Annotated in this window: 49 protein-coding genes, 2 tRNA genes and 2 pseudogenes (1 of these 53 cut by a window edge); 36 read left to right on the plus strand and 17 right to left on the minus strand. The window is 62.7% G+C overall.

All coding sequences use genetic code 11. The features are described from left to right. Positions 1-36: 36 nt before the first annotated feature. Entirely contained in the window at positions 37-1,548 is a 1,512-nt protein-coding gene (locus M5G11_RS18985; RefSeq protein ID WP_273910726.1) for a histidine kinase, read from the minus strand. A gap of 135 nt (positions 1,549-1,683) precedes the next feature. On the opposite strand from M5G11_RS18985, the gene serB reads away from it, so the two are divergent. After that, positions 1,684-2,901, plus strand: coding sequence for a phosphoserine phosphatase SerB (serB, locus tag M5G11_RS18990; protein WP_273910727.1), 1,218 nt, complete (start codon positions 1,684-1,686; stop codon positions 2,899-2,901). Between the two features lie 149 nt (positions 2,902-3,050). Next, entirely contained in the window at positions 3,051-3,452 is a 402-nt protein-coding gene (locus M5G11_RS18995; RefSeq protein ID WP_273910728.1) for a lectin OAA family protein, read from the plus strand. Between the two features lie 58 nt (positions 3,453-3,510). Here M5G11_RS18995 and asd read toward each other — a convergent pair whose 3' ends face one another. Genes asd through M5G11_RS19010 form a run of 3 tightly spaced genes read right to left on the minus strand, consistent with a single transcriptional unit; the run spans position 3,511 to position 6,784 of the window. Beyond that, complete coding sequence (gene asd / locus M5G11_RS19000; RefSeq protein WP_273910729.1) at positions 3,511-4,374, minus strand: archaetidylserine decarboxylase; 864 nt, start codon at positions 4,372-4,374, stop codon at positions 3,511-3,513. A gap of 15 nt (positions 4,375-4,389) precedes the next feature. Next, entirely contained in the window at positions 4,390-5,199 is an 810-nt protein-coding gene (locus tag M5G11_RS19005) for a rhodanese-like domain-containing protein (protein WP_273910730.1), read from the minus strand. A gap of 46 nt (positions 5,200-5,245) precedes the next feature. Further along, the gene (locus tag M5G11_RS19010) at positions 5,246-6,784 is read right to left on the minus strand and encodes an HDOD domain-containing protein (RefSeq protein ID WP_273910731.1); all 1,539 of its coding nucleotides are present in this window, start codon (positions 6,782-6,784) and stop codon (positions 5,246-5,248) included. Between the two features lie 131 nt (positions 6,785-6,915). Here M5G11_RS19010 and motA point away from each other — a divergent pair, with 131 nt between their 5' ends. Together motA and motB are read left to right on the plus strand one after the other, a co-directional pair. Continuing rightward, the gene (gene motA, locus M5G11_RS19015; RefSeq protein ID WP_273910732.1) at positions 6,916-7,767 is read left to right on the plus strand and encodes a flagellar motor stator protein MotA; all 852 of its coding nucleotides are present in this window, start codon (positions 6,916-6,918) and stop codon (positions 7,765-7,767) included. Positions 7,768-7,770: 3 nt separating this feature from the next. After that, positions 7,771-8,799 carry a flagellar motor protein MotB gene (gene motB, locus M5G11_RS19020; protein WP_273910733.1) on the plus strand — a complete coding sequence of 343 codons (1,029 nt, stop codon included), beginning with the start codon at positions 7,771-7,773 and terminating at the stop codon, positions 8,797-8,799. Between the two features lie 70 nt (positions 8,800-8,869). On the opposite strand, the gene M5G11_RS19025 is transcribed toward motB, so the two are convergent. The 3 genes from M5G11_RS19025 to rsgA form a co-directional block, all read right to left on the minus strand. Next, on the minus strand, positions 8,870-9,271 hold the full coding sequence (locus M5G11_RS19025; protein WP_273910734.1) for a TIR domain-containing protein: 402 nt from the start codon (positions 9,269-9,271) through the stop codon (positions 8,870-8,872). A 181-nt stretch (positions 9,272-9,452) separates the two neighbouring features. Further along, entirely contained in the window at positions 9,453-9,932 is a 480-nt protein-coding gene (locus tag M5G11_RS19030; RefSeq protein WP_273910735.1) for a molecular chaperone Tir, read from the minus strand. 138 nt (positions 9,933-10,070) lie between these two features. Beyond that, positions 10,071-11,102: a small ribosomal subunit biogenesis GTPase RsgA gene (gene rsgA, locus M5G11_RS19035; protein WP_273910736.1), complete on the minus strand. Its 1,032-nt coding sequence runs from the start codon at positions 11,100-11,102 to the stop codon at positions 10,071-10,073. 93 nt (positions 11,103-11,195) lie between these two features. Here rsgA and orn point away from each other — a divergent pair, with 93 nt between their 5' ends. Together orn and M5G11_RS19045 are read left to right on the plus strand one after the other, a co-directional pair. Next, positions 11,196-11,738: an oligoribonuclease gene (orn, locus tag M5G11_RS19040; RefSeq protein ID WP_273910737.1), complete on the plus strand. Its 543-nt coding sequence runs from the start codon at positions 11,196-11,198 to the stop codon at positions 11,736-11,738. Between the two features lie 89 nt (positions 11,739-11,827). Next, on the plus strand, positions 11,828-12,439 hold the full coding sequence (locus M5G11_RS19045; protein ID WP_273910738.1) for a trimeric intracellular cation channel family protein: 612 nt from the start codon (positions 11,828-11,830) through the stop codon (positions 12,437-12,439). Positions 12,440-12,616: 177 nt separating this feature from the next. Here M5G11_RS19045 and queG read toward each other — a convergent pair whose 3' ends face one another. Next, positions 12,617-13,687: a tRNA epoxyqueuosine(34) reductase QueG gene (queG, locus tag M5G11_RS19050; protein ID WP_273910739.1), complete on the minus strand. Its 1,071-nt coding sequence runs from the start codon at positions 13,685-13,687 to the stop codon at positions 12,617-12,619. A 63-nt stretch (positions 13,688-13,750) separates the two neighbouring features. Between queG and M5G11_RS19055 the strand changes: the two genes are divergently transcribed. From M5G11_RS19055 to M5G11_RS27650, 13 genes and pseudogenes are all read left to right on the plus strand, one after another. Continuing rightward, on the plus strand, positions 13,751-14,611 hold the full coding sequence (locus M5G11_RS19055; RefSeq protein ID WP_273910740.1) for an NAD(P)H-hydrate dehydratase: 861 nt from the start codon (positions 13,751-13,753) through the stop codon (positions 14,609-14,611). Next, complete coding sequence (gene tsaE / locus M5G11_RS19060) at positions 14,599-15,069, plus strand: tRNA (adenosine(37)-N6)-threonylcarbamoyltransferase complex ATPase subunit type 1 TsaE (RefSeq protein ID WP_273910741.1); 471 nt, start codon at positions 14,599-14,601, stop codon at positions 15,067-15,069. The genes M5G11_RS19055 and tsaE overlap by 13 nt, the downstream gene beginning before the upstream one ends. A 3-nt stretch (positions 15,070-15,072) precedes the next feature. Next, on the plus strand, positions 15,073-16,503 hold the full coding sequence (locus M5G11_RS19065; RefSeq protein WP_273910742.1) for an N-acetylmuramoyl-L-alanine amidase: 1,431 nt from the start codon (positions 15,073-15,075) through the stop codon (positions 16,501-16,503). After that, complete coding sequence (mutL, locus tag M5G11_RS19070) at positions 16,500-18,401, plus strand: DNA mismatch repair endonuclease MutL (protein ID WP_273910743.1); 1,902 nt, start codon at positions 16,500-16,502, stop codon at positions 18,399-18,401. The genes M5G11_RS19065 and mutL overlap by 4 nt, the downstream gene beginning before the upstream one ends. Before the next feature lies 1 nt (position 18,402). Further along, the gene (gene miaA, locus M5G11_RS19075; protein ID WP_273910792.1) at positions 18,403-19,377 is read left to right on the plus strand and encodes a tRNA (adenosine(37)-N6)-dimethylallyltransferase MiaA; all 975 of its coding nucleotides are present in this window, start codon (positions 18,403-18,405) and stop codon (positions 19,375-19,377) included. 94 nt (positions 19,378-19,471) lie between these two features. Continuing rightward, on the plus strand, positions 19,472-19,732 hold the full coding sequence (gene hfq, locus M5G11_RS19080; protein ID WP_273910744.1) for an RNA chaperone Hfq: 261 nt from the start codon (positions 19,472-19,474) through the stop codon (positions 19,730-19,732). A 12-nt stretch (positions 19,733-19,744) separates the two neighbouring features. Beyond that, entirely contained in the window at positions 19,745-21,046 is a 1,302-nt protein-coding gene (gene hflX / locus M5G11_RS19085; RefSeq protein ID WP_273910745.1) for a ribosome rescue GTPase HflX, read from the plus strand. A 96-nt stretch (positions 21,047-21,142) separates the two neighbouring features. Then, entirely contained in the window at positions 21,143-22,309 is a 1,167-nt protein-coding gene (hflK, locus tag M5G11_RS19090) for an FtsH protease activity modulator HflK (RefSeq protein WP_273910746.1), read from the plus strand. Further along, complete coding sequence (gene hflC / locus M5G11_RS19095) at positions 22,309-23,178, plus strand: protease modulator HflC (RefSeq protein ID WP_273910747.1); 870 nt, start codon at positions 22,309-22,311, stop codon at positions 23,176-23,178. The genes hflK and hflC overlap by 1 nt, the downstream gene beginning before the upstream one ends. Before the next feature lie 275 nt (positions 23,179-23,453). Next, positions 23,454-24,641, plus strand: a complete 1,188-nt coding sequence (locus M5G11_RS19100) for an ATP phosphoribosyltransferase regulatory subunit (protein WP_273910748.1) — start codon at positions 23,454-23,456, stop codon at positions 24,639-24,641. Positions 24,642-24,695: 54 nt separating this feature from the next. Further along, a complete protein-coding gene (locus M5G11_RS19105; RefSeq protein ID WP_273910749.1) occupies positions 24,696-25,988 on the plus strand; it encodes an adenylosuccinate synthase in 1,293 nt (430 codons plus the stop codon). A gap of 954 nt (positions 25,989-26,942) precedes the next feature. Beyond that, positions 26,943-27,155 (plus strand): annotated as a pseudogene (locus M5G11_RS27645) (methyl-accepting chemotaxis protein); the annotation flags it as partial. Positions 27,156-27,551: 396 nt separating this feature from the next. Then, positions 27,552-28,061, plus strand: a pseudogene (locus tag M5G11_RS27650) (methyl-accepting chemotaxis protein); the annotation flags it as partial. Positions 28,062-28,260: 199 nt separating this feature from the next. On the opposite strand, the gene M5G11_RS19115 reads toward M5G11_RS27650, so the two are convergent. The 4 genes from M5G11_RS19115 to M5G11_RS19130 form a co-directional block, all read right to left on the minus strand. Further along, positions 28,261-29,826, minus strand: a complete 1,566-nt coding sequence (locus M5G11_RS19115; RefSeq protein WP_273910751.1) for an ABC transporter permease — start codon at positions 29,824-29,826, stop codon at positions 28,261-28,263. Continuing rightward, a complete protein-coding gene (locus M5G11_RS19120) occupies positions 29,826-30,839 on the minus strand; it encodes an extracellular solute-binding protein (RefSeq protein WP_273910752.1) in 1,014 nt (337 codons plus the stop codon). Before M5G11_RS19120 ends, M5G11_RS19115 begins: the two co-directional genes overlap by 1 nt. Before the next feature lie 190 nt (positions 30,840-31,029). After that, positions 31,030-31,116: transfer RNA gene (locus tag M5G11_RS19125), tRNA-Leu, on the minus strand. An 81-nt stretch (positions 31,117-31,197) separates the two neighbouring features. Then, positions 31,198-31,284: transfer RNA gene (locus M5G11_RS19130), tRNA-Leu, on the minus strand. Between the two features lie 268 nt (positions 31,285-31,552). On the opposite strand from M5G11_RS19130, the gene rnr reads away from it, so the two are divergent. From rnr to M5G11_RS19180, 10 genes are all read left to right on the plus strand, one after another. After that, positions 31,553-34,159, plus strand: a complete 2,607-nt coding sequence (rnr, locus tag M5G11_RS19135; RefSeq protein ID WP_273910753.1) for a ribonuclease R — start codon at positions 31,553-31,555, stop codon at positions 34,157-34,159. After that, entirely contained in the window at positions 34,156-34,908 is a 753-nt protein-coding gene (gene rlmB / locus M5G11_RS19140; RefSeq protein WP_273910754.1) for a 23S rRNA (guanosine(2251)-2'-O)-methyltransferase RlmB, read from the plus strand. Before rnr ends, rlmB begins: the two co-directional genes overlap by 4 nt. Before the next feature lie 283 nt (positions 34,909-35,191). Continuing rightward, positions 35,192-35,617: a 30S ribosomal protein S6 gene (rpsF, locus tag M5G11_RS19145; RefSeq protein ID WP_273910755.1), complete on the plus strand. Its 426-nt coding sequence runs from the start codon at positions 35,192-35,194 to the stop codon at positions 35,615-35,617. Between the two features lie 28 nt (positions 35,618-35,645). Next, on the plus strand, positions 35,646-35,876 hold the full coding sequence (gene rpsR, locus M5G11_RS19150; RefSeq protein WP_002551829.1) for a 30S ribosomal protein S18: 231 nt from the start codon (positions 35,646-35,648) through the stop codon (positions 35,874-35,876). A gap of 36 nt (positions 35,877-35,912) precedes the next feature. Continuing rightward, positions 35,913-36,809, plus strand: a complete 897-nt coding sequence (locus tag M5G11_RS19155) for a YybS family protein (protein ID WP_273910756.1) — start codon at positions 35,913-35,915, stop codon at positions 36,807-36,809. Between the two features lie 21 nt (positions 36,810-36,830). Further along, positions 36,831-37,277 (plus strand): 50S ribosomal protein L9, encoded by a 447-nt coding sequence (gene rplI, locus M5G11_RS19160; protein WP_045196876.1) that lies wholly within the window; start codon positions 36,831-36,833, stop codon positions 37,275-37,277. Between the two features lie 110 nt (positions 37,278-37,387). Beyond that, complete coding sequence (gene dnaB / locus M5G11_RS19165) at positions 37,388-38,785, plus strand: replicative DNA helicase (RefSeq protein ID WP_273910757.1); 1,398 nt, start codon at positions 37,388-37,390, stop codon at positions 38,783-38,785. 102 nt (positions 38,786-38,887) lie between these two features. Next, positions 38,888-41,197, plus strand: coding sequence for a YgiQ family radical SAM protein (locus M5G11_RS19170; RefSeq protein WP_273910759.1), 2,310 nt, complete (start codon positions 38,888-38,890; stop codon positions 41,195-41,197). Positions 41,198-41,416: 219 nt separating this feature from the next. Next, positions 41,417-43,903 carry a circularly permuted type 2 ATP-grasp protein gene (locus tag M5G11_RS19175; protein WP_273910760.1) on the plus strand — a complete coding sequence of 829 codons (2,487 nt, stop codon included), beginning with the start codon at positions 41,417-41,419 and terminating at the stop codon, positions 43,901-43,903. After that, entirely contained in the window at positions 43,903-44,805 is a 903-nt protein-coding gene (locus M5G11_RS19180; protein ID WP_273910761.1) for a transglutaminase family protein, read from the plus strand. Before M5G11_RS19175 ends, M5G11_RS19180 begins: the two co-directional genes overlap by 1 nt. Here M5G11_RS19180 and M5G11_RS19185 read toward each other — a convergent pair. Further along, complete coding sequence (locus tag M5G11_RS19185) at positions 44,802-45,389, minus strand: LOG family protein (RefSeq protein WP_273910762.1); 588 nt, start codon at positions 45,387-45,389, stop codon at positions 44,802-44,804. The genes M5G11_RS19180 and M5G11_RS19185 overlap by 4 nt on opposite strands. Before the next feature lie 352 nt (positions 45,390-45,741). Here M5G11_RS19185 and azu point away from each other — a divergent pair, with 352 nt between their 5' ends. Beyond that, positions 45,742-46,188, plus strand: a complete 447-nt coding sequence (gene azu, locus M5G11_RS19190) for an azurin (protein WP_273910763.1) — start codon at positions 45,742-45,744, stop codon at positions 46,186-46,188. A gap of 108 nt (positions 46,189-46,296) precedes the next feature. Here the strand turns inward: azu and nadE are convergent, their stop codons facing one another. Both nadE and pncB read right to left on the minus strand, forming a co-directional pair. Next, positions 46,297-47,124: an ammonia-dependent NAD(+) synthetase gene (gene nadE, locus M5G11_RS19195; RefSeq protein WP_273910764.1), complete on the minus strand. Its 828-nt coding sequence runs from the start codon at positions 47,122-47,124 to the stop codon at positions 46,297-46,299. Positions 47,125-47,127: 3 nt separating this feature from the next. Beyond that, complete coding sequence (pncB, locus tag M5G11_RS19200; protein ID WP_273910765.1) at positions 47,128-48,330, minus strand: nicotinate phosphoribosyltransferase; 1,203 nt, start codon at positions 48,328-48,330, stop codon at positions 47,128-47,130. A 458-nt stretch (positions 48,331-48,788) separates the two neighbouring features. On the opposite strand from pncB, the gene M5G11_RS19205 reads away from it, so the two are divergent. From M5G11_RS19205 to M5G11_RS19230, 6 genes are all read left to right on the plus strand, one after another. Continuing rightward, on the plus strand, positions 48,789-49,925 hold the full coding sequence (locus M5G11_RS19205; protein WP_273910766.1) for a branched-chain amino acid ABC transporter substrate-binding protein: 1,137 nt from the start codon (positions 48,789-48,791) through the stop codon (positions 49,923-49,925). 162 nt (positions 49,926-50,087) lie between these two features. Further along, positions 50,088-51,002 (plus strand): ABC transporter permease subunit, encoded by a 915-nt coding sequence (locus M5G11_RS19210; protein ID WP_273910767.1) that lies wholly within the window; start codon positions 50,088-50,090, stop codon positions 51,000-51,002. A 2-nt stretch (positions 51,003-51,004) separates the two neighbouring features. After that, complete coding sequence (gene livM, locus M5G11_RS19215; RefSeq protein ID WP_273910768.1) at positions 51,005-52,288, plus strand: high-affinity branched-chain amino acid ABC transporter permease LivM; 1,284 nt, start codon at positions 51,005-51,007, stop codon at positions 52,286-52,288. Continuing rightward, positions 52,285-53,160 carry an ATP-binding cassette domain-containing protein gene (locus M5G11_RS19220; RefSeq protein WP_273910769.1) on the plus strand — a complete coding sequence of 292 codons (876 nt, stop codon included), beginning with the start codon at positions 52,285-52,287 and terminating at the stop codon, positions 53,158-53,160. Before livM ends, M5G11_RS19220 begins: the two co-directional genes overlap by 4 nt. Further along, entirely contained in the window at positions 53,157-53,873 is a 717-nt protein-coding gene (locus M5G11_RS19225; protein WP_273910770.1) for an ABC transporter ATP-binding protein, read from the plus strand. Before M5G11_RS19220 ends, M5G11_RS19225 begins: the two co-directional genes overlap by 4 nt. Before the next feature lie 690 nt (positions 53,874-54,563). Beyond that, positions 54,564-55,331, plus strand: coding sequence for an SDR family oxidoreductase (locus M5G11_RS19230; RefSeq protein ID WP_273910771.1), 768 nt, complete (start codon positions 54,564-54,566; stop codon positions 55,329-55,331). A 91-nt stretch (positions 55,332-55,422) separates the two neighbouring features. Here M5G11_RS19230 and M5G11_RS19235 read toward each other — a convergent pair whose 3' ends face one another. Beyond that, a complete protein-coding gene (locus tag M5G11_RS19235; protein WP_273910772.1) occupies positions 55,423-56,532 on the minus strand; it encodes an AGE family epimerase/isomerase in 1,110 nt (369 codons plus the stop codon). Between the two features lie 57 nt (positions 56,533-56,589). Continuing rightward, positions 56,590-57,175, minus strand: the 3' portion of a protein-coding gene (locus M5G11_RS19240; protein WP_273910773.1) for a TetR family transcriptional regulator. It continues 44 nt past the right edge of the window; the window shows 586 of its 630 coding nt (coding positions 45-630); its start codon lies beyond the right edge, outside the window — the gene reads right to left on this strand; its stop codon occupies positions 56,590-56,592.

Genomic DNA, 57,175 nt, shown 5'->3' on the forward strand with positions numbered 1-57,175 from the left:
GCCGCTACGCAGCCAATCGCGGTGAAGGGCAGCTAATCAGCCTTTGACCTGCCGCTCATGCATCCGCGCCAACTGACGCTCCAGCATCGACGGGTACGGCTCCATCAGGCGTTCTACACAGCACGCACCCTCAGGGCTGGCAATCGGGCGAATGCGCGCCCGCTGACGGATCAGCGCGTCGTCACTGATCTTGCGCTCTACCAGCAACAGATTGCGACTGTGCTGCGACAACGCCAGGGCATCCTGCGCCTTCTCGGTCAGCAACAGGTCAATCTGGCTCAACCCATGCAGGTCCTCGCCCAGCACCAGGCCCAGCTGCAACTGCAAGGTAATGCCACTGTCCGCCACTTCAACCTGCAACGCATGCCCCAGGGCCCGCAGCAGCTCGCCACAGCAAATGGCATTGGTCAGGTAGTCATCACCGCTGTCCTGACGATGGAACAGCAGCAACGTGCTGCCATCGTTCAGCGTATGCACTTCGCTTTCATACAGCGACGCCGCCTGGTCCAGGCAGTCGCGGTAGCGCTCGAGCAACTCGGTCAGGCGCGCACGCGGCAGGCGCCGCAACTGCTCCTGGGAACCCAGTTGCACCGCCAGCACGGCACTCGCCTGTGGCAGGCGCGGTGCAGCAGGCGGGGCTACGACCGGGTGATCAGCGCTCTCGTCACGCAGGTCGGCAAAGGCGTCATCGTCTTCGTCATCCGCCGCCGCACGAATCACCGGCTTGGCCACCGCAGGCGCCTCATCGAAGCCCGGGTCGCGCAGGTTGCGCACCTGGAACGCCGGCTGCGGCTCGTCGTCGTCCTCGTCCTCGTCCTCGTCCTCGACTTCCGGCTCCGGCTCGACCTCACGCGGTGGCGGGGCAAAGCGGGCGTGCAACTGACGGGCAAGGTCGCCGATCTCGTCCTGACGCTCAGTCGCCGGGGTGTATTCGTCCAGGTCGCGCAGCCAGACCCGCAGTTGCAGCAGTGGCGTCGAAATGAACCGACCCAGGCGCAGGCTCAAGGCCAAGGCCAGGGCCAGTAAAATGGCCGCCAGAATGCCCATGCTCTGCAGGCTGATGGTCAGCGGCTGCTGGAACTGGCTCATGTCCAGGCTGATGCGCAGTTGCCCGGCGGTCACGTCCTGGAAGGTGATCTTGGTCTGGTACAGGCCTTCGACTTCGCCCAGCAGGCTGTTTTTCGGGCGCTGGCCGGCCTCGGCAAGAATCCGGTTGTCGACGCTGTAGATGGCCGCATGGGCCACTAGCGGGTTCTTCACCAGGTTGCCGAGCAGCACATTGAGGCTGAGGATGTCGTTGGACACCAACAGCTCGGTGGCCGAGGTCGCGGTCTGGGTGGTCAGGCTCTGACCCAGGGCGTCGGCCTGCTCGTGCATGGCTTGTTTGAACTGCAAACCCATCACGCCCGCATAGATCACCAGGGCCAGTGCGACCAGGAAGACGTTATGGCAGGCAATCCGCAATGCCAGGGGTATGCGACGTTGGCGCAAGGCACGGAAGATCAACAGGAAGAAGTTATCGGTTTTAACGGGCGTGGGCCGGTTCACAGAGCGCGGCTCTTTATGTCGGAGAAGTTGCTGCGCAGTATAGCGACCGACCATGGGACGGCAAAGCATCGACTGCGCCCGATGGTCTACGAAAATCGGTAGAATGCGCTTTTTTTCAACCAGTCGGAGCCCGTCTTGCGCGAAATCGTCCTGATCAACATCACCGGTGAAGACCGTCCAGGTCTCACTTCGGCCATCACCGGCGTCCTGGTTCAGGACGGTGTGAACATCCTCGACATGAGCCAGGCTGTGATTCACGGCACGCTGTCATTCGGATTGCTGGTTGAGTTCAACGCCGCGGCACAGGCCGCTGCCACCTGTGAAGCCGTGCGCAGCACCGCTGAATCGCTGGGCCAGCAGGTGCGCGTAAGCAGCATGTCCGAAGCTGATTACCAGCGTTGGGTCCAGGCCCAGGGCGCAGGTCGCCACATCGTCACCCTGATGAGCCGCAAGATCAGCGCCGACCAGGTGCAGCGAGTAAGCGCGATCACCAGCGCACATGGCCTGAATATCGAAGCTATCGACCGTCTGTCCGGTCGTGTGGCGCTGGACGCGGTTGCCGATGCGCAGAGCAAGGCTTGCCTGGAGTTTTCCGTGCGTGGCGATCCGGCTGATCCGCTGGCCCTGCGCGCCGCGTTCCTCAACCTGTCCCAGGAACTGGGCATCGACATCGCCTTCCAGGAGGATTCGCTGTTCCGGCGCCACCGCCGCCTGGCGGTGTTCGACATGGACTCGACCCTGATCGAAGCCGAAGTGATCGACGAGTTGGCCAAAGCTGCCGGCGTGGGCGAGCAAGTCTCGGAAATCACCGAGCGCGCCATGCGCGGCGAACTGGATTTTCGCGCCAGCTTCAAGGAGCGCCTGGCGCTGCTCAAGGGCCTGGACGTCGGTGTACTGGACGAGATCGGCGCTTCCCTGCGCCTGACCGAAGGCACCGAAAATCTGTTCGCCGAGCTCAAGCGCCTGGGCTACAAGACCGCCATCCTGTCCGGCGGCTTCACCTACTTCGCCAAGCAGTTGCAGGCCAAGCTGGGTATCGACTATGTGTTTGCCAACGAATTGGAAGTGGTGGACGGCAAGGTCACCGGCGTTGCCATCGAGCCGATCGTTGATGCCCAGCGCAAGGCCGACCTGCTGACCGAGCTGGCCCAGCGCGAAGGCCTGCAGATGGAACAGACGATTGCCGTCGGTGACGGCGCCAATGACCTGCCGATGCTGGCGCTGGCCGGGCTGGGCGTGGCGTTCCGGGCCAAACCGCTGGTCCGTCAGTCGGCCAGGCAGGCGATCTCCACCCTGGGCCTGGACGGCGTGCTGTACCTGCTTGGGGTCCGCGAACGTGAAGGGCGTGGCTGATCGCGAACGGTTCTAACCGTTTGTCCTGCTCCGCGTTTCCCCGGATTTGCAGCTACTAGGCTTGCTCGCGTACGGCCCATTTCCCAGGGCCGTACCACCCGCAGCGTCGTCTGCGGGTTTCCCAGAGCAACTTCAAGGAGATGAAGTTCATGTCTAAGTACGCAGTGGAAAATCAATGGGGCGGTAGTTCTGCACCTTGGCATCCGGGTGGAACCTGGAAGCTCGGGGCGCGGGACAACCAGAAGGTGGTCGCCGTCGATATCCGTTCCGGCGACGGTGGTGTCACCTTCAAAGGCAACATGACCTATGCCGGCGAAGGGCCGATCGGCTTCCAGGCCAAGCGCGTCGCGCACAACCGTTATGAGGTGCAGAACCAGTGGGGCGGCAATGATGCGCCCTGGCATCCGGGCGGGGAGTGGGTCATCGGCGGGCGGGACAACCAGAGCGTGGTTGCCTTGAGCGTCAAGTCCGGCGATGGCGGCAAGAGCCTCGACGGCACCAACACCTATGCCGAAGAAGGACCTATCGGCTTCCGTAGCCACCTGGAATAGCGCATACGCTATCAGCTGAAACACCGCCCCGTGCTAGCCGGGGCGGTTTGTTGCCTGATCAGGCCTGTGCAGGGTCGGCCAGGCGCTCGCCCATGCTGACGGCAGAACCGGCGCCCAACGACTCGGCCCACTTGACCTGCTCCGGGCCAAACAGCACGACGGCCGTCGAACCCAGTTTGAAGCGACCCAGCTCCGCACCTTTTTCCAGGTGGATCGGCGCGCGGGCGGCTTCGTCGTAGCGGAAGGTTTTCAGCTCGCGTTTCGGCGGGGTGACCAGGCCAGCCCAGACGGTCTCGATCGAGGCAACGATCATCGCACCGACCAGCACCACGGCCATCGGGCCGCGTTCGGTGTCGAACAGGCAGACCACGCGCTCGTTGCGCGCGAACAGCTCCGGGACGTTTTCAGCGGTGGTCTGGTTGACCGAGAACAGGCGGCCCGGCACGTAGATCATTTCACGCAGGGTACCGGCCAGCGGCATGTGCACGCGGTGGTAGTCCTTGGGCGACAGGTAGATGGTGGCGAACTCGCCGCCCATGAACGGTGCGGCATTGGCCGGATCACCGCCCAGCAGTTCCACGGCGCTGAAGCTGTGGCCCTTGGCCTGGAAGATGCGACCGTGCTCGATCGGGCCGAGTTGGCTGACGGCGCCGTCGGCCGGGCAGAGGATCGCCCCTGGGGTTTCGTCCAGCGGGCGCGCGCCCGGCTTCAGTGCGCGGGTGAAGAAGGCGTTGAAGTGCTCGTAGGCGCTGAGGTCTTCGACCAGGGCCTGGGACATGTCGACCTGATAGCGCTTGGCGAACCAGGCGGTGAAGGCGTTCTTGAACCAGCGCACGCGGCATTCGGCGATGCAGCCGGCCAGGCGCGAGAGCAGGTGATGCGGCAACAGGTACTGGCTGATGATGAACAAACGGGATTTCATTGAGTTTCCTTAGCGTCAAACTTCTACAGGCGTGTCCGGGTGGTTGCCCCATTCGCCCCAGGAACCGGCATATGCCTTGACCCGTGGATAGCCAAGCGCCTTGGCGACCAGGTAGGTAAAGCCGGAACGGTGATGTGTCTGGCAGTGGGTGACCACTTCCTTGTCCTTGCTGATGCCCAGTTGCTCGAGAATCTCGGGCATGTCCTTGCGGATGCGCAGGGCGTTGTTCATGTCCATGCCGGCGGTCCATTCGAAATTGACCGCGCCGGGGATATGCCCGCCTTTGGCGGCGAGGACTTTCTCACCACGGTATTCGGCAGGGCTGCGGGCGTCCCAGATGGCCAGGTCGGCGGCACCCAGGCGGCTTTGCAGGTATTCGCGGGTGGCGGTCGGCTCATCGTGCAGCCTGAGGCGGACTGGTTCGCCAGCACTGGCGGGTACTTCGGTGCTCAGGGTGCTGGCCGGCCAAGCCTGGGCGCCACCGTTGAGGTAGTGATAACGGCTATGGCCGATCACGTCGAGCAGCCAGATGAAACGACCGGCCCAGCCGCCGCCTTCATCGTCGTACACCACGTAGACGGCATCGGGGTTGTGCCCCAGCTCACCGAACAGCTTTTCCAGGTCGGCCTTGGCTGGCAGCAGGCCGGGCGCCGGTGGCTGGCCGAGCTGGGTGCGCTTGGGGTCGACAAAGCGTGCGCCCGGGATGTGCCCGCTGCCATAGCGGTTGGCGCTGGTCAGGTCGACCAGGATCAACGCTGGCGCATCCAGGCGGGCTTGCAGGTCTGCGGGCTCGATTACCAGCGGCAAGCCGGAAAAGTCAGTCATCCAGGGTCTCCACGTCGAAAGAGAGGGGGCGATTGTAGCGCATGGCTCAGGCGCTGCGGTTGCTGAAGACGGTCAAGGCGCGCTCGATACATTGCGCGGTTTTTCCAAAGGCTTGCACGCTGACATCGTTGAGCGGCCCGCCGCCCTGGTCGGCAAGCACCAGCATGATCACCCGGCCATTGCTCGCCAACGAGCGTAGCAGCAGGTGCTCACCGCGGAACAAGGCGCGCAGTGGTGCCGGCAACAACGCGGCAAACTGGGCGTGATTCTCTGGCGTCAGGCGCAGTTGCGCCGACTGGGTCAGCAAGCGTTGCAGCAACTTGCTCTGGGCCACCGGGAGCACCAGGTTGGCGGTTTCTGCGGGCAAGCCGGCCACCTGGTGTACGCGCAGCGAGGTGTGCTCCTTCTCGGCCATCAGCATCAGCACCCGGCGCATGCCGCAGGCCTTGAAGGCGTCGAAGGCCTTGCCGGTCAGGTGCATGGCATTGGTAAAGGGGCTTGGCTCCTTGAGCAGCTCGGCGCAATCCGCGCGCCAGGTGGTCAGGGCCTCGGGCGTCGGCGCTGCCGGTGCGCGCATGCCACGCGGCACGTAGTGCGCATCCCAGGGCCAGATGAGCATTTCTGCCGGGTGGAACAGGCCCGGGCCGGCGTGCTTGCGCGCACTGTGCGCGGCTTGCTGGTGCACCTGCTGCTGTACATCTTCCAGCGGCACTTGCAGGTACAGGCTGGTCAGTTGTTGCCAGCGCAGGACATGCGGGCAGTTCCACGCCTGTTGCGCCGCCAGTGCCAGGCCGTTGGCCAGCAGCACGGTATTGGCCGGTTGGTTCCACCAGCGGCTCAGCGCCGGTTCGGCGTCGAGCAACTGTTGCTGGCGCAGCGGGTCGTCATGGTCGCGGGCGATGTGCAGGATGCGCACCAGCAGGCGCCGTTCGCCCTGCAACAGGTGGTAGCCCTGGGTGACCCAGGCGGGCAGGCGCCAGAACTCGGCCAGGGTCTGGCACAGGTTGAGCAGCGGTACGCCGAACAACTCACGCTCCACCCTGGGCGCCGACTCGCCCTTGTGCACCACGCGCAACTCCCATTCTTCCAGCAGCTTGGGGTGGGTGAGGGCCAGCGGCCACAGCGGCGAGAGGAACAGCAGGCTGCCCCAGTGGATCTCCTGCCAGAGCCGCGCCAGGCGGCTGGCGAACAGCCCGTTGGCCTGTTGGCTGGCGTGCTGGCTGATCATCTGCAGGTGGCGCAGGGTCAGCGGAATTTGCGCCATCGGCAGCGTCGGCAATCGTTGTAACAATTCTTCGGCACGCTGCAGACCCAGGCGGTTAAGCGCGATCTCAAGGCTTTCGGCCGGTGCGGCGAGGCTTTCATGGGTGTGCCGGTTGGCCTCGCGCATCACGCTGAGCACCAATGCTGGACTATCCTGCATCAGCTCGGCGATGTCGCGAAGGGAGCGGCGGCTGTCGCCGATCGCGGCTTTCACACGTTCGTGGCTGTCGACTGGTACGGGCAATTGCACGCCGTCCAGCAGTTTGATCCAAGCGTCTAGAGTCTTTGGAATGTTAGTTGGCACGATGGTTTCACTAAGCATGCTGGAAAATGGCCGAACTGGCTTTTCGCCTTGACTGGCTATAGTCTGGCGCAGATCTGCCGATAAGTAGAAGAAGAGTTTTACGAACTTCCGCACCCGACCCTGACCCCGACTGTAAGTGCTTTCAACCTATGGCTAAAATTATCGGCATCATCGTCGTATTCGCGAGCGTGCTTGGCGGATATGTTCTTTCTCACGGCAAGATCGCTGCGCTGATTCAGCCTTTCGAGGTGCTGATCATCGGTGGTGCGGCGTTCGGTGCGTTCCTGCAATCCAACCCCGGCTACATGACCAAGTTGGTCATCAAGAAGTCGCTGAGCATGTTCAGCACGCGCTTCACGCATACCTTCTATATAGAAGTGCTGGGGCTGGTCTATGAAATTCTCAACAAGAGCCGCCGCGAAGGCATGATGGCGATCGAGGCGGATATCGAAGACGCCTCGGCCAGCCCGATCTTTGCCAAGTACCCTGCGGTGCTCAAGGATGAACGCATGACCGCGTTCATTTGTGACTACCTGCGCATCATGTCCACCGGCAACATGGCACCCCACGAGTTGGAGGGCCTGTTCGACATGGAGCTGCTGAGCCTGAAGGAAGAGCTGGAGCACCCTTCCCACGCAGTCAACGGCATTGCCGACGGCATGCCCGGTTTCGGTATCGTTGCGGCGGTACTGGGTATCGTGATCACCATGGCCTCGCTGGGTGAAGGCGACCAGAAGTCCATCGGCCTGCACGTAGGTGCGGCGCTGGTGGGTACCTTCTTCGGTATTCTGGCGGCCTACGGCTTCTTCGGCCCGCTGGCCAACGCCCTGCGTCACGACGCCAAGGAAGAGCTGAACATCTACGAAGCCATCAAGGCCTCGCTGGTAGCTTCGGCTTCGGGCATGCCGCCGTCGCTGGCGGTCGAGTTCGGTCGCAAGGTGCTGTACCCGGCCCACCGTCCAAGCTTCGCCGAGCTGGAACAAGCGGTCCGCGGTCGCTAAGCCATGGAGAACAATCAACCCATTATCGTCAAGCGCATCAAGCGCTATGGCGACGGCCACCACGGTGGCGCCTGGAAGATTGCCTTCGCCGACTTTGCCACGGCAATGATGGCGTTCTTCCTGGTGCTCTGGTTGCTGTCCACGGCCACGCCCGAACAGAAGATCGCCATTGCCGGCTACTTCAAGGACCCGATCGGTTTCACCGAGAGCGGTACGCCGTTCATCATCGACCTGGGTGGTTCGCCCGAGCTTGCGCCGGACAAGACCATCAACCCCGAGGAAAAGACCGAGCCTACCCCTGACACCAGCATCCAGTTGGAGAAGGACCAGGTCGAGAACATGGCCGAGCAGGTTGAGCGCGAGCGCCTGGAACTGCTGCTGCAGGAACTGCAGAACAAGGTTGAAGAAAACCCGCAGTTGCAGAAGTTCAAGGACCAGATTCTCTTCGAGATCACCCAGGACGGCCTGCGCATCCAGATCATGGACGCCGAGAACCGGCCGATGTTCGACATCGGCAGCGCGCGCTTGCAGCCATACTTCGAAGACATCCTGCTGGCCATGGCCGACACCATCAAGGCGGTGCCGAACAAGATCAGCATCAGTGGCCATACCGACGCCAAGCCGTACGCCGGCACCGGCGACTTCGGCAACTGGGAGCTGTCGGCCAACCGTGCCAACGCCGCACGCCGTGCCTTGGTCGCAGGCGGCTACCCGGATACCCAGGTGGCGCGAGTCGTGGGCTACGCATCGTCGTCGCTGTTCGACCGGGCCAACCCGTTCAACCCGGTCAACCGGCGCATCGACATTGTCGTGCTGACCAAGAAGGCCCAGCGTGCGCTGGAAGGTGAGCAGGGCGCGCCGGCCACACCGGAAGGCGCTGCCCCTGGTGCTGCTGCACCGACCACCCCGGAAGGCGGCGCTGCTGCGCCAGCGCCGGTGGAGCCGGAGCCGATGCAGCCACGCGAATTGCGCGAGAAGCTGAACATCTTCGAAGACGGTACGTTGAAGATGGACGAGCCTGGCAAGCAATAAGCCGCAACACGACAACGCCCGCCTGGAGTGATCCCGGCGGGCGTTGTGCATTCTGGCCGCCAGCAACAGCTCAGCCGTACAGGCGAATGGTGCGCACGATGTTCACCGTGTTCCACGCACACTCGGCATTGGCCGCCTTGCGCACCACGCTGCTGATGCGTTCCGGGCCAAACGGCTTGATGGCGATGATCGGCTTGCCCAGGCGCTGGGCCACTTCGATTTCCTTGTTGATCCAGTGGCCATGAATCGAATACACGCCGGCCATGATCAACACCACCGAGCTGCGCAGGATCTTGTTTTCGATGGCCTGGTCGAGCTCTCGTTCGTTGTCGGCCTGCAGGATGGGCGTGTCGGACAGGACCGTGAGGTCGCGGTACTTGAAGGAGGGGTGCGCCTTGAGCAGCAGGTTCAGGCGTTCGTAGCTGTCGGCATAGCACCATGAATGGCTGATGAAGAGGTTGTAGGTATCCATGAAGAGTCCCTTCTGGCGTAAGCGAGGTAAGGGCACACGATTGGTGATTACAGCAGGCAGGACAATACGCCTGAGTAAATTGAGAGTGTTCCTACGGTCACAGTTGAAAACGCCTACGTGAAAACGCAGGCGTAAAAAACAAGACGTTTATTGACCGCATCGCCCTGGCGCATTGCTGCCTTCAGAAACCACGGCGGATCTTCGCCTTGAGGTCGATGTGGAAGAACTCCGCGTTCGCCCGATTGTTCTGTCGCCCATCCTGCTCGTCGGCGACGATTGCCCGGCAGAAGGTCTGTTCGTCGTGGTAGGCGCGCACGAACAGGTCGATGTGTTCGCGGTTGCTCAGGGTTGGCCAGCGCTGCAGGTAGTCGGCTGGCAGGTCACCGCCCTGATACAGGGTTACCCGACGATTGAGCAGGGTGGCCGCGCCTAGGCCGAAGGGTAGCCACCAGGCGTCGGGTACGTGCGAACCGAGCACCATAACCAGATGTGTACAGTCGACGATGTTGCGCTGGAAAATTCCGCAGACATCGTCGGTGGTCTGGTGCGACTCGGCGTCGAACATCTCCAGGCACGTGTCGATGCCCTCAAGCTTGAGGCGCTCGTTGAGTATGAAGGCGTACAGGCGTTCGGTGTGGCGATAGCAAATGAAGACCGACATCACAGGGCATCCTTTCTTGTTTTTGTGAAAGGCTGACCATCAGTGAAAGTCATAGGCTAGGCAATAGACGACCGGCAATAGAGAAATGTCCTCCATTGCCGGGTACAAACTCCTACAGAAGCGTCTGACTTGCAGGTGTCAGTAGGTGTCTTGCGGCAGGCTGGCGATGATCGAACGATAGCTGTTCATCCGCTGTTGCTGCACGCGGCCGTCTTCCAGGGCCTTGAGCAGGGCGCAACCCGGCTCGCGATCGTGTTTGCAGTCGCGGAAGCGGCAGGTGCCGATCAGGTCGTTGAACTCGATGAAGCCCGCTTCGACATCATTGCGGCTGACATGCCCCAGGCCGAATTCACGGATACCCGGGGAGTCGATCAGCTCGCCACCGCCGGGGAAGTGATACAGGCGCGCGGTGGTGGTGGTGTGCTGGCCCTGGCCGGACCATTCCGAGAGGTCGCCGACGCGGGTCTGCACGTCTGGCAGCAGGCTGTTGACCAGCGACGACTTGCCCACGCCCGACTGGCCGACGAACACGCTGATATGACCATCGAGCTGCTGTTGCAGCAGTTCCATGCCATTGCCATGGTGCGCAGACACTTCGAGCAACGGATAACCCAGCTGGCGGTACACGGCCAGCAGCGCATTGAGCGCTGGGGCGTTCTGCTCGTCGATCAGGTCGGCCTTGTTCAGCAGCAGCAGCGGGCGGATGCCGGCGTGCTCGGCTGCCACCAGGTAGCGGTCGATCAGGTTGGCGTGCGGCTCGGGTGCGGGGGCGAAGACGATCACGATCAAGTCGACGTTGGCCGCCACCGGCTTGAGCTGGCCGCGGCTGTCCGGACGGCACAGCTCGGTATGGCGCGGCAGTTGCGCGACGATCACGCCGATGCCCTGGTTGCCGGCGCGCCAGACCACCTTGTCACCGGTTACCAGCGCCGGCAGGTTGGCCCGCAGGTGGCAACGGAATACCTGGCCAGCGGTTTCGCCGTCCTTGGCCTCGACTTCAACCTGCACGCCAAAGTGCGCAATCACCAGGCCGATCTGCTCGGGCCCCAGGTCACCGCCTTCGAGCTCCTTCAGGGCGTGTTCTTCGCGTTTGGCGGCGCGAGCGGCGCGTTCACCCTGGATCTTTTCGATGCGCCAGTTTTGGCGGCGATTGAGCTGGCGTTTGGCCATGGAGGTCTCGTGTGGTTAAAGCATGTGATTAAACGGCGTCGAGTTTAGCACGCTCCACTAGGCTAAACTGCGCACCTACCGAGGAGCTCACCCATGCAAAACCCACAGAACCTGATCTGGATCGATCTGGAAATGACCGGCCTGGACCCGGACAACGACGTCATCATCGAGATGGCCACCATTGTCACCGACAGTGACCTCAACACCCTGGCCGAAGGCCCGGTGATCGCCATCCACCACAGTGATGAAGTGCTGGCGCGCATGGATGAGTGGAACACCCGCACCCACGGCGCTTCGGGCCTGACCCAGCGCGTGAAGGACAGCCGCATCAGCATGGCCGAAGCCGAGGCGCAGACCATTGCCTTCCTTGAACAATGGGTGGCGAAGGGCAAGTCGCCGATCTGCGGCAACAGCATCTGCCAGGACCGGCGTTTCCTGTACCGCCACATGCGCGGGCTGGAAAACTACTTCCACTATCGCAACCTGGATGTCTCGACCTTGAAGGAGCTGGCCGCGCGCTGGGCGCCGGACGTTCGCGACAGTTTCAAGAAGGGCAGCACGCACTTGGCGCTGGACGATATTCGCGAGTCGATCGCCGAGCTGCGTCACTACCGCGAGCATTTCATCAAGTTCTGACCTGGCCGTGCCGACAATCGTCGGCACGCCCCCTTTTGGTGCCCGAGGCAACTGGTTAGACTGCGCGCCCCCTTGCACGGATCCGCACCATGTTGTTGATGCTCTACCTCATTGCGATCACCGCTGAAGCCATGACCGGCGCCTTGTCGGCCGGGCGGCGCGGCATGGACTGGTTCGGCGTGGTGCTGATCGCCTGTGTCACGGCGCTGGGCGGTGGCTCGGTGCGTGACGTGTTGCTGGGACACTACCCGCTGACGTGGGTGAAGCACCCGGAATACCTGGTGTTGACCAGTGTGGCGGCGTTGGTGACGATCTTCATCGCGCCGTTGATGCGCCATTTGCGTTCGTTCTTCCTGGTGCTCGATGCCCTGGGCTTGGTGGCGTTCACCCTGATTGGCTGCATGACCGCGCTGGAGCTGGGCCACAGCATGCTGGTGGCGTCGATCAGCGGGGTGATTACCGGGGTGTTTGGCGGGATCCTGCGGGATATCTTCTGCAACGACATTCCCCTGGTGTTCCGCCGTGAGCTGTACGCCAGCGTGTCGTTCGTGGCGGCGTGGTTCTACCTGGGCTGCGTGCACTTCAATGTGCCGGGGGAGCAGGCGATTCTGCTGACCTTGTTTGGTGGTTTGCTGCTGCGTCTACTGGCGATTCGTTTCCACTGGGAAATGCCGAAGTTCCAGTACAACGACGAGCATTAGTAGCCTAGTGTGGTATTTGGCTGGCAATGTGGGCTTCCTGCACAGCTTTTTGTAGCCGCTGCCGACAGGCTGCGCTGGAGCCCGTGAGGGCTCCCAAAGGCGGCGCCTGCTGTGCAGGCGAGCGCAGCCTGACGGCAGCGGCTACATGGGCGCTGGCCCGTTCAGCCGGCAAAAATGCTATCCGGCTCTGTGGGCATGCTGCGCCAACGCCCATTCAACATGCTCGCGCACCAGCTCCGACGGGTACTCCCGCCGCGCCTCCAGCGCTTCCAGCACCGGTATGGTCGAAGGCGCATTCCCCAGCCCCACGGCCAGGTTGCGCAACCAGCGCTCATACCCGGCCCGGCGCAACGGCGAGCCTTCGGTACTGGCGAGGAACTTCTCTTCATCCCACAGGAACAACTCCGCCAACCCGGCATTGTCCAGGCCATGGCGCGGCTTGAAGTCGTTCTCGGCGGTCTGCTTGGCAAAACGGTTCCACGGGCAGACGATCTGGCAGTCATCGCAACCGAACACCCGATTGCCGATCATCGAACGCAGTTCCACCGGAATGGCGCTCTTCAGTTCGATGGTCAGGTACGAAATGCACTTGCGTGCATCCAGCACATAAGGCCCGACAAACGCCTTTGTCGGGCAGATGTCCAGGCACGCCGAGCAGCGCCCGCAATGCTCGGTCGCCTGCGCCTCGTCCACCGGCAGCGGCAGGTCGACGAACAGCTCGCTGAGGAAGAAGTAGCTCCCCGCCTTGCGATTGAGCAGCAGGGTGTTCTTGCCGATCCAGCCCAACCCGGCCTGTTCGGCAATGGCCTTTTCCAGCACTGGCGCGCTGTCGACGAAGGCACGAAAGCCAAACGGCCCGATTTCCTTCTGGATACGCTCGGCCAGGTGCTGCACGCGCTTGCGCACCAGCTTGTGATAGTCGCGGCCCAGGGCGTAGCGGGAGATGTAGGCTTTTTCCGGCTGAGCCAGCAATTGCGCCATCTGCGTGTCGCCCGGCAGGTAGTCCATGCGCAGCGACACCACGCGCAAGGTGCCCGGCACCAACTCGTCGGGGTGCGAGCGCTTGCTGCCATGGGCACCCATGTACTCCATTTCGCCGTGATAGCCCGCCGCCAGCCAGCGCTCCAGGTGGTTTTCGTGCTCAGCCAGGTCCACGCCGGCAATGCCAACGTGCGCGAAGCCCAGTTCACGGCCCCATTCCTTGATGGACTGGGCGAGGGCGGGAAGATCAGTAAGGGAAGCGGACATGCGAGATAGGGCAACGGTGACTCAGGTGCGTATAATTCTGCCAGACATCGGAGCCCGACACCCATGCCTCAGACCAAACACCCTGCAAATGAGCCACAAACGCTCACCAGCGTGATCCTTGCGCCACTCTCACCGCGCCCCGCCGATGCCCATAAAGGGCAATTCGGCCATGTGCTGGTGGTGGGCGGGGATCGTGGCACTGGCGGCGCGGCCTTGCTCGCCAGCGAAGCGGCCTTGTGCTGTGGCGCCGGCCTGGTCTCGGTCGCGACCCGCAGCGAGCATGTGGCGGCGGCTGTGGCGCGCTTGCCGGAGGTGATGTGCCTGGGCGTGCATTCGGCCAACCAGTTGATGGCGCCGGTCGAGCGCGCCTCGGTGTTGGTGGTAGGTCCGGGCCTGGGTCAGGCCGCCTGGGGGCGTAGCCTGTTGTCGGCAGTGGCCAATGCGCCCATGCCGCAGGTCTGGGATGCCGATGCCTTGAACCTCCTGGCCCGCTCGCCGCTGCCGCTGGCCAAGGGCAGTGTCATCACGCCGCATCCAGGGGAGGCTGCGCGCCTGCTAGGGTTATCCACAGAAGCGGTGCAGGTCGACCGGCCGAGCGCTGCGCGCAAGCTGGCGCGCAAATACGGCGCGGTGTGCGTGCTCAAGGGCGCCGGCACGTTGATCGCCGACCCCCATGGCCAGTTGGCGCAGTGCCTGCGTGGTCACCCGGCGATGGCCGGTGCCGGCCTGGGCGATGTGCTCAGCGGCGTGCTCGGGGCGCTGCTGGCCCAGGGCATGACCGCTTGGGAAGCCGCCTGCCTGGGCGTCTGGCTACATGCCTGTGCCGGTGAACGGCAAGGTTTGCTGGGGCGGGGGCTGGCGGCCAGCGACCTGATCCCGGCTATTCGACAGTTATTGGAGGAGCATTCAGCGTGTCAGGCGTAACCCTGTTTTTGGCCGATGAACAGGCCATGGTCGATTTTGGTGCGCGTATCGCCCAGACGACCGGCGGTCATGGCGTGATTTTCCTTGAGGGTGACCTCGGAGCCGGTAAAACCACCTTGTCACGGGGCATCATCCGTGGACTGGGGCATGTCGGTGCAGTGAAAAGTCCTACCTTTACCGTGGTTGAACCCTACGAAATTGGCGACCTCCGCGCCTTCCACTTCGACCTCTATCGCCTCGCCGATCCGGAGGAACTGGAGTTCATGGGTATCCGCGATTACTTCGAAGATGATGCCTTGTGCCTGTTCGAATGGCCCGATAAAGGGGCGGGCATTTTGCCAAAGCCGGACCTGACCATTACCATAAGCCCCCAGGCGGACGGACGTTCGCTGAACTTGTCTGCGCAAAGTGCGCGTGGCAAGGCCTGGTGTGCTGCTCTGGCTGTGGAATTCAAATAGAAAATGGGGAAGGGTATGCGCTTTCGCGCGCTGGTTGCCGTCGTAGGACTGCTTCTTACGGCAGTAACAGTTGAGGCTTTTGCCGTCACGCAAGTCAAAAGCGTACGTTTATGGCGAGCGCCAGATAACACACGGCTGGTTTTCGACCTTTCCGGGCCGGTGCAGCATAGCGTCTTCACCCTCACGGCCCCTGATCGCCTGGTGATCGACATCAACGGCGCCACCTTGGCGGCGCCGCTGAACGTGTCCACCTCCAATACGCCGATCACCAGCGTGCGCTCTGCGCAGCGCACCCCCACCGACCTGCGGGTGGTGATCGACCTGAGCAAATCGGTCACGCCGAAGAGTTTCGTCCTGGCGCCGAACGCCCAGTACGGCAACCGCCTGGTGGTCGACCTGTTCGACCAGGACCCGGACGCCAACCCGCCAACGCCTGCACCTACCGTTGCTACGGCCCCGGCCCCAGCGGTGCCGGTAACCCCTGCGCAGCCGGCGATCAAGCTGACTCCGGTGCCCAACGGCAAGCGTGACATCGTCATCGCCATCGACGCCGGCCACGGCGGCGAAGACCCGGGTGCTTCCGGTTCGCGTGGCCAGCATGAAAAAGATATCGTGTTGCAGATCGCCAAGGAGCTGCAGCGCCAGATCAATACCGAGAAGGGCTTCCGCGCCGAGTTGACGCGTACCGGCGACTACTTCATTCCGCTGCGCAAGCGTACCGAGATCGCCCGCAAGAAGGGCGCCGACCTGTTCATCTCGATCCACGCCGACGCCGCGCCGTCCAAGGCCGCCTTCGGTGCTTCGGTGTTCGCCCTGTCCGACCGTGGTGCCACCTCCGAGACCGCGCGCTGGCTGGCCGACAGCGAAAACCGTTCCGACCTGATCGGCGGTGCTGGCAACGTCAGCCTCGACGACAAGGACCGCATGCTGGCCGGGGTGCTGCTCGACCTGTCGATGACCGCCTCGCTGAGCTCCAGCCTGAACGTCGGGCAGAAGGTGCTGGGCAATATTGGCCGGGTCACCTCGCTGCACAAACGTCGCGTGGAGCAAGCCGGATTCATGGTGCTGAAGTCGCCGGACATCCCGTCGATCCTGGTGGAAACCGGCTTCATTTCCAATGCCAACGAGGCGTCGAAACTGTCCACCAGCGGCCATCAACAGGCGCTGGCGCGTTCGATCCACAGTGGTGTGCGCCAGTTCTTCCAGCAAAACCCGCCGCCGGGTACCTACGTGGCCTGGCTGCGTGACAACGGCAAGATTGCTCAGGGCCCGCGTGACCATACCGTGCGCCCTGGGGAAACCCTGGCGATGATCGCCGTGCGCTATCAGGTCAACGTGGCCAGCCTGCGCAGTGCCAACAACCTCAAGACCGACGAGTTGAAGGTCGGTCAGCACCTGGACATCCCGTCGACGGCCTTGGCGGCGCAGCAATGAGCAGCAGCGCGCGTATCGAGCTGCTCAGCCCGCGGCTCGCCAACCAGATTGCCGCCGGTGAGGTGGTCGAGCGCCCGGCTTCGGTGATCAAGGAGCTGTTGGAAAACAGCCTTGATTCCGGTGCCCGGCGCATCGATGTCGAGGTCGAGCAGGGCGGCGTCAAGCTGCTGCGGGTGCGCGACGACGGCGGCGGTATCGCTGCCGACGACCTGCCGCTGGCCCTGGCGCGCCACGCCACCAGCAAGATCCGCAACCTGGAAGACCTCGAGCAGGTGATGAGCCTGGGGTTTCGTGGTGAAGCCCTGGCCTCGATCAGCTCGGTGGCCCGCCTGACCCTGACCTCGCGTACCCGTGAGGCCAGCGAAGCCTGGCAGGTGGAAACCGAAGGTCGCGACATGGCCCCGCGCGTGCAGCCTGCGGCGCACCCGGTGGGTACTTCGGTGGAAGTGCGCGACCTGTTCTTCAATACCCCGGCCCGGCGCAAGTTTCTCAAGACCGAGAAAACCGAGTTCGACCACCTTCAGGAAGTGATCCGGCGCCTGGCGCTGGCGCGCTTTGACGTGGCCTTCCACCTGCGCCACAACGGCAAGAGCATCCTCAGCCTGCATGAAGCCCACGACGAGATCGCCCGCGCCCGCCGGGTGGCTTCGATCTGCGGCGCGGGTTTCCTGGAGCAGGCGCTGCCGATCGAGATCGACCGCAACGGCCTGCGCCTGTGGGGCTGGGTAGGTTTGCCGACCTTCTCGCGCAGCCAGGCCGATCTGCAGTATTTCTTCGTCAACGGCCGCGCGGTGCGCGACAAGCTGGTCGCCCACGCGGTGCGCCAGGCCTATCGCGACGTGCTGTTCAACGGCCGGCACCCGACCTTCGTGTTGTTCCTTGAAGTCGACCCGACCGGCGTTGACGTCAACGTGCACCCGACCAAGCACGAAGTGCGTTTCCGTGACGGGCGCATGGTGCACGATTTCCTGTATGGCACCCTGCACCGTGCGCTGGCTGATGTACGCCCGGAAGATCACCTGGCCGCGCCAGCCCCGGGGCAGGACATGGTCAAGCCAAGCGGCCTGGAGGCCGGCGAGTTTGGCCCGCAGGGCGAGATGCGCCTGGCCGCCAACCTGCTGGAACAGCCGCAGGCCCAGCCCGCCGCGTACCCGCCTGCTTCGGGCGGTGGTTCGGGTGGCAGCTATCAATACCAGTACACCCCACGGCCAACGTCGAGCGTGCCGACGGCCGAGGCCCAGGGGGTGTACCGGGAGTTTTTCGCGCCGCTTGCAGAGTCTGCGGCCACTGCGCTGCCGCAAGGCCAGGGTGATATTCCGCCACTGGGCTATGCGCTGGCGCAGCTCAAGGGCATCTATATCCTCGCGGAAAACGCCCAGGGCCTGGTGCTGGTGGACATGCATGCCGCCCATGAGCGGATCATGTACGAGCGCTTGAAGGTGGCGATGGCCAGCGAAGGCCTCAGCGGCCAGCCGCTGCTGGTGCCAGAATCCCTGGCCTTGAGCCAGCGCGAAGCCGACTGCGCCGAAGAGCATGCCGAATGGTTCCAGCGCCTGGGCTTCGAGCTGCAGCGCCTGGGCCCGGAAAGCCTGGCGATCCGGCAGATCCCGGCGCTGCTCAAGCAGGCCGAAGCCAATCGCCTGGTGCAGGACGTGCTGGCCGACCTGATGGAATACGGCACCAGTGACCGGATCCAGGCGCACCTTAACGAACTGTTGGGCACCATGGCCTGCCACGGCGCCATCCGCGCCAACCGGCGCCTGGCAATCCCGGAAATGAACGGCCTGCTGCGCGACATGGAAAACACCGAGCGCAGCGGTCAATGCAACCATGGCCGACCGACCTGGACCCAAATGGGTCTGGACGATCTGGACAAACTGTTCTTGCGCGGTCGCTGATATGGCAGGTTCGAAACCTCCAGCAATATTCCTGATGGGCCCGACTGCTGCGGGCAAGACCGACCTGGCCATCGAGTTGACCAAGGTCTTGCCGTGCGAGCTGATCAGCGTCGACTCGGCACTGGTCTATCGCGGCATGGACATTGGCACCGCCAAGCCCGCCAAAGAAGTGCTGGCTGCGCATCCGCACCGCCTGATCGACATTCTCGACCCTGCCGAAAGCTATTCCGCTGCCGATTTTCGGCGCGATGCGCTGGAGGCGATGGCCGATATCACCGCCCGCGGCAAAATACCGCTGCTGGTCGGTGGCACCATGCTCTATTACAAGGCCTTGCTCGAAGGCCTGGCCGATATGCCGCCTGCCGACCCGCAGGTGCGCGCCGAGCTTGAGGCCGAGGCGCAGCGCCTTGGCTGGCAGGCGCTGCACGACCAACTGGCGGCAGTCGACCCGGTTTCCGCAGCGCGCATCCATCCCAACGACCCGCAGCGGCTGGTTCGCGCGCTGGAGGTGTACCGGGTCAGTGGCATGACGATGACATCACATCGTGAGCGTCAATCGGCCCAAAGTAGCGATGCAGGCGCGTCCGGCGCCGGACAATTGCCCTATACTGTCGCCAGCCTGGCAATCGCACCGCAGGATCGAAACATCCTGCATGAACGTATTGCGCTACGATTTGGGCAAATGCTGGAACAGGGCTTCGTTGACGAGGTCCGATCGCTGCGGGCCAGAAGTGACTTGCATGCGGGGCTACCGTCTATACGGGCAGTCGGGTATCGCCAGGTTTGGGATCACCTTGATGGCAAGCTGAATTCAGTGGAAATGCAGGAGCGCGGCATCATTGCCACTCGCCAATTGGCGAAACGGCAATTTACCTGGTTGCGCAGTTGGGCTGACCTGCACTGGTTGGACAGCCTGGATTGCGACAATCTGCCGCGCACCTTGAAATACCTTGGAACGGTCTCCATATTGGGCTGAGTCCTTGCAATTGCCGTCTATCCTTGGGGGTGGGGCGGTTTTAGCCATCAGTTTTTTAGTTTTTTTACTATTGATCCTTACAGGAGTGCGGCATATGTCAAAAGGGCATTCGCTACAAGACCCTTACTTGAATACTTTGAGAAAAGAAAAAGTTGGGGTTTCGATCTATCTCGTTAACGGCATCAAGCTGCAAGGCACGATCGAATCCTTCGACCAGTTCGTGATCCTGCTGAAGAACACCGTGAGCCAGATGGTTTACAAACACGCTATCTCGACAGTTGTTCCAGTGCGCCCGATCCGTCTGCCAAGCGCAGCCGATGGTGAGCATGGCGACGCTGAGCCAGGTAACGCCTGATAGGAGTCTGCTTTGTTCTTTGAGCGCCACGGTGGTGGTGAACGAGCGGTCCTCGTTCACTTGGAAGGTCAGAGCCCTGAGGCGCGCGAAGACCCGCAGGAGTTCCGGGAGCTGGCATTGTCGGCCGGTGCCGATATTGTCGCGTTCGCCAATGTGGCGCGACACCAGCCCACAGCAAAATTCCTGATTGGCAGCGGCAAGGTCGAAGAATTTCGTGACCTGGTCAAAGCCGAACAGGCCGACATCGTGATTTTCAATCACACCCTCACGCCGAGCCAGGAACGTAACCTCGAACGCATTTTCGAGTGTCGCGTGCTGGACCGTACCGGCCTGATTCTCGACATCTTCGCCCAGCGCGCACGTACGCACGAAGGCAAGTTGCAGGTCGAGCTGGCGCAGCTCGAACACATGAGCACGCGGCTGGTTCGCGGCTGGACTCACCTTGAGCGGCAAAAAGGCGGTATCGGCCTGCGCGGCCCGGGTGAAACCCAGCTGGAAACCGACCGACGCTTGTTGCGGGTTCGCCTGCGGCAGATCAAGGCGCGTCTGGAGAAGGTTCGCAGCCAGCGTGAACAGGCACGGCGCGGGCGCAAGCGCGCGGATATCCCTTCAGTGTCCCTGGTGGGTTATACCAACGCCGGCAAATCGACCCTGTTCAACGCCCTGACCCAGTCCGAGGTGTATGCCGCCGACCAGCTCTTCGCCACCCTCGACCCGACCTTGCGCCGGCTCGAGCTGGATGACGTCGGGCCGATCGTGCTGGCCGACACCGTGGGTTTCATCCGTCATCTGCCGCACAAGCTGGTCGAGGCATTTCGGGCTACGCTCGAAGAGTCGAGCAACTCCGACCTGTTGCTGCATGTGATCGACGCCCATGAGCCTGATCGCCTGGAACAGATCGAGCAGGTGATGGCGGTGCTCGGCGAGATTGGCGCCGAAGGCTTGCCGATCCTTGAGGTGTATAACAAACTCGACCTGCTTGAAGGTGTCGAGCCGCAGATCCAGCGCGATGCCGATGGCAAGCCGCAACGGGTCTGGGTGTCGGCTCGCGACGGTCGCGGCCTGGAGCTGGTAGGCCAGGCCATTTCCGAGTTGCTGGGGGATGACCTGTTCATCGGTACCCTGCGCCTGGAACAGCGCTTTGCCCGTTTGCGTGCGCAGTTCTTTGCGCTCGGTGCGGTGCAAAGCGAAGAGCATGACGAAGAAGGCAGCAGTTTGCTGGCGGTGCGGGTGTCCCGGGTCGAGTTCAATCGCCTGGTCAGCCGTGCAGGCATCGAGCCTGATGTGTTCATCGAGCAACACACTTTGCAATAAAAGCCCGGGCAAGCGGCCGGGCAGCCGTGACAGGCATTCTGTAGCATTGGACGGCGCGCCGTGGGCGCGTCTTTGCTTTATCAGATGGAGAGCGCTATGGCTTGGAATGAGCCGGGTGGCAACTCGAACAATCAGGATCCTTGGGGTGGTCGCCGCGGCGGTGGCGACAAGAAAGGGCCACCGGATCTCGACGAGGCCTTCCGCAAGCTGCAGGATAGCCTGAACGGCATGTTCGGCAGTGGCAAAAAACGTGGTGGCGACAGCGGTGGCGGCAAGGGCGCTGGCTTCGGCCTGCTCGGTGTCGGCCTGGCCGTATTGGCAGCCATCTGGCTGTACAGCGCCGTGTACGTTGTCGATGAACAGGAGCAGGCAGTTGTCCTGCGCTTCGGTAAATACTACGAAACCGTAGGCCCGGGCCTGAACATCTACTTCCCGCCCATTGATCGCAAGTACATGGAAAACGTGACGCGTGAGCGTGCGTATACCAAGCAGGGGCAGATGCTGACCGAAGACGAGAACATCGTCGAGGTGCCGCTGACCGTGCAATACAAGATCAGCAACCTGCAGGACTTCGTCCTGAACGTCGACCAGCCTGAAGTCAGCCTGCAACACGCGACCGACAGTGCGCTGCGCCACGTGGTGGGTTCCACCGCGATGGACAAGGTGCTGACCGAAGGCCGTGAGCAGATGGCTGTCGAGATCAAGGAGCGTCTGCAACGCTTCCTCGACACCTACCGTACCGGTATCACCGTTACCCAGGTGAACGTACAGAGCGCGGCAGCCCCGCGTGAAGTGCAGGAAGCCTTCGATGACGTGATCCGTGCCCGTGAAGACGAGCAGCGTGCGCGTAACCAGGCCGAGTCCTACGCCAATGGCGTGGTGCCGGAAGCCCGTGGTCAGGCGCAGCGCATCATCGAGGATGCCAATGGCTACCGCGATGAAGTGATCTCCCGTGCCAAGGGTGAGGCCGACCGCTTCACCAAGCTGGTAGCCGAGTACCGCAAGGCGCCTGAAGTTACCCGTCAGCGTCTGTACCTGGACACCATGCAGGAAGTCTACAGCAACACCAGCAAGGTCCTGGTTTCCGGTAAGGACGGCCAGAGCAACCTGCTCTACCTGCCGCTGGACAAGATGATCGACAGCAGCCGTTCGGGCGCAGCCCCGGTCAGCAGCGTGCCGCCATCGGCCAACGATGCGGCCAATCGCGCAGCAGCGGACCAGCAACAGCAGAGCCGCGAACTGCGTACTAGGGAGAGCCGCTGATGAGCAATAAATCGCTGATCGCCCTGATCGTTGGCGTGGTGCTGGCGATCGTGGCATGGAACAGCTTCTACATTGTGTCCCAGACCGAACGCGCAGTACTGCTGCAATTCGGTCGCGTGGTCCAGGCCGATGTCCAGCCTGGCCTGCACGTGAAAGTGCCGTACGTTAACCAGGTGCGCAAGTTCGACGCCCGGCTGATGACCCTTGACGCTCCGACCCAGCGGTTCCTGACCCTGGAGAAGAAGGCGGTGATGGTTGATGCCTACGCCAAATGGCGGGTGAAGGACGCCGAGCGCTTCTATACCGCTACCTCGGGTATGAAGCAGATTGCCGACGAGCGTCTGTCGCGTCGTCTGGAAAGCGGCCTGCGTGACCAGTTTGGTAAGCGCACCCTGCACGAAGTGGTCTCCGGTGAGCGTGACGCGTTGATGGCTGACATCACCGCCTCGCTGAACCGCATGGCCAGCAAGGAACTGGGTATTGAAGTGGTCGACGTTCGCGTCAAGGCCATCGACCTGCCCAAGGAAGTAAACCGCAGCGTGTTCGAGCGTATGAGCACCGAGCGTGAGCGTGAAGCCCGCGAACACCGCGCCAAGGGTAACGAATTGGCCGAAGGTATTCGTGCCGATGCCGACCGTCAGCGCCGTGTACTGCTGGCTGAAGCCTATCGTGAGTCTGAAGAGACCCGCGGTGACGGCGACGCCCAGGCCGCTTCGATCTACGCCAAGGCTTACGGCCAGGATCAGGAGTTCTACGCGTTCACGCGTAGCCTGAAAGCCTACCGTGAGAGCTTTGCCGAGAAGTCTGATGTACTCGTGCTCGACCCGAGCAGCGAGTTCTTCAAGTTCATGGGCAAGGTCAAACCGTAAGCTGAGCACCCCGCCGGGCGGCTAAAACGTCTGGTGGGGTGATCCCGCGTGAAAACGGGTGTATGATGCGGCAGCCGGGAAATTCCCGGCTTTTTTGCGTCTGCAAGATCGATTGGCTGCAGCGCGGCCCACGAAGGCAGTGCAAATCAGGTTATTCGAGGGTGTAGGTACGGCGGTAGCGCTGGAATCGGTGCTGCGCGCCATAGTTTGCCGACACCTGCTTTACTCAAGGCTCGCCTGTGGACAGGCCGCCCGGACCAAGGGGAAATGGCGTAATGGCAACGGTAGACCGCTGGCTGCTGCCAGATGGCATCGAAGAAGTACTGCCACCTGAGGCGGCGCGTATCGAAATCGCGCGTCGTCAGGTGTTGGATCTGTTCCAGAGCTGGGGCTACGAGTTCGTCGTAACCCCGCATATCGAGTACCTGGAATCGCTGCTCACCGGTGCCGGCCAGGACCTGGACCTGCGTACCTTCAAGGTCGTCGACCCGCAATCGGGCCGGCAGATGGGCTTCCGGGCCGACATCACGCCACAGGTGGCGCGCATCGATGCGCACACCCTGCGCCGTGAAGGCCCGAGCCGCCTGTGCTACGCCGGTAGCGTGCTGCACGCCCAACCGCGTGCGCTGTCGACCTCGCGCAGCCCGATCCAGCTCGGTGCCGAGCTGTATGGCGATGCGAGCCCGGTCAGTGACGTCGAGGTGATCAGCCTGATGCTGGCCATGCTGCAACTGGCCGACGTGCCGGATGTGCACATGGACCTCGGGCATGTCGGGATCTACCGTGGCCTGGCCCGTGCCGCGAGCCTGCCGGCTGCGGTCGAGCAGCAGCTGTTCGATGCCCTGCAGCGCAAGGCCGTCGACGAAGTGATCGCCCTGACCGCCGATTTGCCGGCGGACCTGGCGAGCATGCTGCGTTCGCTGACCGAGCTGTGCGGTAGCCGCGAAGTGCTGGCCGAGGCGCGCGTGCGCCTGGGCCGTGCGCCGGCTGCGGTACTGGCTGCGCTGGATGACCTGCTGGCGATTGCCGACCGGTTGGCCGCGCGGTACCCGGACCTGCCGTTGTATTTCGACCTGGGCGAGCTGCGTGGCTACCACTACCACACCGGTGTGGTGTTTGCCGCGTTCGTCCCGGGTGTTGGTCAGTCGATCGCCCAGGGCGGTCGTTACGACGACATCGGAGCAGACTTTGGCCGGGCACGTCCCGCCACGGGCTTCTCCACGGATTTGAAGACCCTGGTCACACTGGGGCGAGCCGAGGTCGTGTTGCCGTCTGGCGGGATCTGGATGCCCGACAGCAGCGATACGGCACTCTGGCAGTTGGTCTGCCAATTGCGCAGTGAGGGTCAGCGGGTGGTCCAGGCCTTGCCTGGGCAGCCGGCTAAAGCCGCCATCGAGGCGGACTGCGATCGGCAATTGATTCAGCAAAACGGGTCTTGGCAGGTTCTGCCGCTGACCATTTGAGATTTCCCGCCGGCACGAGCCGGCGCCAAGTTTGCGCGAATGAGGACAAGTGTTATGGGTAAGAATGTCGTAGTCCTGGGCACCCAATGGGGTGATGAGGGCAAAGGCAAGATCGTTGATCTGCTGACCGAACATGCTGCCGCCGTAGTGCGCTACCAAGGTGGCCACAACGCGGGTCACACCCTGGTGATCGACGGTGAGAAAACCGTACTTCACCTGATCCCGTCGGGCGTCCTGCGCGAAGGCGTGCAGTGCCTGATCGGCAACGGTGTGGTGGTTGCTCCCGACGCCCTGCTGCGCGAGATCACCAAGCTGGAAGAGAAAGGCGTACCGGTGCGCGAGCGCCTGCGTATCAGCCCGTCCTGCCCGCTGATCCTGTCCTACCACGTGGCCCTGGACCAGGCCCGCGAGAAAGCCCGTGGCGAGCTGAAGATCGGCACCACCGGTCGCGGCATTGGCCCGGCGTACGAAGACAAAGTCGCCCGTCGTGGCCTGCGCATCGGTGACCTGTTCCACCGCGAGCGTTTCGCCGCCAAGCTGGGTGAGCTGCTGGACTACCACAACTTCCAGCTGGTCAATTACTACAAAGAGCCGGCCATCGACTTCCAGAAGACCCTGGACGAGTGCATGGAATACGCCGAGCTGCTCAAGCCGATGATGCTCGACGTCACCGCTGAGCTGCACAACCTGCGTCGCGCCGGCAAGGACATCATGTTCGAAGGTGCCCAGGGCTCGCTGCTGGACATCGACCACGGTACCTACCCGTACGTCACCAGCTCCAACACCACTGCTGGCGGCATCGCTACCGGTTCGGGCGTTGGTCCGATGTACCTGGACTACATCCTGGGTATCACCAAGGCCTACACCACCCGTGTAGGTTCCGGCCCGTTCCCGACCGAACTGTTCGATGACGTTGGTGCCTTCCTGGCCAAGCGTGGCCACGAGTTCGGTGCTACCACCGGCCGTGCCCGCCGTTGCGGCTGGTTCGATGCCGTCATCCTGCGTCGCGCCATCGACGTCAACAGCATCTCGGGCCTGTGCCTGACCAAGCTGGACGTGCTGGACGGCCTGGAAACCATCCGTATCTGCGTTGGCTACAAGAACGAGAACGGCGCGGTCATCGACGCACCGACCGATGCCGACAGCTACATCGGCCTGGAGCCGGTGTACGAAGACATGCCGGGCTGGAGCGAGTCGACCCTGGGTGCCAAGACCCTGGAAGAACTGCCGGCTAACGCCCGTGCCTACATCAAGCGTGTGGAAGAGCTGGTCGGCGCGCCGATCGACATCATCTCCACTGGCCCGGACCGCAACGAGACCATCGTGCTGCGTCATCCGTTTGCCTGATACACGTTCTGTGTAAACACAAAGGCCCCTTTATAGGGGCCTTTGTCGTTTCTGCCTGCTGTTCGGCACAACCTTTGCTGTAAGAATCGCTCCAGGGATGCCATCACTATAATGGCCCCAGAAGTAGAGGGTTCTTTTGTGTCTGCCGTTCTCTCACTGTTACGAAGCCGCCTATTGCGGCCTGTCTTTGTTGCCCTTGGTATCGCTCTTTTGGTGCAGGTGCTGGTTGCCGTTGCGCTGACACGGAGCACGGTCACTGCGCTGGAGGCCGATCTGGGCAATCGCCTGGGTGCGGACAGCCAGAAGCTGTCGGCTGAGTTGGAGCAGGCGGGGCAGGAGGTCAGCTCCGGGCTCGACAGCCTGTCCTCGAGCACTCGCCAGCGCCTGACCACCGGTTTGTCGGCGCGTCTTGGCGACGAGCAGGCGCAACTGCGCACTACCCTTGAGAAGAACCTCAAGGACTCGGCCAACGACATGGCCGAGTTGCTCGCCTCTGTTGCCCCGCGCGCCATGTGGGACAACGACGTGCCGACGCTCTCGGAATTTTCCCGGCGTGCCCAGCGCAATCCCAACGTATTGTTCGTGGTGTACGACGACGCCCAGGGTGAGCACCTGACCCGTTACCTGAACCGGCAGAACCCGATCAACCAGGCTTTGCTGGAAAAAGGTAAGGGCGAGCGGGCGCTGGACAAGGTACTGGACGCCGCGCGCAGCGATCCATCAGTGTACTTCGTCGAGGCCTCGGTCAACCCCAATGGGGTCGAGATCGGCAAGGTATTGATGGGGGTGTCCACAGCCTCTGTCGAACACGAGCTGATGGCGTTGGACCAGCGTTTCTCCGCGCTGATCGCCAGTGGTGACCAGCTGGTTGCCGACAGCCTGGTAGGTGCGGCGGCCGACAGCAACAAGGCCCTGCGTGCGCGCCTGGAAGCTGCGCAGGCCAGTGCCGCGGGCATGCAGGCCAACACCACGCAGAGCGTTCAGGAGGCGGCAGCCGCCCTGCGTTGGAATATCGGCCTCGGCCTGGCGCTGGTCGGCCTGGGGGTGTTGCTGGTGGTGGCGGTGGTGCTGGGCCAACGCGTAGTGAACAAGCTGCGTTTGCTGATTACCGCGTTGAACGATTTGGCGGCGGGTGAGGGCGACCTGACCAAGCGCGTGCAGATCGACAGCCGCGACGAGATTGGCGACATGGCCAAGGCGGTCAACCAGTTCGTCGACAAGTTGCAGCCGATCGTGCGTGAGGCGGGGGAGGTTGCCCAACGTACCGGCATCGAGATTGGCACCATGACCCAGCGTAATGCCGGAGCTGATGCTGCCGCCGAGCTGCAGCGCGATGAAGTAGCCGAGAGCCTGCGTGCGTTGTCGACCATGGCCGACGAGGCCCAGGCGGAAAGCCAGGCGATGCAGGCGGCCTTGCAGCAGGTGGTGGATATTCGTCGGGCTACTGACGAGAACAGCCGGACCTCGGCGCAGGTCGCGGCGTTGATCGAGACGCTGGCGGGGCAGGTGCAGACCGGCTCCAAGGTGATCGAGCGGCTGGCTGAGCAGAGCGAGCAGATCGAGGTGGTGCTGACGGTGATCCATGGCATTGCCGAGCAGACGAACCTGTTGGCCTTGAACGCGGCGATTGAAGCGGCGCGTGCCGGCGAGACCGGGCGTGGCTTTGCGGTGGTGGCGGATGAAGTGCGGGCGCTGGCGAGCAAGACGCAGAGTTCCACTGGCGATATCCAGGCGCATATCGGTGCCTTGCAGCAGGGGGCCAAGGAGGCAGTGGCGGTGATCAGCCAGGCTGGGCGTCAGGCCAGCGAAGGGTTGTTGGTGCTGCGTGACAATGCGCGCGTGCAGCAGAGCGTGCAGGCCTCGGTAGAGCAGGTGCACGCAGCCATCGGGCTGGCGACGCGGGCGGCCGAGCAGCAGGCACAGGGTGCGCAAGCGGTGCGAGGCCGGGTCGAGACGATTCATGCCCAGGCTGAGCGGGCGGCGCAGGTAGTGATGCAGACCACGGCGAGCAGCAAGGTGCTGGATGATCTGGCGGGCCAACTGAAGGCCAGCCTGGGGCAGTTCAGGGCTTGAGGTGATGCCTTTTCCCTGTGGGGTGCAGCCGACTGAGTGGTGGTGGCTGGACTCTTGACCGAGGGGCTGAGCTCCCCATTCGGCCCTACGCTTCTATGTAGCCGCTGCCGTCAGGCTGCGCTCGCCTGCAACGCAGGCGCCGCCCTTGGGAGCCCTCGCGGGCTCCAGCGCAGCCTACCGGCAGCGGCTACAGATATTCTCAGGCCCGGTTGAGGTACATCCGGGTGGTCAGCAGATACACCGGCAACCCCGACACCACAATCAACAACGCCGCATAAGGCGCCGCCGCCGCGAACTCGACGTTGGCGGTATGTGCCCACACCTCGGTCGCCAGCGTGGTCATCCCGGTCGGGCTCAACAGCAGGGTCGCCGTCAGCTCCTTCATCGCATCCAGGAACACCAGCGCAAACGCTGCCGCCAGTGCCGGGAAGATGATCGGCAGGGTCACCCGGCAGAACGCCGTGAACGAGGTCGCGCCCAGCGTGCGCGCCGCCTCTTCCAGCTGTGGCGCCGCCTTGGTCAGCGCCGTGCGCACCGGCGCCTGGGCCAGCGGCAGGAACAGCAGCGCATAGGCCAGCAGCAGCAACCCGGTGGTCTGGTACATCGCCGGCACATAGTGCAGGGCGAAATACACCAGTGTCAGGGCGATCACCAGCCCCGGCAGCGCGTGCAGCAGGTAAGGCAGGCGCTCGGCCCAGATCGCCAGCTTGCCTTTGTAGCGCACCACCAGGAAGCTCACCGGCAAGGCCAGCAGCAAGCTCACCCCGGCGCCGCCCAGCGACAACGACAGCGAGGTGAACAGCGCCTCGCTGATCGCCGCCACCGGGAAGGCTGCCGATGAGCCGACGCTCAGCCAGTAACCTAGCATCCCCAGCGGGATACCGCTGCCCAGCAAGGCCAGCACCAGGCACAACAACTGCGCCAGCGGCGTCCAGCCACGCAGGCGAATCGGCGCGGCGCGGCGTGCCACGCCCTGGCCAATCCGCACATGCCGGGCCTTGCCACGCACCTTCAATTCGAACCACAGCAGCATCAGGCACATGAACAGCAATACCGCCGAGAGCATCGCCGCATTGGCGTTGCTGAACTCCAGCTCGAACTGCTGGTAGATCGCCGTGGTGAAGGTCTGCAGGCCAAGGATCGACAGCGCGCCGAACTCCACCAGCATGTGCAGGGCGATCAGCAGGCTGCCACCGAGAATCGATGGCCACAGCGGCGGCAGTGTCACTTTCCTGAACACGCCCCAGCGGTTGAAGCCCAGCGTGCGGGCCGACTCCTCCAGGGAGGTATCGAGGTTGCGCAGGGTGGCCGCCACCGGCAGGAACACCAGCGGGTACTTGGACAGGGCCATCACCAGGATTGCTCCACCCAGGCCTTCGAAGCGCGGGCTGAGCGACACCCAGGTAAATCCGCTGACAAAGGCCGGCACGGCGAATGGCAGGCACAGGATCACCCCCCACAGGCGCCGCCCTGGCAGGTCACTGCGCTCCAGCAGCCAGGCCAGGGCCAGGCCGATCACCATGCACGCCGCCGTCACCCCGGCCATCAGCATCAGGGTGTTCTTCATCAGGCCCCAGACGAACGGCCGCCAGAGCAGACGAAACGCTTCATGCCAACCTGCCTGCCACGCCTTGAGGCTGACATAGGCCAGCGGCAGCAGGCTCAGGCACACCAGGAACAGCACCGGCAGCACCACCCAGATCGAAGGGCGCTTGCGCCGGGGTACGAAGCGGGATAACGCCTGTTCAGGCAGCGCGGCACTCATCAGAGCAGGCCGACTTCGCGTTCAAGCTCCAGGGCTTCTTCGGCATTGCCCAGGTCGGCTGGGGTGATCTTCGGCGGACGCAGGTCTTCGAACGGCTTCAGGCCCTGGTCGGAAACCATGCCCTTGTGCAGCGGGTACTCGGCAGTGGTCTGGGTGATCACCCGCTGGCCTTCTTCGCTGGCCATCCAGGCGAGCAGTGCCTGGGCTTCCTGCGGATGCTTGCTGGCTTTCACCGCTGCAGCGCTGGAGATGGTCACCAGGCCGCCAACGTCACCGTCAGCCAGGTAGTACAGTTTCGAGTCCAGCTGGCCGCGCTCTTTCTTCAGGGCGTACCAGTAGTAGTTGTTCACCAGCACGGCAGCGACTTCACCGTTTTCCACGGCTTTAAGTGCAACCATGTTGTTGGTGTAGGTCTTGCCGAAGGCCTTGAGGCCAGTCAGCCATTCTTCGGCAGCATCACGCCCGTGCAGTTTGAGGATGGCCACGGCCTGCTCCTGGAATGCACCGCTGGTCGGGACGAAGCCGATCTTGCCGTCCCATTCAGGGTTGGCGAAATCCATGACCGAGGGCGGCAGGTCGGTTTCGGCGATTACTTTCGGGTTGAAGGCCACCACGCGGGTACGTGCCGTCACGCCCATCCAGGTGCCGTTGCTGGCGACGTATTCCTTGGGCAGCACTTGCAGGGTGCTGTCGTCGATCTTGGCCAGCAGGCCTTTTTCGCCAAGGTTGTTCAGCGGAGGCGATTCTTCGGTGTAGATGACGTCGGCCGGGGAGCGGGCGCCTTCTTCCTCGATCTGGCTGGCCAGCTGGTTGCTGCTGCCCTTGCGAATATTGATGTGGATGCCGGTCTTGGCCTCGTAGGCCTTGGCGATGGCTTCGCCGATTTCCTTGTGCTGACCATTGTAGAGGGTCAGGGTCACCGGGTCGGCGGCCAGGGCGGCCGGTGCGCCGAGCACCAGGCCAAACAGCGAAACGGCCAGGCCGCGCACAATCGGGTTATTGCGGATCGTCATGCGGGTACTTCCTCGCTTGCGGGCTACAAATCTTGAAACAATGATAAACGATATGGTTTCTCAAGTACGCCCCTGAGGCGAAATTCATGAGCAGGCTATCGGTTCAAATGGGGGCAGTTTTGTGCTGCAAGTGGGGGAGGGGTAAATCGCAGGCATAAAAAAACCCGCTTTCGCGGGTTTCTCTAGAATATGGTGCCCAGAAGAAGACTCGAACTTCCACGACCGTAAGGTCACCAGCACCTGAAGCTGGCGTGTCTACCAATTTCACCATCTGGGCAAATTTGAAGCTTTGTAACAAGAAACAGTGTAGCGTGTTGCGTTAATTCCAGACCCATGAAGCGATCTGCAATTTGAAATATGGTGCCCAGAAGAAGACTCGAACTTCCACGACCGTAAGGTCACCAGCACCTGAAGCTGGCGTGTCTACCAATTTCACCATCTGGGCAATTTCGCTGAGGCTACCAGGATGTTGACATCCTTCCGCTTCTCAACTGTCACGACGGCGTCCGTCGTTGTGGTGCGCACTATACGGATGCCTCAGGAGGCTGTAAAGCCCCGTTCGGAAAAAATCTGAAATTTTTCAAGTCATTGTTCCGTGTGCAGTTTTGGCGGCACTCAGGGTGGCTTGACAGGGCTGTCCAAGCTCTATATTTCCGGTTTCAATGCGCCTATGCCAAACTAACCCGTATATAGACAAAGGTGAACCTTTCCTAATGGCCGATTGGCAGTCCCTCGATCCCGAGGCCGCTCGTGAAGCGGAAAAATACGAAAACCCCATTCCTAGCCGTGAGCTGATCCTGCAGCGTCTCGACGAGCGCGGTTCTCCCGCCGCACGCGAACAGCTGGTGGAAGAATTCGGCCTGACCACCGAGGACCAGGTTGAAGCCCTGCGTCGCCGCCTGCGCGCCATGGAGCGTGACGGCCAGCTGATCTACACCCGGCGTGGCACCTATGCCCCGGTGGACAAGCTGGACCTGATCCTCGGTCGCATTTCCGGCCACCGCGACGGTTTCGGCTTCCTGATCCCGGACGACGGCACTGAAGACCTGTTCCTCAGCCCGGCGCAAATGCGCCTGGTGTTCGATGGCGACCGGGCGCTGGCCCGGGTTTCCGGCGTTGATCGCCGCGGCCGTCGTGAAGGCGTCATCGTCGAAGTGATCTCCCGCGCCCACGAAACCATCGTCGGCCGCTACTTCGAAGAAGGCGGCATCGGCTTCGTGACCCCGGATAACCCCAAGGTCCAGCAGGAAGTGCTGGTCACGCCGGGGCGCAGCGGTGCTGCGAAGATCGGTCAGTTCGTCGAGGTGAAGATCACCCACTGGCCAACCCCGCGCTTCCAGCCGCAGGGCGACATCGTTGAAGTGATCGGCAACTACATGGCGCCGGGCATGGAAATCGACGTGGCGCTGCGCAGCTTCGACATCCCGCATGTCTGGCCTGAAGCGGTGATCAAGGAAGCACGCAAGCTCAAGCCGGAAGTCGAAGAGAAGGACAAGGAAAAGCGCATCGACCTGCGCCACCTGCCGTTCGTCACCATCGACGGCGAAGACGCCCGCGACTTCGACGATGCGGTCTACTGCGAGAGCCTGGGCAAACTGCGCCTGTTCTCCGGTGGCTGGCGCCTGTACGTGGCCATTGCCGACGTTTCGAGCTACGTGCGCCTGGGCTCTGCCCTGGATGCCGAAGCCCAGGTGCGCGGCAACTCGGTGTACTTCCCCGAGCGCGTCATCCCGATGCTGCCTGAAGAACTCTCCAACGGTCTGTGCTCGCTGAACCCGCACGTCGACCGTTTGGCGATGGTCTGTGAAATGACCATCAACAAGTCCGGCCAGATGGTCGACTACCAGTTCTACGAAGCGGTGATCCACTCCCATGCCCGCCTGACCTACAACAAGGTCAGCAGCATGCTCGAGCAGGCCCGCACCCGTGAAGGCAAGGCCCTGCGCGATGAATACAGCGGGGTTGTGCCGCACCTCAAGCAGCTCTATGCGCTGTACAAGGTGTTGCTCGACGCCCGTCACGCACGTGGCGCCATCGACTTCGAAACCCAGGAAACCCGGATCATTTTCGGTTCCGAGCGCAAGATCGCCGAGATTCGCCCAACTATTCGCAACGATGCGCACAAGTTGATCGAAGAGTGCATGCTCGCCGCCAACGTGGCCACCGCCGAATTCCTCAAGAAGCACGAGATTCCGGCCCTGTACCGGGTGCACGACGGCCCGCCGCCGGAGCGCCTGGAAAAACTGCGAGCCTTCCTCGGTGAGCTGGGCTTGAGCCTGCAGAAATCCAAGGACGGCCCGTCGCCCAAGGATTACCAGGCCTTGCTGGCGCAGATCGCTGATCGCCCGGACTTCCACCTGATCCAGACCGTGATGCTGCGCTCGCTGAGCCAGGCGGTGTACAGCGCCGAGAACAATGGCCACTTCGGCCTGAACTATGAGGCGTACACCCACTTCACTTCGCCGATCCGTCGTTACCCGGACCTGCTGACCCACCGCGCCATTCGCAGTGTGATCCGCTCGCGTCAGGAAACCCCGCACGTCAAGCGTGCCGGTGCGATGACCATTCCGAAAGCGCGGATCTACCCGTACGACGAAAACACCCTGGAGCAGTTGGGCGAGCAGTGCTCGATGAGCGAACGCCGCGCCGACGAAGCCACCCGTGACGTAGTCAACTGGCTCAAGTGCGAGTACATGAAGGATCGCGTTGGCGAGACCTTCCCGGGTGTGATCACTGCGGTGACCGGTTTCGGCCTGTTCATCGAGCTGACCGACATCTACGTCGAAGGCATGTGCCACGTAAGTGCGCTGCCGGGTGATTACTACCATTACGATCCAGTGCATCACCGCTTGGCGGGCGAACGCACCGGTCGTAGCTTCCGCCTGGGCGACACGGTGGAAGTGAAGGTCATGCGGGTAGACCTGGAGCAGCGCAAGATCGATTTCGAGGTGGCTGAAAAGACCCTCAATGCGCCTATCGGTCGCAAGAATCGTGATGCGCGTGACTCGACGGCCCCGGTAAAAGCTGCGCCGCATTCGGCCAAGCAAGCACCGGCCCCGGCACCCGCTGCGGCCACTGCCGAGCCTGCGCGTCGCACCAGCAAGAAAAAAGAAACTGCCGAAGCCTATTTCCCTTCCCAGGCGGCGGAGAACAACGCCGAAGTTCGCAAGAGCCGGGAAATGAAGAAGGCGCTGATGGCCGATGCCAAGAACGGTGGCGCAGCCAGCAAGGCGGCCAAGCCGTCGGGTAAGCCGACCAAGCATCGCAAGGGGCCGCCGAAAGCCGGTTCCGCTTCACGTAAACCCAAGGCCAAGTCATGAGTCAGTTGGAAAAGATCTACGGCGTTCACGCCGTAGAAGCCCTGTTGCGGCATCACCCCAAGCGGGTCAAGCAGATCTGGCTGTCCGAGGGTCGCAACGACCCGCGGGTCCAGCCGCTGCTGGAGCTGGCTGCGCAAAACCGGGTGACGGTCGGCCAGGCCGAGCGTCGCGAGATGGATGCCTGGGTTGAAGGCGTGCACCAAGGCGTTGTCGCCGAGGTAAGCCCGAGCCAGGTGTGGGGCGAGGCGATGCTCGAAGAGCTGCTTGATCGCTCCGAAGGCGCGCCACTGTTGCTGGTGCTGGACGGCGTGACCGACCCGCACAACCTCGGTGCCTGCCTGCGTACCGCCGATGCGGCCGGTGCGCTGGCGGTGATCGTGCCCAAGGACAAGTCGGCAACCCTGACCCCTGCGGTGCGTAAAGTGGCGTGCGGCGCGGCGGAAGTGATTCCGCTGGTGGCGGTGACCAACCTGGCGCGCACCCTGGAGAAACTCCAGCAGCGCGGCCTGTGGATCGTCGGCACGGCGGGTGAGGCAGAGCAGGAAATCTACCAGCAGGACATGACCGGCCCAACCATCCTGATCATGGGTGCCGAGGGCAAGGGCATGCGCCGCCTGACTCGCGAGCACTGTGACTACCTGGTGAAGCTGCCGATGGCCGGTAGTGTCAGCAGCCTCAACGTCTCGGTGGCGACGGGCATCTGCCTGTTCGAAGCCGTGCGTCAGCGCCAGGCCAAAGCCAAGGGCTGAGTTGTTTTTGCAGCCAATCGCGGGGCCAGCCGGCTCCCACAGAGCCCCTGCAAGCCTTGAAAGCTGCAGCAGGCCCAGTGGGGGCGGGCTGGTCCCGCGATGCGTTTAAGTTGTACAAATATTCACCAATTGCCTTGCGTGTGGCCCGGCCCTTCTCTACAATTGCGCCCCTTGCCGTACAGGTAGGCGCGCATGTGCCTCCGGTACCCAGGCAAGACATACAGTGTCATTCACTCCTTGTCTGACCACCCTGGTGGCAGACTACAACCCGTAAGGAGCATTCATGCGTCATTACGAAATCATCTTTCTGGTCCACCCTGACCAGAGCGAGCAAGTCGGCGGCATGGTTGAGCGTTACACCAAGCTGATCGAAGAAGACGGCGGCAAAATCCACCGTCTGGAAGATTGGGGCCGTCGTCAACTGGCCTACGCAATCAACAATGTTCACAAGGCTCACTACGTGATGCTGAACGTTGAGTGCACTGGCAAGGCCTTGGCCGAGCTGGAAGACAACTTCCGCTACAACGATGCCGTGATCCGTAACCTGGTCATCCGTCGCGACGAAGCCGTTACTGGCCAGTCCGAGATGCTCAAGGCTGAAGAAAACCGCAGTGAGCGCCGTGAGCGTCGCGACCGTCCTGAGCACGCTGACTCCGCCGATGGCGATGACAGCGACAACAGCGACAACAGCGATAACGCTGACGAGTAATCCACGGACCTTTTGAGGAGCCTATTACATGGCACGTTTCTTCCGTCGTCGTAAATTCTGCCGCTTCACTGCTGAAGACGTGAAAGAGATCGATTACAAAGATCTCAACACCCTGAAAGCTTACGTATCCGAAACCGGCAAGATCGTTCCAAGCCGTATCACCGGTACCAAAGCTCGTTATCAGCGTCAGCTGGCTACCGCTATCAAGCGCGCCCGCTTCCTGGCCCTGCTGGCTTACACCGACAGCCACGGCCGCTGAGACCGGGTCGTCGACAAGTAGCAAGGGAATGAATGCATGCGGGCGTTAGCTGATTTCATCATGCGCGGTCGCGTGCAGGCCACCTTGGTGGTCGTTGGTTGTGCGGCATTGCCGCTGTTGTTCTGGTTGAGTGCCGCTGCTGGCAGCCTTGTGCTGCTGCGGCGTGGTTTCAAGGATGCCTCCGGGATCCTCGCCTGGGCGTTATTGCCGGCGTTGGCCTGGTGGTTCTTCGGCGAACCGCGCACCTTGATGGTGTTGCTGGGGACGCTGGGTCTGGCCGCTGTATTGCGTGCCGGGCACTCCTGGAACCGGGTGCTGTTGTTCAGCATCGCCTGGGGCCTGGTGTACGGGGTTGTTCTGGGTTCGGTGTTCCGCGAACCGATCGAGGCATTGGCGCAAGCGATTGAAAAAATCCTGCCGCAAATGCTCGACGGGCTCTACCAACAATTGTCGGTAGAGGAGCGGGCCCGCCTTGGCGGCCTTATTGCACCGGTGCTTACCGGCCTGATTGCAGCGTTGATGCAGGCAGTCAGTGTGATGGCCCTGATGTTGGGTCGCTACTGGCAAGCCAGTTTGTATAACCCGGGAGGCTTCGGGCGCGAGTTTCGCGACGTTCGCCTGCCGCTGCTGCCAGCGTTGGTACTGCTGGCGTGCATGCTCATCGGGCCGAATTTCGGTCCACAGATGGCCATGTTGACGCCGTTGTGCAGTGTGCCGCTGGTGTTTGCCGGCCTAGCCCTGATTCACGGGCTGGTCGCGCAAAAGCGACTGTCCAGGTTCTGGCTGGTGGGGTTGTACGTAACGCTGGTGCTGTTCATGCAGCTGACCTATCCGTTGCTCGTGGTCTTGGCCATTGTCGACAGCCTGATTAATTTTCGCGGGCGCCGGGTGTCGAACGACACCGATAACGGTTCCGCGAACGGTGAAGGTTAAAAGTTAAGAGGTTTTTACCAAATGGAACTGATCCTGCTGGAAAAAGTCGCCAACCTGGGCAACCTGGGCGACAAGGTAAATGTTAAGGCCGGTTACGGTCGTAACTTCCTGCTGCCATTCGGCAAAGCCACCGCTGCTACCGCTGCCAACCTGGCTGCGTTCGAAGAGCGTCGTGCTGAGCTGGAAAAACTGGCTGCAGAGAAAAAAGCTTCGGCTGAAACCCGCGCTGCCCAACTGGCCGAGCTGGAAGTGACTATCACTGCCACCGCCGGTGACGAAGGCAAGCTGTTCGGTTCGATCGGCACCCACGACATCGCTGATGCCCTGACCGCCTCCGGCGTTGAAGTGGCTAAAGCTGAAGTTCGTCTGCCGAACGGCACCATCCGTAACGTTGGCGAATACGACGTAGCCGTGCACCTGCACAGCGACGTTGAAGCTACCGTTCGCGTGGTTGTTGTCGCAGCCTAAGCTGGACCAATCGACTGGCACCCTGGGTGCCAGACGGTTAACATCGGGCACGATCCTGCTTTGCAGGTCGTGCCCTTTGTTTTTCTCAATACCCTGATTTCCAAGTGGCCATGAACGAGATTACCGCCCCCGAGCAATATGATCTGCAAACCGCTGCCCTGAAGGTGCCGCCGCATTCCATCGAGGCCGAACAGGCTGTGCTCGGTGGCTTGATGCTGGACAACAACGCCTGGGAGCGAGTGCTCGATCAAGTTTCCGACGGCGACTTCTACCGGCATGACCACCGCCTGATCTTCCGGGCAATCCACAAGCTGGCCGACCTCAACACCCCCTTCGACGTGGTCACGCTGCACGAGCAGCTGGACAAGGAAGGGCTGAGTACGCAGATCGGCGGCCTGGGTTACCTCGGCGAGCTGGCCAAGAACACCCCGTCGGTGGCCAACATCAAGGCCTATGCGCAGATCGTGCGCGAACGTGCCACGCTGCGCCAACTGATCAGCATCAGCAGCGAGATCGCCGACAGCGCCTTCAACCCGCAGGGGCGCAATGCCGCCGAGATTCTTGACGAAGCCGAACGGCAGATCTTCCAGATCGCCGAAGCACGGCCCAAGACCGGCGGCCCGGTGGGCGTCAACGAGCTGTTGACCAAGGCCATCGACCGGATCGACACGCTGTTCAACTCCGACAGTGACATCACCGGTATCTCCACCGGCTACACCGACCTCGACGCGAAGACCAGCGGCCTGCAACCGGCTGACCTGATTATCGTCGCCGGCCGTCCGTCGATGGGTAAGACCACCTTCGCGATGAACCTGGTGGAAAACGCAGTACTGCGCAGCGACAAGACCGTCCTGGTGTACTCCCTCGAGATGCCAGGCGAATCGCTGATCATGCGTATGCTGTCCTCGCTCGGGCGTATCGACCAGACCAAGGTGCGTTCCGGTCAATTGGACGACGACGACTGGCCGCGCCTGACCTCGGCGGTCAACCTGCTCAACGACCGCAAGCTGTTCATCGACGATACCGCCGGCATCAGCCCCTCGGAGATGCGCGCGCGTACGCGCCGCCTGGTGCGTGAGCACGGCGAGATCGGCATGATCATGATCGACTACCTGCAATTGATGCAGATCCCCGGCTCCAGCGGCGACAACCGGACCAACGAGATTTCCGAGATCTCGCGTTCCCTGAAGGCCCTGGCCAAGGAATTCAACTGCCCGGTCATCGCCCTGTCGCAGTTGAACCGTTCCCTGGAGCAGCGCCCGAACAAGCGCCCGGTGAACTCCGACTTGCGTGAATCCGGTGCAATCGAGCAGGACGCCGACGTGATCATGTTCGTCTATCGTGACGAGGTGTATCACCCGGAGACCGAGCACAAGGGCATTGCCGAGATCATCATCGGCAAACAGCGGAACGGCCCGATCGGCTTTATCCGCCTGGCGTTCATCGGCAAGTACACACGCTTCGAAAACCTCGCGCCGGGCAGTTACAACTTCGACGACGACGAGTAAGCGCGCTGAGAGCAAATCCGACCTTTAACGTCGGATTTGGTCAATTTTTGTGCTATATTCCGCGCCCGCGATTTTCCTGCACATTAAAAACCGGTCACTGACATGCAAGCAGCCAAACCACTTTTCGACTACTCCAAGTACTGGGCCGAATGCTTCGGGCCAGCGCCTTTCCTGCCCATGAGCAGGGAGGAGATGGATCAGCTCGGCTGGGATTCCTGCGACATCATCATCGTGACCGGGGATGCCTACGTCGACCATCCGTCGTTCGGCATGGCCATCATCGGTCGTCTGCTGGAAGCCCAGGGGTTCCGCGTGGGCATCATTGCCCAGCCGAACTGGCAGTCCAAGGACGACTTCATGAAGCTGGGCGAGCCGAACCTGTTCTTCGGTGTCGCGGCCGGCAACATGGACTCGATGATCAACCGCTACACCGCCGACAAGAAGATCCGCTCCGACGACGCCTACACCCCAGGCGGCCTGGCCGGCAAGCGCCCGGATCGCGCCAGCCTGGTGTACAGCCAGCGTTGTAAGGAAGCCTACAAGAATGTGCCGATCGTACTCGGCGGCATCGAGGCTTCGCTGCGCCGGATCGCGCATTACGACTACTGGCAGGACAAGGTCCGCCACTCGATCCTGATCGACGCCTGTGCCGACATCCTGCTTTACGGCAACGCCGAACGCGCGATTGTCGAAGTCGCCCAGCGCCTGTCCCATGGCGAGAAGGTCGAAGACATTTCCGATATCCGCGGCACCGCGTTCATCCGTCGTGACACGCCGCAAGGCTGGTACGAGGTGGACTCCACGCGTATCGACCGTCCGGGCAAGGTCGACAAGATCATCAACCCGTACGTGAACACCCAGGACACCCAGGCCTGCGCCATCGAGCAGGAGAAGGGCCCGGTCGAAGACCCGAACGAAGCCAAGGTGGTCCAGCTGCTGGCCAGCCCGCGCATGACCCGTGACAAGACGGTCATCCGCCTGCCATCGTTCGAGAAGGTCCGTAACGACCCGGTGCTCTATGCCCACGCCAACCGCGTGCTGCACCTGGAAACCAACCCGGGCAACGCCCGTGCGCTGGTGCAAAAGCATGGCGAAGTGGACGTCTGGTTCAACCCGCCGCCCATCCCGATGACCACCGAAGAGATGGACTACGTGTTCGGCATGCCCTATGCGCGCATTCCGCACCCGGCGTATGGCAAGGAGAAGATCCCGGCCTACGACATGATCCGTTTCTCGGTAAACATCATGCGTGGCTGCTTTGGTGGCTGCACCTTCTGCTCGATCACCGAGCACGAAGGGCGGATCATCCAGAACCGTTCCCACGAATCGATCATTCGCGAGATCGAAGAGATCCGCGACAAGGTGCCGGGCTTCACCGGGGTGATTTCCGACCTCGGCGGGCCGACCGCGAACATGTACCGCATCGCCTGCAAGAGCCCGGAGATCGAGTCTGCGTGCCGCAAGCCGTCGTGTGTGTTCCCGGGCATCTGCCCGAACCTGAACACCGACCACTCGGCGCTGATCAAGCTGTACCGCAGCGCCCGTGCGTTGCCGGGGGTGAAGAAGATCCTGATCGCCTCGGGCCTGCGTTACGACCTGGCGGTCGAGTCGCCGGAGTATGTGAAGGAGCTGGTGACCCACCACGTGGGTGGTTACCTGAAGATCGCCCCGGAGCACACCGAGGAAGGCCCGCTGAACCAGATGATGAAGCCGGGCATCGGTTCGTATGACCGCTTCAAGCGCATGTTCGAGAAGTACTCGAAAGAGGCGGGCAAGGAGCAATACCTGATCCCGTACTTCATCGCGGCGCACCCGGGCACCACCGACGAAGACATGATGAACCTGGCCCTGTGGCTCAAGGGCAATGGCTTCCGTGCCGACCAGGTGCAGGCGTTCTACCCTTCGCCAATGGCGTCGGCGACCGCCATGTACCACTCCGGCAAGAACCCGCTGCGCAAGGTCACCTACAAGAGCGACTCGGTCACCATCGTCAAGAGTGAAGAGCAGCGCCGGTTGCACAAGGCGTTCCTGCGCTATCACGACCCGAAGGGCTGGCCGATGCTGCGTGAGGCGCTGGAGCGCATGGGCCGTGCCGACCTGATTGGGCCGGGCAAGAACCAGTTGATCCCGCTGCATCAGCCAGCGACCGACACCTACCAGAGTGCACGGCGCAAGAACTCGACGCCGGCGGGCAGCCACAAGGTGGCGAAGGATCAGAAGATCCTGACCCAGCACACTGGTTTGCCGCCGCGTGCCAGCGATGGTGCCAAGCCGTGGGACAAGCGTGAAGAGGCCAAGGCGGCGGCATTCGCCCGTAGCCAGGAAGCGGCCAAGGCACGCAAGGATGCCGCCAAGGGCGGCGCAGGCAAGGGCAAGAAAAAGCCGGCACGCCAGCCAGCCTTCCCGCGCTGATCCAAATACTCACTGTGGGAGCCGGCCTTGCCGGCGATGAGGCCAGCACGGTTGGCGACCGCTTTGCGGTCGATCGCTGGCAAGGCCAGCTCCCACAGTGGTCAGTGCAGGACAGTTACTTCCCCAAGCAGTTGCAAGGGTTCTCCCCTCCAGTGCCCATTCCCCCATGGCACAACTCTTGCGCTACCCTGAGCCCAATAGCTGTCACCGAGCCCTGCCATGGCCGACCTGCTTGATGCCTATCCCCTGAGCGCCACCACCTACCACGAGCTGCTTGAAGCCGATGGCAGCGTGCGCGCGCATTGGCAGCCGTTGTTCGCCCAGCTGCAACGCAGTGGCCCGGCTCAACTGGCCCAGCGCCAGGCCCTGCTTGACCGGCAGTTGCAAGAAAACGGCGTCACCTACAACATCTACGCCGACCCCGAAGGCACGGACCGCCCCTGGGAGCTGGACCTGCTGCCGCACCTGATACCCGCCGCCGAATGGCAGCAGCTGGCGGCCGGTGTGGCCCAGCGAGCGCGTCTGCTCAATGCCGTGCTGGCCGACCTGTATGGCCCGCAACAACTGATCGCCGACGGCCTGCTACCTGCCGAACTGGTCCATGGCCACAACAATTTTCTCTGGCCCTGCCAGGGCATCAACGTGCCGGACAACACCTACCTGCATGTCTACGCCGTCGACCTCGCCCGTGGCCCCGACGGGCGCTGGTGGGTCACCGCCGATCGCACCCAGGCACCTTCAGGCGCCGGCTATGCCCTGGAGAACCGCACCATTGTGGCGCGCACCTTCCCCGACCCGTACCGCGACCTCAACGTGCAGCACCTGGCCGGCTACTTCCGCACCCTGCAGCAAACTTTGCAGCGCCTTGCACCGAGCGGCCAGGAAGCCCCGCTGGTGGTGCTGCTGACACCAGGCCGGTTCAACGAAAGCTATTTCGAGCACTTGTTCCTGGCCCGCCAGCTGGGCTACCCGCTGGTCGAGGGCAGCGACCTGACCGTGCGCGACGCTACCGTCTACCTGAAGACCCTCGGCGGGTTGCGCCGGGTGCATGCGATCCTGCGCCGGCTCGACGATGATTTTTGCGACCCGCTGGAGCTGCGCACCGATTCGACGCTCGGCGTGCCGGGCCTGCTGGATGCCGTGCGCCAGGGCCGGGTGCTGGTCGCCAATGCACTGGGCAGCGGGGTGCTGGAGTCCCCCGGCCTGCTGGGCTTCCTGCCGGCAATCAACCAGCGGCTGTTCGCTGAAAGCTTGAGCCTGCCCTCGATTGCCACCTGGTGGTGCGGCGAGCCGCAAGCCATGGCCCAGGCCTTGGAAAAACTCGGGGAACTGCTGATCAAGCCGGCGTTTCCCTCGCAGAGTTTTGCCGCCGTGTTCGGCCGCGACCTCGATGGCGCACAACGCCAGGCGCTGGCCGCGCGCATCCAGGCGCGGCCCTATGCCTATGTCGCCCAGGAACTGGCCCAGCTGTCCCAGGCGCCGGTCTGGCAGGCGGATCAGGGCTGTGTGCTGGCACGCCCCGTTGGCATGCGCGTGTACGCCGTGGCCAGTGCCGACGGCTATCGGGTCCTGCCCGGTGGCTTGACCCGGGTGGCTGCTTTGGCCGATGCCGAAGTGGTGTCGATGCAGCGCGGTGGCGCCAGCAAGGACACCTGGGTACTTGGCGAACGCGCGCCGGTGGGTGAGCAGTGGCAGGCCAGCCGTAACCTGGGGGTGGCCGATGTGATCCGCCAGGACCCGTACCTACCATCGCGGGTGGTGGAAAACCTGTTCTGGTTCGGCCGCTACTGCGAACGTTGCGATGCCAGCGCGCGCTTGCTGCGCATCCTGCTCAGCCGCTACCTGGATGGTGATGACCCGCAGGCCCTGGCCGCGGCGGTTGCGCTGGCCGAGAACATCTCGCTGCTGCCGGCCGATGGCCCACTGCCCGAGCGCATGCGTGCGGCCTTGCTCGATCCGGCCTGGACGTTCAGCCTGCGGGCCAACCTGCAGCGCTTGCAATGGGCCGCCGGCCAGGTGCGCGGCAAGCTCTCGCGAGAGAACTGGCAGGCCCTGGTCGAATTGCAGCGTGATGCCCAGATGCTGGATGACGAATACGCGGATTTCAGCGAGTTGCTGGAGTTCCTCAACCACCTGGTGATGTCACTGGCGGCGCTGTCCGGCTTTGCCCTGGACGACATGACCCGTGATGAAGGCTGGCGCTTCCTCATGACCGGCCGGCGCATCGAGCGCCTGGCATCGCTGAGCACCAGCCTCGCGACCTTCCTGCGAGGCCCCGGGGCGTTCGATCAGGAAGGCCTGGAGTGGCTGCTGGAGCTTGGCAACAGCAGCATCACCTACCGCTCGCGCTACCTGGCGGTGGCGCAGTTGATCCCGGTGCTGGACCTGCTCCTGCTCGATGAGCAGAACCCGCACGCGGTGCAGTTCCAGCTCAAGTTGCTGCTGCGTTCGCTGGGGCGCCTGGGCGAGGAGTTCGGCACGCCTCAGGAGCCGGCACTGGCCGTGTTCGCCGCACGGTTGCGGCACTTCGACCTGGGCAGCCTGGAGAACCCGCTGTTTGGCGAAGCCAGTGTGCGTGCCGTACTGGATGGGCTGGCCGAGCTGCTCGAAGGCATTGCGCAGGCCAGTGTCCAGGCCTCCGAGCGTCTGGCACTGCGCCATTTCGCCCATGTCGACGACATTAGCCAGCAAACGGTGTCTGCCTGATGAGCGCGCGCTACCGGGTTCTTCACGCGACCCATTACCGCTATGACAGCCCGGTGTCGCTGGCACAGCAACTGGTGCACCTGTGGCCACGCCCGTGTGCCTGGCAAGTGTGCGAGCGCAAGGTGATGGAGGTTGACCCGGCCCCGACGCGGCGGCGTGACGAAACCGATGTGTTCGGCAACCCGCTGACCCGGCTGGCGCTGGAGCGCCAGCACGAAGCATTGCGGGTGAGTACGCAGGTCGAAGTTGAGGTGCTGGCTCGGCCGCAGCCGGACCTGGCGGGCTCGCTGGCCTGGGAGCAGGCCCGCGCGATGCTGGCATACAGCGGCCAGCCAATGGCCGCAGAACTGCTGGAAGCCTGCCGTTACCGCTTCGAGTCGCCCTATGTGCGGCTCAAGCAACGTCTGGAGCTGTTTGCCGCGCCGTGTTTCCCCGCAGGCCAACCACTGCTGCTCGGTGTGCAGGCCTTGATGGAGAAGATCTTTCGCGAATTCACCTTCGATGCCGGCGCGACCCAGGTCGCTACGCCATTGCTGGAGGTGCTGGAGCGTCGTCGCGGGGTCTGCCAGGACTTCGCCCACCTGATGCTTGCCTGCCTGCGCTCACGCGGCCTGGCGGCGCGTTACGTCAGCGGCTACCTGCTGACCCGGCCGCCACCCGGGCAGGCACGGCTGATCGGTGCCGACGCATCGCATGCCTGGGTTTCGGTGTTTTGTCCGGGGCAGGGCTGGGTGGACTTCGACCCCACCAACAACCTGCGCCCCGCGCTGGAGCACATCACCCTGGCCTGGGGCCGGGATTTTTCCGATGTGTCGCCTCTGCGCGGGGTGATTCTCGGCGGCGGCAGCCATGACCCCGAGGTGCAGGTCACGGTACTGCCGCTGGACGCGGAAGAGGGTTAGCGCGGCGTTTCATCCGCCCATTTTGGCGGGGCCAGGGGCTGCCAGGCATCCAGTGCATCCAGCAACGCCGACGGCTCGGGGCTGACCTGCAACATCGCGCGGTGCTGGCTGCGCACGAAGCCTTCTTCCACCACATGGTCGAGGAAGCCGGTGAGCTTCTCGTAGAAGCCGTTGACCTCCAGCAGGCCCAGCGGCTTGCCGTGGTAGCCGAGCTGGCCCCAGGTCCAGACTTCGAAAAGTTCTTCCAGCGTACCCAGGCCGCCGGGCAGGGCGATGAACGCATCGCTCAGCTCGGCCATGCGCGCCTTGCGTGCGTGCATGCCGTCGACCACCTCCAGGCGGGTCAGGCCGGGGTGGCCGATTTCGGCATTCTTCAGGCTTTCGGGAATGATCCCGACCACTTCACCGCCAGCGGCCAGGGCGGCATCGGCGACGATGCCCATCAAGCCGACGGCACCGCCGCCGTAGACCAGGGTCAGGCCGCGCTGGGCGATGCTTTGGCCGAGGGCGATGGCCGCCTCGCGGTAGGCGGGGTTGCTGCCGGTGCTGGCACCGCAGAACACACAAACGGAACGTAGGGACATGACTGACTCCGGATCGAATTCCGCCACAGAGTACGGTGCAGGCCCGGCGCTTCCAAGTGGCGCGTCATTCGGGACGGGTGAATTGCATGGCGCAGCCGCTGGCGCCACAGGCATAGGCCGCAAGCAGGCTGCGCATCAGACTATTGAAGGTCATGGGAAATTACTCCTAAGTGAGAGGTTGTCTCATCCTCCGGGAATGGCGCATGATGAGCACTTAGATTTCCTGTATACAATCCATAGAACAAAATGACTGCCTGGCGCTAAAGGCCAGTGCTTGACCCATATCAGGGGTCTGCCGTGCGGTTTCAGGCAGTCTGCACATTGATAAAAAACCCTGCCATGGAGATTCACGATGTTTGCCAAAGTTGTAGCCGTATCTTTGCTGACCCTCGCCAGTGCCCAGGTGTTTGCCGCCGACTGCAAGGTCACTGTTGATTCCACCGACCAGATGTCCTTCAACACCAAGGACATCGTGATCGACAAGAGCTGCAAGACCTTCACCGTTGAACTGACCCACTCCGGTTCGTTGCCGAAGAACGTCATGGGCCACAACCTGGTGATCAGCAAAGACGCTGACATGCAGCCAATCGCCACCGACGGCCTGAGCGCCGGTATCGACAAGCAGTACCTGAAGGAAGGTGATGCCCGCGTGATCGCCCACACCAAGATCATCGGTGCCGGCGAGAAGGATTCGGTGAGCTTCGATGTGTCCAAGCTGGCTGCCGGCGAGAAGTACGGCTTCTTCTGCTCGTTCCCAGGCCACATCTCGATGATGAAAGGCACTGTTACCCTGAAGTAATCAGTCGCCTGAACTCTGTGGGAGCCGGCCTTGCCGGCGATGCAAGGTGACAGCCTTGCCAGGGGGCTGCCTTGCAGCCCATCGCCGGCAAGGCCGGCTCCCACATTGTTATGGGGCGAACGGCTGTACGCGCTTGTGCTGGGTCTTCTGGTACGTGCTGGTGATGATCTCGAACGCTTCCTCGCTCACCGGCAACCCGTGCAGGAACGCATCGATCTGCACATAGCTGACCCCGTGCGAGGCTTCGTCCGGCTTGCCCGGCTCCAGGTCTTCCAGGTCTGCCGTCGGCACTTTCTCAACCAGTGATTGCGGTGCGCCAAAGCTGCGCGCGATATCCCGTACCTGGTGTTTCACCAGCCCGCTCAACGGCGCCAGGTCGCACGCGCCATCGCCGAACTTGGTGAAGAAGCCCATCACCGCCTCCGCCGCATGATCCGTGCCGATCACCAGGCCGCCACGTGCCCCGGCAATGGTGTACTGCGCCACCATGCGCATGCGCGCCTTGGTATTGCCCACCACGAAGTCGACCAGCGTCGGCTTGCCGTTTTCCAGGGCCTTCACTTCAGCAGCCAATGCCCGCACCGCCGGGGCGATGTCCACCGTGTGCAGCTCATCCGGCTTGATCACCTCCAGGCAGGCCTGGGCATCGTGCTCGTCATGCTGCACCTGATAGGGCAGGCGTACGGCGATAAAGCAGTAGGCCTGATCGCCCGTCTCGCTGCGCAGTTCATTGATCGCCCGCTGCGCCAGCAGTGCGGCGGTCAGCGAATCCACGCCGCCGCTGATCCCCAGTACCAGGGTCTTGAGCCGGGCATTGTTCAGGCACTGCTTGATGAAGGCCACGCGACGGGCCACCTCGGCCTGCAACGCAGCGGCGTCGGCAAACGGCGGCTGGACCTTGAGCTGCTGCGCAATCTCTCGCTGGACGGCTTGCATGGGTTACTCCTTGGGCACTTTGAATACATGGCGCAGGTAGGCGACGAAATTCGCGTCGCGGCATTGGGTCTTGGCAGCCTCGTCGGAGATCTTTGCCACGGGCTGGCCGTTACAGTCGGTCATTTTAAGCACGATGCTCATCGGCGCCACCCCGGGAATGTCACAGGTCAGGTTGGTACCAATGCCAAAGCTGACATTGATGCGCCCGCGCAGGGCCCGGAAGATCTGCAATGACTTGGCCAGGTTCAGCCCATCAGAGAACACCAGGGTCTTGGTCATCGGGTCGATGCCTAGGCTGCGGTAGTGCGCGATGGCCTTTTCCGCCCACAGCACCGGGTCGCCGGAGTCATGGCGCAGGCCGTCGAACAGCTTGGCGAAGTACAGGTCGAAGTCACCGAGGAAAGCATCCATGGTGATGCAGTCGGTCAGGGCGATGCCCAGCAGGCCACGGTACTCGCGGACCCAGCAATCCAGCGCGGCGATCTGGCTGTCGATCAGCCGTGGGCCGAGTTGCTGGTGGGCCATGATCCACTCGTGGGCCATGGTGCCCAGTGGCTTGATGTCCAGCTGGCGGGCCAGGTGCACGTTGCTGGTGCCGACAAAGCGCGCCGGGAAGTCGGCCTTGAGCACCTTTACCACTTCCTCCTGCACGCCATAGGAGAAGCGCCGGCGGGTGCCGAAGTCGGCTACCTGCAAGGCGGCCAGCTCATCGTCGTAGGCATTGGCGCGCAGCCAGTCGAACTTGCGGTGCAGTTGGTCGCGGGCCTGGGCCAGGGTCACCTGTGGATAACGTTGCCGGTTGCGCACTTCGCTGATGATCGCCAGCAACGGCACCTCGAAGAGGATCACGTGCAGCCACGGGCCCTGCAGGCGCAGCACCAGTTCGTCGTGCTCGATGGCCAGGTGCAGGTAACGCAGGTTGAAGCGGAACAGCCCGAGAAAGCGCAGGAAATCCGGCTTCATGAAACTGATCTGTTCGAGGAAACCCAGCTCTTCGCTGCTGATGCTCAGCTCGCAGAGGTGCTCGATCTGCTCGCGGATCTGCTCCAGATAAGGGCGCAGGTCTTCGCCGTTGCGGCAGCGAAACTCCCATTCGACGTCGACGTTGGGGTAGTTGTGCAGCACCGCCTGCATCATCGTCAGCTTGTAGAAGTCGGTGTCGAGCAGGCTCTGCACGATGCGCTCGGCGAATGCGCTCTCGCTCATATAAGGCTCCATAAGTGGCGGGTGCCATCAAGGCCGCCAATGGCGCTCATTGTGCCAGTGTTTTTCCTGCTGTTGCCGCCTGTCACGGGGTAAATAGGTAGCAGGCTATGGGAACCGGCGTTTTCCCCTCCGGCCAGCTAGCCTCTATTGGTGCCCGCTGTAGCAGTCGCGCACCAAGGATGTGCAGTTCGGTTACGCATCTTGTTACAGGGTAGTTGCACGTAAACACTTGGCGAGGTTGCAATGATGGCACTGAGCGGTTGCGCTTTTTCGCTTTTACAGGTGGCGCTTTCCCTGCGGCAGACGGTTGCACGGCCAATGAAAATGGCGCATCCGCCAGCGATGCCAATCCTTTACCGGTGTTTTCTCCAAACAAAAATCCACTGGCACGGCGCTTGCTCATCGCAATTGCTGATCGTTGTAGTGCCAACCAAAAAAATATTCAGGAGCACCACCTCATGTCGCAGACGTTTTACAAGAAAGGTTTCCTGGCCCTGGCCGTAGCAACGGCGCTGGGTGTTTCTTCGTATGTTCAGGCCGACATCAAGATCGGTGTAGCGGGCCCGATGACCGGTGCCAACGCGGCGTTTGGCGAGCAGTACATGAAAGGTGCGCAGGCGGCGGCTGATTCGATCAACGCGGCCGGCGGGGTGAATGGCGAGAAGATCGTGCTGGTCAAGGGCGATGACGCCTGCGAGCCGAAGCAGGCCGTGGCCGTGGCCAACCGCCTGGTCGACCAGGACAAGGTCGTCGGTGTGGTCGGGCACTTCTGCTCCTCCAACACCATTCCGGCTTCCGAGGTGTATGACGAAGCCGGGATCATCGCGATCACGCCGGGTTCGACCAACCCACAGGTAACCGAGCGCGGCCTGAGCGCCATGTTCCGCATGTGCGGGCGCGACGACCAGCAGGGCATCGTCGCGGGCGACTACATTGTCGACGTGCTCAAGGGCAAGAAAGTCGTGGTGCTGCACGACAAGGACACCTACGGCCAAGGCCTGGCAGATGCCACCAAGGCTCAGCTGACCAAACGTGGCGTGGCCCCGGTACTGTACGAAGGCCTGACCCGTGGCGAAAAAGACTTCAGCGCCGTGGTCACCAAGATCCGCGCTGCCGGTGCCGACGTTGTCTACTTCGGCGGCCTGCACCCGGAAGCCGGCCCACTGGTTCGTCAACTGCGTGAGCAGGGCCTGAAGGATGTGAAGTTCATGTCCGATGACGGCATCGTCACCGATGAGCTGGTGACCACCGCCGGTGGCGCGCAGTATGTCGATGGCGTGTACATGACCTTTGGCGCCGACCCGCGCCTGCTGCCTGAGAGCAAGGCGGTGGTGGACGCATTCCGCAAAGCCGGTACCGAGCCTGAAGGCTACACCCTGTACGCCTACGCGTCGCTCCAGGCACTGGCGGCCGCCTTCAACGGCGCCAAGTCGAACAAGGGCGAGGACGCGGCCAAATGGCTCAAGGCCAACACAGTGAAAACCGTGATGGGTGACAAGAAGTGGGATTCCAAGGGCGACCTGACGGTCTCCGACTACGTGGTCTATCAGTGGGACGCGAACGGCAAGTATCACCAACTGGAAAAACAAAAATAACAACGGTAACCGACCCGGGCCCTGGTGGCCCGGGTCGCTACCCGGTTCTGCGCCGTACCTGTCTTTTCTCGTAGATCTGCACAACCCTGCGCTGCGAGGGCCGCTTCATCCGGGGCTCACCGTAGTCGGCGCTGTGCAATCTCAAATACGTGAGATTGCGTTATGGATGGTATTTTCCTGCAGCAACTGATCAATGGGCTGACCCTGGGGTCTGTCTATGGTCTGATCGCCATCGGCTACACAATGGTCTATGGCATCATCGGCATGATCAACTTCGCGCACGGCGAGGTGTACATGATTTCCGCGTACCTCGCGGCAATCGGCCTGGCATTGCTGGCGTATTTCGGACTGGAATCCTTCCCGCTGCTGATTCTCGGCACCCTGATCTTCACCGTGGTGGTTACCGGCGTATATGGCTGGACCATCGAACGCATCGCCTACAAACCACTGCGCAACTCCACCCGGCTGGCACCGCTGATCAGTGCCATCGGTATTTCGCTGATCCTGCAGAACTACGCACAGATCGCCCAGGGCGCACGCCAGCAAGGCGTTCCGACCCTGCTCGAAGGCGCCCTGCGGGTTGATATCGGCAGCGGCTTCGTCCAGCTGACCTACACCAAGATCTTCATCCTGGTGGCGGCCTTCGTCGGCATGGGCCTGCTCACCTACATCATCAAGTACACCAAGCTGGGCCGCATGTGCCGGGCCACCCAGCAAGACCGCAAGATGGCCTCGATCCTCGGCATCAACACCGACCGGGTGATCTCCTACGTGTTCGTCATCGGTGCAGTCATGGCGGCGTTGGCCGGTGTGCTGATCACCATGAACTACGGCACCTTCGACTTCTATGCCGGCTTCATCATCGGCATCAAGGCCTTCACCGCTGCGGTACTCGGTGGCATCGGCTCGCTACCGGGCGCCATGCTCGGCGGGATCATCCTCGGGATCTCCGAGTCGCTGTTCTCCGGGTTGATCAACTCCGACTACAAAGACGTGTTCAGCTTCTCGCTGCTGGTGCTGATCCTGATCTTCCGTCCCCAAGGCCTGCTGGGTCGCCCACTCGTGGCGAAGGTGTAAGTATGTCTGCTGCCAAAACCACTGCATTCGATATCAAGCGCAGCCTGATCGACACGATCCTCGCCGGGCTGATTTCCCTGATCGTCTTCGGCCCCATCGTGGGGGTCGTGCTGGACGGCTACAGTTTCAACCTCGAACCCAAGCGCGTGGCGTGGCTGGTAGCCGGGGTCATGGCCGGGCGCTTCGTGCTCAGCCTGTTCATGCAAACCGCCAGGGGCCAGGCCATCTTGCAAGGCTTCGAAGGCGGCGGCTCCGGGGTTCACGTGCTGGCACCGGACTACAAGTCGCGCCTGCGCTGGATCATCCCGGCGCTGATCGTGATCGCCATCGTCTTCCCGTTCTTCGCCAACAAGTACCTGCTGACCGTGGTCATCCTCGGGCTGATCTACGTGCTGCTCGGCCTGGGGCTGAACATCGTGGTGGGCCTGGCCGGCCTGCTCGACCTGGGTTACGTGGCGTTCTATGCCATTGGTGCCTATGGGCTGGCGCTGGGTTACCAGTACCTGGGCCTGGGCTTCTGGACGGTGCTGCCACTGGCGGCCATCGCGGCGGCACTGGCCGGGTGCATATTGGGCTTCCCGGTGCTGAGGATGCACGGTGACTACCTGGCCATCGTGACCCTGGGCTTTGGTGAAATCATCCGCCTGGTGCTGAACAACTGGCTGTCGTTCACTGGCGGGCCGAACGGCATGCCGGTGCCGTCGCCGACCTTCATGGGCCTGGAGTTCGGCCGTCGGGCCAAGGACGGCGGGGTGCCGTTCCATGAGTTCTTCGGCATCGAATACAACCCCAACCTGAAGTTCCTGTTCATCTACATCGTGCTGTTCCTGGTGGTGCTGGCGGTGCTGTACATCAAGCACCGGCTGACCCGCATGCCGGTCGGGCGCGCCTGGGAAGCGCTGCGCGAAGACGAGATCGCCTGCCGCTCGATGGGCTTGAACCACGTGCTGGTGAAACTCTCGGCCTTCACCCTCGGTGCTTCCACCGCAGGCCTTGCCGGGGTGTTCTTCGCCAGTTACCAGGGCTTTGTGAACCCGTCCTCGTTCACCTTCTTCGAGTCGGCGCTGATCCTCGCCATCGTCGTGCTGGGCGGCATGGGCTCGACCGTCGGGGTGGTGATCGCCGCGTTCGTGCTGACCGTGGCCCCGGAGCTGCTGCGCAGCTTCTCCGAGTACCGCGTGCTGCTGTTCGGCGTGTTGATGGTGTTGATGATGATCTGGCGACCGCGTGGGCTGATCCGCATCAGCCGTACCGGTGTGACCCCGCGTAAAGGAGTGGCGCCATGAGCGACGACGTTATCCTCTCGGTCGACAACCTGATGATGCAGTTTGGCGGGATCAAGGCGCTCAGCGATGTCAGCATCAAGGTCAAGCGCAACGACATCTTTGCCCTGATCGGCCCCAACGGTGCCGGCAAGACCACGGTGTTCAACTGCCTTACCGGGTTCTACAAGGCCAGTGGCGGCAAGATCGAGCTGAACCTGCGCGGCAGCCATACCAACGTGATCCAGCTGCTCGGCGAGCGCTTCCAGTTCGCCGACTTCCTTTCCCCCAAGCGCTTCGCCAGCCGCCTGTACTACAAGATGTTCGGCGGCACGCATCTGGTGAACCGCGCGGGCCTGGCACGGACCTTCCAGAACATTCGCCTGTTCAAGGAAATGTCCGTGGTGGAGAACCTGCTGGTGGCCCAGCACATGTGGGTCAACCGCAACCTGCTGGCCGGGGTGCTCAACACCAAGGCCTATCGCCAGGCTGAAAGCGACGCCCTGGACCACGCCTTCTACTGGCTGGAGGTGGTCGACCTGGTCGACTGCGCCAACCGCCTGGCCGGCGAGCTGTCCTACGGCCAGCAGCGGCGCCTGGAGATTGCCCGGGCGATGTGCACGCGGCCGCAGATCATCTGCCTGGACGAACCGGCAGCGGGCCTCAACCCGCAGGAAACCGAAGCCCTGAGCAAGATGATCCGGGTGCTGCGCGACGAGCACGACCTGACCGTCGTGTTGATCGAACATGACATGGGCATGGTAATGAGCATTTCCGACCATATCGTGGTGCTGGACCACGGCAACGTGATCGCCGAAGGCGCACCGCAGGAGATCCGTCACAACCCGACGGTAATCGCGGCTTATCTGGGCGCCGATGAAGAGGAGCTGGTATGAGTACACCTATCCTCGAACTGAAAGAGATCGACGTGTTCTACGGGCCGATCCAGGCGCTGAAGAAGGTCTCGATGCACATCGACGAAGGCGAGACGGTCAGCCTGATCGGCTCCAACGGCGCCGGCAAGTCGACCCTGCTGATGTCGATCTTCGGCCAGCCACGGGCGGCGGCGGGGCAGATCATCTATCGCGGTATCGACATCACCCAGAAGTCCTCGCACTACATCGCCTCCAACGGGATCGCCCAGTCGCCGGAAGGACGCCGGGTGTTCCCGGACATGTCGGTGGAAGAGAACCTGATGATGGGCACCATCCCGATTGGCGACAAGTTCGCCGGTGAGGACATGCAGCGCATGTTCGAGCTGTTCCCACGGCTCAAGGAACGGCGCAACCAGCGGGCGATGACCATGTCCGGTGGTGAGCAGCAGATGCTCGCCATAGCCCGGGCCCTGATGAGCCGGCCAAAGCTGTTGCTGCTTGATGAGCCGTCGCTGGGGCTGGCGCCGATCGTGGTCAAGCAGATCTTCTCGACCTTGCGCGAGCTGGCCAAGACCGGCATGACCATCTTCCTGGTGGAGCAGAACGCCAACCATGCGCTCAAGCTGTCGGACCGCGCCTACGTGATGGTCAACGGCGAGATCCGCCTGACCGGCACCGGGCAGGAGCTGTTGGTCAACGAAGAGGTGCGCAACGCCTATCTTGGCGGACATTGACCGCAAGTTCAGGAAAAGCCCCGGCAAGCCGGGGTTTTTTCTGCCTGGCGTTTTGTGGACAAGTTATCGCAGGGGTTGCGCGTAACGCGGCAGAAAGTCGCTGCAAGCGGTTGTTTTGGCGACCATTCAAGTTGTCCACGGATCGTGTGGAGGTGACTGTGGGTAACTTGGTAGTACCTGCCTGAAGCCCTTGTATTCCGTGGCTTGCAGGCTTTTGGTTGTTTTTTGATCAGCTGCTTTTTTGAAAGCGCTGGCCTGGTTTGTCAAGGTTTTTGTTCAGGCTGTTTGGCGGGCAAAAATGCCCCGAATGCCTGTGGATAACTCTGTGGGCAAGCCTTGGAAAGACTGCGCCAGGCAGCGTAGTTACAGGCTCTGCGCCATCACGTTGCTCGCGCCCTCGTCGAACACGGTTCAACGACCCCCGTCGGCGTCAAGGAAAATACTTTTGGTGGCCGGCCACAGGCTGTGGAAAACCTCAGGGTTGCCCTGTAGGAGTTGCCCCCAATCTGTGTGGAACCGCTTGTGGATAAGGTACGTATAGCTTGCGCCAGGCCTTGTGGCACAAGGGTTTGACGGGTTTGTTCGTTTTTTGTACAGCTGCACAAGTGGCTTGCTGCGCTGCCCGCTGGCGGGCATGCTTCATGGCCTGTCTTCACCTTGTTGTTGGATAACCGATTTCTGGAGAATGTCATGACTTCCACCTTGTTCATCACTGGCGCCACGTCTGGATTTGGCGAGGCCTGCGCCCGTCGTTTTGCCGAGGCCGGCTGGAAGCTGGTGCTGACCGGCCGCCGCCAGGAGCGCCTGGACGCCCTGTGTGCCGAGTTGTCCCAGCACACCGAGGTGCACGGCCTGGTGTTGGACGTGCGTGACCGCAAGGCCATGGAAGCGGCTATCGAAGGCTTGCCGCCGGCGTTTGCCACGCTGCGTGGGCTGATCAACAACGCAGGCCTGGCGCTGGGCGCGGACCCGGCGCCCAAGTGCGACCTGGATGACTGGGAAACCATGGTCGACACCAACATCAAGGGGCTGATGTTCAGCACCCGCCTGCTGCTGCCACGGCTGATTGCCCATGGGCGCGGGGCGACCATCCTCAACGTGGGTTCGGTGGCGGGCAACTATCCGTACCCGGGCAGCCATGTGTATGGCGGCACCAAGGCGTTTGTCGGGCAGTTTTCGCTGAGCTTGCGCTGTGATTTGCAGGGCACTGGCGTGCGTGTGAGCAATATCGAGCCGGGGCTGTGCGAGAGCGAATTTTCGCTGGTGCGCTTTGGTGGGGACAAGGCGCGTTATGACGCGACTTACGCCGGGGCCGAGGCGATTCAGCCGCAGGATATTGCCGAGACGATCTTCTGGATCATGAACCAGCCGGCGCATATCAACATCAACAGCCTTGAGCTGATGCCGGTGAGCCAGGCGTGGGCAGGGTTCTCGATCGATCGTTCGGGCAAGGCCTGATAGTTCCGGGGCTGCGGTGACCCCATCGCCGGCAAGGCCGGCTCCCACAGGTACCGATCCATTGTGGGAGCCGGCCTTGCCGGCGATGGCGTCAGATCTGGCGCTGCAACTCTTCCAGACAAGTCGCCAGATGATAGGGCGTAGTCGAAGGCATATCACTGCGGCTCACTTCACCCCGGGCATCGCGGCATTCATACCAGCCAGCCTGCGGCAGGAAACGCGCCTGCAGCACCTTCAGCTGTGCCAACACCTTGGCTGCTGCGCCCGGGCGCAAGGCCAGCGCCCGCAGGTATTCGGCCTGTGCCCAGACCCGCTGGGTGCCATCACGCACTTCACCGTCGGCACTGAGCATCGCCAGTACCGCAGCGTCCTTCACCCCGTACTGTTCGGCAAAGACAAACGCGCGCTCCAGTGACTGGTGCAGCGCACCGCCGCGCAGCAGCGGCGAAGATTCCAGCAAGTAGAACCACTCGAACTGATGCCCTGGTTCGAACCAGTTATCCACAGCCCCGCGCGGCTTCTCCAGCATGACCCCGTGGGTGGGGTCGACGAAGTGTTCCTGCATCGCCTCGGTCAGTGTTTGCAGGTCGGCCTGCACGTCAGCGTCTTCGCGCACCGAGAGGGTGGCGAGGAAGGCTTCGGCCAGGTGCATCAGCGGGTTTTGCAGCGGGCCGCTGCCCAGGTCTGCCCAGTCTTCGCCCAGGCTGGCTTCATACAGGCCATCGTCGCGGGCGAAACGCTCGGCGACCACGCTCAGCGCAGCATTGAGGGTCGACTCGACCAGCGACTCACCCACCTTGCCCCAGTAGTGCGCGCAGGCGAAGACGATGAAGGCGTGGGTATAGAGGTCTTTGCGTCGGTCCAGCGGTTTGCCCTGGGCGTCGATGCTGTAGAACCAGCCACCGTGTTCGGCATCGTGGAAATGCCGTTGCAGCGCGCGGAACAGGGCGGCGGCGCGTTCGGCGGCGCCGGGCTGCTCGATGCGACTGGTGAACAGGTACAGCTGGCGAGCACAGGCCATGGCGCGGTAGCGCTGGGGCGGCAATGGCTGGTGCTGTGGGTCGAGCGCTTCGTAGGGCAGGGCCATGTCTGTGTTCCAGCCCGGGCCTTGCCAGAGCGGCACGATGCGCTGGTCGAAGTGTTGCTGGACTTCGTCGAGCAGGGCGGGCAGTTCAGGCTGGGCGGTACGCAGGTCAGGCATGGATAAGTCGTCGCGATGGAGGCGTTTGCGGGCATGGTAGCAGGATTTGCACTGGGCTCAACCCAGGCTGCTGAGGCCCTGCCAGTGCTTGGCCCCGACAAAGATGAAGCGCAACTGCTGGGTAATCTTGGCCTGGGCACTCAACTGCCCCGGCTTGAGCTGGGCGGGGTCGATCAGTTCGGGCAGGGTGGCAAACACGGTCTTCACCACCAGGTCCGCCATTACCGCCAGCGCGGCCTGGTCCAGGTGCTGCCAGCGCGCCATGCGCCCCAGGTCAGAGGCCAGGTCAGAACTGATCGCCTCGCGCAGCTTGGCAATCGCCTGGCGCACCGGCTGCGAGCCACCGTACTGCTCACGGGCCAGGAACAGGAACTGCGCGCGGTTGTCCGCCACCACATCGAGGAAGATCCGTACCGACGCATCGGTGATCCCACCCAGCTCGAATTCGTTCTGGCGTACCAGGCGAATGGTCTGGCGGAAGGTTTCGTCTACATCGGTGACCAGGGCCAGGCCCAGTTGGTCCATGTCGGAGAAGTGCCGGTAGAAGCCGGTCGGCACGATGCCGGCGCTCTTGGCGACTTCACGCAGGCTGATGCTGCCGAAGCCGCGACCGCATTCCATCAGGTGGCGGGCAGCATCCAGC

Origin of the sequence: Pseudomonas fontis, assembly GCF_028656955.1 — a bacterium.
Classification (GTDB): domain Bacteria; phylum Pseudomonadota; class Gammaproteobacteria; order Pseudomonadales; family Pseudomonadaceae; genus Aquipseudomonas; species Aquipseudomonas fontis.

What these genes read in the sequence shown, in the direction of transcription:
- M5G11_RS18995 (WP_273910728.1), top strand. Translation starts at nt 3,051, where the DNA reads ATGTCTAAGTACGCAGTGGAAAATCAATGGGGCGGTAGTTCTGCACCT.
- asd (WP_273910729.1), bottom strand. Translation starts at nt 4,374, where the DNA reads ATGAAATCCCGTTTGTTCATCATCAGCCAGTACCTGTTGCCGCATCAC.
- M5G11_RS19005 (WP_273910730.1), bottom strand. Translation starts at nt 5,199, where the DNA reads ATGACTGACTTTTCCGGCTTGCCGCTGGTAATCGAGCCCGCAGACCTG.
- M5G11_RS19010 (WP_273910731.1), bottom strand. Translation starts at nt 6,784, where the DNA reads ATGCTTAGTGAAACCATCGTGCCAACTAACATTCCAAAGACTCTAGAC.
- motA (WP_273910732.1), top strand. Translation starts at nt 6,916, where the DNA reads ATGGCTAAAATTATCGGCATCATCGTCGTATTCGCGAGCGTGCTTGGC.
- motB (WP_273910733.1), top strand. Translation starts at nt 7,771, where the DNA reads ATGGAGAACAATCAACCCATTATCGTCAAGCGCATCAAGCGCTATGGC.
- M5G11_RS19025 (WP_273910734.1), bottom strand. Translation starts at nt 9,271, where the DNA reads ATGGATACCTACAACCTCTTCATCAGCCATTCATGGTGCTATGCCGAC.
- M5G11_RS19030 (WP_273910735.1), bottom strand. Translation starts at nt 9,932, where the DNA reads ATGTCGGTCTTCATTTGCTATCGCCACACCGAACGCCTGTACGCCTTC.
- rsgA (WP_273910736.1), bottom strand. Translation starts at nt 11,102, where the DNA reads ATGGCCAAACGCCAGCTCAATCGCCGCCAAAACTGGCGCATCGAAAAG.
- orn (WP_273910737.1), top strand. Translation starts at nt 11,196, where the DNA reads ATGCAAAACCCACAGAACCTGATCTGGATCGATCTGGAAATGACCGGC.
- M5G11_RS19045 (WP_273910738.1), top strand. Translation starts at nt 11,828, where the DNA reads ATGTTGTTGATGCTCTACCTCATTGCGATCACCGCTGAAGCCATGACC.
- queG (WP_273910739.1), bottom strand. Translation starts at nt 13,687, where the DNA reads ATGTCCGCTTCCCTTACTGATCTTCCCGCCCTCGCCCAGTCCATCAAG.
- M5G11_RS19055 (WP_273910740.1), top strand. Translation starts at nt 13,751, where the DNA reads ATGCCTCAGACCAAACACCCTGCAAATGAGCCACAAACGCTCACCAGC.
- M5G11_RS19065 (WP_273910742.1), top strand. Translation starts at nt 15,073, where the DNA reads ATGGGGAAGGGTATGCGCTTTCGCGCGCTGGTTGCCGTCGTAGGACTG.
- mutL (WP_273910743.1), top strand. Translation starts at nt 16,500, where the DNA reads ATGAGCAGCAGCGCGCGTATCGAGCTGCTCAGCCCGCGGCTCGCCAAC.
- miaA (WP_273910792.1), top strand. Translation starts at nt 18,403, where the DNA reads ATGGCAGGTTCGAAACCTCCAGCAATATTCCTGATGGGCCCGACTGCT.
- hfq (WP_273910744.1), top strand. Translation starts at nt 19,472, where the DNA reads ATGTCAAAAGGGCATTCGCTACAAGACCCTTACTTGAATACTTTGAGA.
- hflK (WP_273910746.1), top strand. Translation starts at nt 21,143, where the DNA reads ATGGCTTGGAATGAGCCGGGTGGCAACTCGAACAATCAGGATCCTTGG.
- hflC (WP_273910747.1), top strand. Translation starts at nt 22,309, where the DNA reads ATGAGCAATAAATCGCTGATCGCCCTGATCGTTGGCGTGGTGCTGGCG.
- M5G11_RS19100 (WP_273910748.1), top strand. Translation starts at nt 23,454, where the DNA reads ATGGCAACGGTAGACCGCTGGCTGCTGCCAGATGGCATCGAAGAAGTA.
- M5G11_RS19105 (WP_273910749.1), top strand. Translation starts at nt 24,696, where the DNA reads ATGGGTAAGAATGTCGTAGTCCTGGGCACCCAATGGGGTGATGAGGGC.
- M5G11_RS19115 (WP_273910751.1), bottom strand. Translation starts at nt 29,826, where the DNA reads ATGAGTGCCGCGCTGCCTGAACAGGCGTTATCCCGCTTCGTACCCCGG.
- M5G11_RS19120 (WP_273910752.1), bottom strand. Translation starts at nt 30,839, where the DNA reads ATGACGATCCGCAATAACCCGATTGTGCGCGGCCTGGCCGTTTCGCTG.
- rnr (WP_273910753.1), top strand. Translation starts at nt 31,553, where the DNA reads ATGGCCGATTGGCAGTCCCTCGATCCCGAGGCCGCTCGTGAAGCGGAA.
- rlmB (WP_273910754.1), top strand. Translation starts at nt 34,156, where the DNA reads ATGAGTCAGTTGGAAAAGATCTACGGCGTTCACGCCGTAGAAGCCCTG.
- rpsF (WP_273910755.1), top strand. Translation starts at nt 35,192, where the DNA reads ATGCGTCATTACGAAATCATCTTTCTGGTCCACCCTGACCAGAGCGAG.
- rpsR (WP_002551829.1), top strand. Translation starts at nt 35,646, where the DNA reads ATGGCACGTTTCTTCCGTCGTCGTAAATTCTGCCGCTTCACTGCTGAA.
- M5G11_RS19155 (WP_273910756.1), top strand. Translation starts at nt 35,913, where the DNA reads ATGCGGGCGTTAGCTGATTTCATCATGCGCGGTCGCGTGCAGGCCACC.
- rplI (WP_045196876.1), top strand. Translation starts at nt 36,831, where the DNA reads ATGGAACTGATCCTGCTGGAAAAAGTCGCCAACCTGGGCAACCTGGGC.
- dnaB (WP_273910757.1), top strand. Translation starts at nt 37,388, where the DNA reads ATGAACGAGATTACCGCCCCCGAGCAATATGATCTGCAAACCGCTGCC.
- M5G11_RS19170 (WP_273910759.1), top strand. Translation starts at nt 38,888, where the DNA reads ATGCAAGCAGCCAAACCACTTTTCGACTACTCCAAGTACTGGGCCGAA.
- M5G11_RS19175 (WP_273910760.1), top strand. Translation starts at nt 41,417, where the DNA reads ATGGCCGACCTGCTTGATGCCTATCCCCTGAGCGCCACCACCTACCAC.
- M5G11_RS19180 (WP_273910761.1), top strand. Translation starts at nt 43,903, where the DNA reads ATGAGCGCGCGCTACCGGGTTCTTCACGCGACCCATTACCGCTATGAC.
- M5G11_RS19185 (WP_273910762.1), bottom strand. Translation starts at nt 45,389, where the DNA reads ATGTCCCTACGTTCCGTTTGTGTGTTCTGCGGTGCCAGCACCGGCAGC.
- azu (WP_273910763.1), top strand. Translation starts at nt 45,742, where the DNA reads ATGTTTGCCAAAGTTGTAGCCGTATCTTTGCTGACCCTCGCCAGTGCC.
- nadE (WP_273910764.1), bottom strand. Translation starts at nt 47,124, where the DNA reads ATGCAAGCCGTCCAGCGAGAGATTGCGCAGCAGCTCAAGGTCCAGCCG.
- pncB (WP_273910765.1), bottom strand. Translation starts at nt 48,330, where the DNA reads ATGAGCGAGAGCGCATTCGCCGAGCGCATCGTGCAGAGCCTGCTCGAC.
- M5G11_RS19205 (WP_273910766.1), top strand. Translation starts at nt 48,789, where the DNA reads ATGTCGCAGACGTTTTACAAGAAAGGTTTCCTGGCCCTGGCCGTAGCA.
- M5G11_RS19210 (WP_273910767.1), top strand. Translation starts at nt 50,088, where the DNA reads ATGGATGGTATTTTCCTGCAGCAACTGATCAATGGGCTGACCCTGGGG.
- livM (WP_273910768.1), top strand. Translation starts at nt 51,005, where the DNA reads ATGTCTGCTGCCAAAACCACTGCATTCGATATCAAGCGCAGCCTGATC.
- M5G11_RS19220 (WP_273910769.1), top strand. Translation starts at nt 52,285, where the DNA reads ATGAGCGACGACGTTATCCTCTCGGTCGACAACCTGATGATGCAGTTT.
- M5G11_RS19225 (WP_273910770.1), top strand. Translation starts at nt 53,157, where the DNA reads ATGAGTACACCTATCCTCGAACTGAAAGAGATCGACGTGTTCTACGGG.
- M5G11_RS19230 (WP_273910771.1), top strand. Translation starts at nt 54,564, where the DNA reads ATGACTTCCACCTTGTTCATCACTGGCGCCACGTCTGGATTTGGCGAG.
- M5G11_RS19235 (WP_273910772.1), bottom strand. Translation starts at nt 56,532, where the DNA reads ATGCCTGACCTGCGTACCGCCCAGCCTGAACTGCCCGCCCTGCTCGAC.